General features: G+C 71.7%; 43 protein-coding genes and 2 pseudogenes. 20 read left to right on the forward strand and 25 right to left on the reverse strand.

The window, feature by feature from the left end; genetic code table 11:
• Positions 1-252 (reverse strand): hypothetical protein (locus DVR05_RS24565; RefSeq protein WP_116247694.1); only part of this gene is annotated, 252 nt, incomplete at its 3' end.
• 237 nt (positions 253-489) lie between these two features.
• Here DVR05_RS24565 and DVR05_RS24570 point away from each other — a divergent pair.
• The 5 genes from DVR05_RS24570 (at position 490) to DVR05_RS24590 (ending at position 4,280) form a co-directional block, all read left to right on the forward strand.
• Positions 490-1,332 (forward strand): helix-turn-helix transcriptional regulator, encoded by an 843-nt coding sequence (locus DVR05_RS24570; RefSeq protein ID WP_116248293.1) that lies wholly within the window; start codon positions 490-492, stop codon positions 1,330-1,332.
• A gap of 24 nt (positions 1,333-1,356) precedes the next feature.
• On the forward strand, positions 1,357-1,542 hold the full coding sequence (locus DVR05_RS24575; protein ID WP_116248329.1) for a DUF397 domain-containing protein: 186 nt from the start codon (positions 1,357-1,359) through the stop codon (positions 1,540-1,542).
• Between the two features lie 245 nt (positions 1,543-1,787).
• The gene (locus DVR05_RS24580; protein ID WP_116248294.1) at positions 1,788-1,976 is read left to right on the forward strand and encodes a DUF397 domain-containing protein; all 189 of its coding nucleotides are present in this window, start codon (positions 1,788-1,790) and stop codon (positions 1,974-1,976) included.
• A 220-nt stretch (positions 1,977-2,196) separates the two neighbouring features.
• Positions 2,197-2,658 carry a hypothetical protein gene (locus DVR05_RS24585; protein WP_116248295.1) on the forward strand — a complete coding sequence of 154 codons (462 nt, stop codon included), beginning with the start codon at positions 2,197-2,199 and terminating at the stop codon, positions 2,656-2,658.
• 77 nt (positions 2,659-2,735) lie between these two features.
• The gene (locus DVR05_RS24590; RefSeq protein ID WP_116248330.1) at positions 2,736-4,280 is read left to right on the forward strand and encodes a multicopper oxidase family protein; all 1,545 of its coding nucleotides are present in this window, start codon (positions 2,736-2,738) and stop codon (positions 4,278-4,280) included.
• A gap of 77 nt (positions 4,281-4,357) precedes the next feature.
• Here the strand turns inward: DVR05_RS24590 and DVR05_RS24595 are convergent, their stop codons facing one another.
• The gene (locus DVR05_RS24595) at positions 4,358-5,821 is read right to left on the reverse strand and encodes an MFS transporter (protein ID WP_232832303.1); all 1,464 of its coding nucleotides are present in this window, start codon (positions 5,819-5,821) and stop codon (positions 4,358-4,360) included.
• Positions 5,822-5,863: 42 nt separating this feature from the next.
• Entirely contained in the window at positions 5,864-7,060 is a 1,197-nt protein-coding gene (locus tag DVR05_RS24600; RefSeq protein WP_116248297.1) for a M20 family metallopeptidase, read from the reverse strand.
• A 122-nt stretch (positions 7,061-7,182) separates the two neighbouring features.
• Between DVR05_RS24600 and DVR05_RS24605 the strand changes: the two genes are divergently transcribed.
• The gene (locus tag DVR05_RS24605) at positions 7,183-8,199 is read left to right on the forward strand and encodes an Lrp/AsnC family transcriptional regulator (protein WP_116248331.1); all 1,017 of its coding nucleotides are present in this window, start codon (positions 7,183-7,185) and stop codon (positions 8,197-8,199) included.
• Between the two features lie 132 nt (positions 8,200-8,331).
• Here the strand turns inward: DVR05_RS24605 and DVR05_RS24610 are convergent, their stop codons facing one another.
• Positions 8,332-9,795, reverse strand: a complete 1,464-nt coding sequence (locus DVR05_RS24610) for a sodium:alanine symporter family protein (RefSeq protein ID WP_116248298.1) — start codon at positions 9,793-9,795, stop codon at positions 8,332-8,334.
• A gap of 586 nt (positions 9,796-10,381) precedes the next feature.
• On the opposite strand from DVR05_RS24610, the gene DVR05_RS24615 reads away from it, so the two are divergent.
• On the forward strand, positions 10,382-12,133 hold the full coding sequence (locus tag DVR05_RS24615; RefSeq protein WP_198659340.1) for an NAD+ synthase: 1,752 nt from the start codon (positions 10,382-10,384) through the stop codon (positions 12,131-12,133).
• A gap of 103 nt (positions 12,134-12,236) precedes the next feature.
• Here the strand turns inward: DVR05_RS24615 and DVR05_RS24620 are convergent, their stop codons facing one another.
• The 4 genes from DVR05_RS24620 to DVR05_RS24635 are packed head-to-tail and all read right to left on the reverse strand — an operon-like array spanning position 12,237 to position 15,811.
• Positions 12,237-13,154 (reverse strand): DMT family transporter, encoded by a 918-nt coding sequence (locus DVR05_RS24620; RefSeq protein WP_116248299.1) that lies wholly within the window; start codon positions 13,152-13,154, stop codon positions 12,237-12,239.
• A gap of 55 nt (positions 13,155-13,209) precedes the next feature.
• Positions 13,210-14,187: an ATP-binding cassette domain-containing protein gene (locus DVR05_RS24625; protein ID WP_116248300.1), complete on the reverse strand. Its 978-nt coding sequence runs from the start codon at positions 14,185-14,187 to the stop codon at positions 13,210-13,212.
• A 3-nt stretch (positions 14,188-14,190) separates the two neighbouring features.
• Positions 14,191-15,018 carry an ABC transporter permease gene (locus tag DVR05_RS24630; protein ID WP_116248301.1) on the reverse strand — a complete coding sequence of 276 codons (828 nt, stop codon included), beginning with the start codon at positions 15,016-15,018 and terminating at the stop codon, positions 14,191-14,193.
• Positions 15,011-15,811: an ABC-2 family transporter protein gene (locus DVR05_RS24635; protein WP_116248302.1), complete on the reverse strand. Its 801-nt coding sequence runs from the start codon at positions 15,809-15,811 to the stop codon at positions 15,011-15,013. The genes DVR05_RS24630 and DVR05_RS24635 overlap by 8 nt, the downstream gene beginning before the upstream one ends.
• A gap of 281 nt (positions 15,812-16,092) precedes the next feature.
• Between DVR05_RS24635 and DVR05_RS24640 the strand changes: the two genes are divergently transcribed.
• Positions 16,093-16,863: an SDR family oxidoreductase gene (locus DVR05_RS24640; RefSeq protein ID WP_116248303.1), complete on the forward strand. Its 771-nt coding sequence runs from the start codon at positions 16,093-16,095 to the stop codon at positions 16,861-16,863.
• Between the two features lie 8 nt (positions 16,864-16,871).
• On the opposite strand, the gene DVR05_RS24645 is transcribed toward DVR05_RS24640, so the two are convergent.
• Complete coding sequence (locus DVR05_RS24645) at positions 16,872-17,930, reverse strand: hypothetical protein (protein ID WP_116248304.1); 1,059 nt, start codon at positions 17,928-17,930, stop codon at positions 16,872-16,874.
• A gap of 84 nt (positions 17,931-18,014) precedes the next feature.
• On the opposite strand from DVR05_RS24645, the gene DVR05_RS24650 reads away from it, so the two are divergent.
• Positions 18,015-18,617: a TetR/AcrR family transcriptional regulator gene (locus DVR05_RS24650; protein ID WP_232832304.1), complete on the forward strand. Its 603-nt coding sequence runs from the start codon at positions 18,015-18,017 to the stop codon at positions 18,615-18,617.
• A 78-nt stretch (positions 18,618-18,695) separates the two neighbouring features.
• Positions 18,696-19,535, forward strand: coding sequence for an ACT domain-containing protein (locus DVR05_RS24655; RefSeq protein WP_116248306.1), 840 nt, complete (start codon positions 18,696-18,698; stop codon positions 19,533-19,535).
• A gap of 40 nt (positions 19,536-19,575) precedes the next feature.
• Here the strand turns inward: DVR05_RS24655 and DVR05_RS24660 are convergent, their stop codons facing one another.
• A complete protein-coding gene (locus DVR05_RS24660; protein WP_116248307.1) occupies positions 19,576-20,301 on the reverse strand; it encodes a DUF6518 family protein in 726 nt (241 codons plus the stop codon).
• Positions 20,302-20,459: 158 nt separating this feature from the next.
• On the opposite strand from DVR05_RS24660, the gene DVR05_RS24665 reads away from it, so the two are divergent.
• The 3 genes from DVR05_RS24665 (at position 20,460) to DVR05_RS24675 (ending at position 23,026) form a co-directional block, all read left to right on the forward strand.
• Positions 20,460-21,224 carry a L,D-transpeptidase family protein gene (locus DVR05_RS24665; RefSeq protein WP_116248308.1) on the forward strand — a complete coding sequence of 255 codons (765 nt, stop codon included), beginning with the start codon at positions 20,460-20,462 and terminating at the stop codon, positions 21,222-21,224.
• A 232-nt stretch (positions 21,225-21,456) separates the two neighbouring features.
• The gene (locus DVR05_RS24670) at positions 21,457-22,191 is read left to right on the forward strand and encodes a hypothetical protein (protein ID WP_116248309.1); all 735 of its coding nucleotides are present in this window, start codon (positions 21,457-21,459) and stop codon (positions 22,189-22,191) included.
• Positions 22,192-22,612: 421 nt separating this feature from the next.
• Positions 22,613-23,026: a hypothetical protein gene (locus tag DVR05_RS24675; RefSeq protein ID WP_116248310.1), complete on the forward strand. Its 414-nt coding sequence runs from the start codon at positions 22,613-22,615 to the stop codon at positions 23,024-23,026.
• A gap of 20 nt (positions 23,027-23,046) precedes the next feature.
• On the opposite strand, the gene DVR05_RS24680 is transcribed toward DVR05_RS24675, so the two are convergent.
• Positions 23,047-24,039: a DUF389 domain-containing protein gene (locus DVR05_RS24680; protein WP_116248311.1), complete on the reverse strand. Its 993-nt coding sequence runs from the start codon at positions 24,037-24,039 to the stop codon at positions 23,047-23,049.
• Between the two features lie 202 nt (positions 24,040-24,241).
• On the opposite strand from DVR05_RS24680, the gene DVR05_RS24685 reads away from it, so the two are divergent.
• The 4 genes and pseudogenes from DVR05_RS24685 to DVR05_RS27620 all read left to right on the forward strand — a co-directional run.
• On the forward strand, positions 24,242-25,315 hold the full coding sequence (locus DVR05_RS24685) for an NAD(P)-dependent oxidoreductase (RefSeq protein WP_116248333.1): 1,074 nt from the start codon (positions 24,242-24,244) through the stop codon (positions 25,313-25,315).
• Between the two features lie 69 nt (positions 25,316-25,384).
• Positions 25,385-26,161 carry a glycosyltransferase family 2 protein gene (locus DVR05_RS24690; protein ID WP_369974578.1) on the forward strand — a complete coding sequence of 259 codons (777 nt, stop codon included), beginning with the start codon at positions 25,385-25,387 and terminating at the stop codon, positions 26,159-26,161.
• Positions 26,158-26,829 (forward strand): DUF2064 domain-containing protein, encoded by a 672-nt coding sequence (locus DVR05_RS24695; RefSeq protein WP_116248313.1) that lies wholly within the window; start codon positions 26,158-26,160, stop codon positions 26,827-26,829. Before DVR05_RS24690 ends, DVR05_RS24695 begins: the two co-directional genes overlap by 4 nt.
• Positions 26,826-27,290: pseudogene (locus DVR05_RS27620) on the forward strand (class I SAM-dependent methyltransferase); the annotation flags it as partial. The gene DVR05_RS24695 and the pseudogene DVR05_RS27620, both read left to right, overlap by 4 nt.
• 260 nt (positions 27,291-27,550) lie before the next feature.
• Here the strand turns inward: DVR05_RS27620 and DVR05_RS27625 are convergent.
• Together DVR05_RS27625 and DVR05_RS24710 are read right to left on the reverse strand one after the other, a co-directional pair.
• Positions 27,551-28,042, reverse strand: coding sequence for a hypothetical protein (locus tag DVR05_RS27625; protein WP_232832305.1), 492 nt, complete (start codon positions 28,040-28,042; stop codon positions 27,551-27,553).
• On the reverse strand, positions 28,042-29,397 hold the full coding sequence (locus DVR05_RS24710) for a molybdopterin-dependent oxidoreductase (protein WP_232832306.1): 1,356 nt from the start codon (positions 29,395-29,397) through the stop codon (positions 28,042-28,044). Before DVR05_RS24710 ends, DVR05_RS27625 begins: the two co-directional genes overlap by 1 nt.
• A gap of 171 nt (positions 29,398-29,568) precedes the next feature.
• Between DVR05_RS24710 and DVR05_RS24715 the strand changes: the two genes are divergently transcribed.
• Entirely contained in the window at positions 29,569-30,963 is a 1,395-nt protein-coding gene (locus DVR05_RS24715; protein ID WP_116248315.1) for a hypothetical protein, read from the forward strand.
• A gap of 395 nt (positions 30,964-31,358) precedes the next feature.
• Positions 31,359-32,483 carry a hypothetical protein gene (locus DVR05_RS24720; protein ID WP_232832307.1) on the forward strand — a complete coding sequence of 375 codons (1,125 nt, stop codon included), beginning with the start codon at positions 31,359-31,361 and terminating at the stop codon, positions 32,481-32,483.
• A gap of 66 nt (positions 32,484-32,549) precedes the next feature.
• Here the strand turns inward: DVR05_RS24720 and DVR05_RS24725 are convergent, their stop codons facing one another.
• The 3 genes from DVR05_RS24725 to DVR05_RS24735 all read right to left on the reverse strand — a co-directional run bounded on the left by DVR05_RS24725 (position 32,550) and on the right by DVR05_RS24735 (position 35,506).
• Entirely contained in the window at positions 32,550-33,404 is an 855-nt protein-coding gene (locus DVR05_RS24725; RefSeq protein ID WP_116248317.1) for a pentapeptide repeat-containing protein, read from the reverse strand.
• Between the two features lie 207 nt (positions 33,405-33,611).
• Complete coding sequence (locus DVR05_RS24730; protein WP_116248318.1) at positions 33,612-34,268, reverse strand: NAD(P)-dependent oxidoreductase; 657 nt, start codon at positions 34,266-34,268, stop codon at positions 33,612-33,614.
• Complete coding sequence (locus tag DVR05_RS24735) at positions 34,265-35,506, reverse strand: MFS transporter (protein ID WP_232832308.1); 1,242 nt, start codon at positions 35,504-35,506, stop codon at positions 34,265-34,267. Before DVR05_RS24735 ends, DVR05_RS24730 begins: the two co-directional genes overlap by 4 nt.
• Before the next feature lie 102 nt (positions 35,507-35,608).
• On the opposite strand from DVR05_RS24735, the gene DVR05_RS24740 reads away from it, so the two are divergent.
• On the forward strand, positions 35,609-36,196 hold the full coding sequence (locus tag DVR05_RS24740; protein ID WP_116248320.1) for a TetR family transcriptional regulator: 588 nt from the start codon (positions 35,609-35,611) through the stop codon (positions 36,194-36,196).
• A gap of 16 nt (positions 36,197-36,212) precedes the next feature.
• Here DVR05_RS24740 and DVR05_RS24745 read toward each other — a convergent pair whose 3' ends face one another.
• From DVR05_RS24745 to DVR05_RS24785, 9 genes and pseudogenes are all read right to left on the reverse strand, one after another.
• Entirely contained in the window at positions 36,213-36,656 is a 444-nt protein-coding gene (locus DVR05_RS24745; RefSeq protein WP_116248321.1) for an ester cyclase, read from the reverse strand.
• On the reverse strand, positions 36,653-37,384 hold the full coding sequence (locus DVR05_RS24750) for a thioesterase II family protein (RefSeq protein WP_116248322.1): 732 nt from the start codon (positions 37,382-37,384) through the stop codon (positions 36,653-36,655). The genes DVR05_RS24745 and DVR05_RS24750 overlap by 4 nt, the downstream gene beginning before the upstream one ends.
• A complete protein-coding gene (locus DVR05_RS24755) occupies positions 37,374-38,084 on the reverse strand; it encodes an AAA family ATPase (RefSeq protein ID WP_116248323.1) in 711 nt (236 codons plus the stop codon). The genes DVR05_RS24750 and DVR05_RS24755 overlap by 11 nt, the downstream gene beginning before the upstream one ends.
• Before the next feature lie 6 nt (positions 38,085-38,090).
• Positions 38,091-39,065 (reverse strand): AvrD family protein, encoded by a 975-nt coding sequence (locus tag DVR05_RS24760; protein WP_157982539.1) that lies wholly within the window; start codon positions 39,063-39,065, stop codon positions 38,091-38,093.
• 1 nt (position 39,066) lies between these two features.
• On the reverse strand, positions 39,067-39,354 hold the full coding sequence (locus DVR05_RS24765) for an acyl carrier protein (RefSeq protein WP_116248325.1): 288 nt from the start codon (positions 39,352-39,354) through the stop codon (positions 39,067-39,069).
• A complete protein-coding gene (locus DVR05_RS24770; protein ID WP_116248326.1) occupies positions 39,348-40,091 on the reverse strand; it encodes an SDR family NAD(P)-dependent oxidoreductase in 744 nt (247 codons plus the stop codon). The genes DVR05_RS24765 and DVR05_RS24770 overlap by 7 nt, the downstream gene beginning before the upstream one ends.
• The gene (locus tag DVR05_RS24775; RefSeq protein WP_116248327.1) at positions 40,088-41,422 is read right to left on the reverse strand and encodes a class I adenylate-forming enzyme family protein; all 1,335 of its coding nucleotides are present in this window, start codon (positions 41,420-41,422) and stop codon (positions 40,088-40,090) included. The genes DVR05_RS24770 and DVR05_RS24775 overlap by 4 nt, the downstream gene beginning before the upstream one ends.
• Before the next feature lie 850 nt (positions 41,423-42,272).
• On the reverse strand, positions 42,273-43,817 hold the full coding sequence (locus tag DVR05_RS24780; RefSeq protein WP_116248328.1) for a tyrosinase family protein: 1,545 nt from the start codon (positions 43,815-43,817) through the stop codon (positions 42,273-42,275).
• A gap of 526 nt (positions 43,818-44,343) precedes the next feature.
• Positions 44,344-45,235, reverse strand: a pseudogene (locus tag DVR05_RS24785) (dihydrodipicolinate synthase family protein).
• Between the last annotated feature and the right edge of the window lie 62 nt (positions 45,236-45,297).

Below are 45,297 nucleotides of genomic sequence, written 5' to 3' on the forward strand. Positions count from 1 at the left end.
GACACCGGTGCCGAGGGTGGTGGGAGAAGGCGGTGCGGTCACCAGGCGCAGCAGGTCGGCCGGGCCGGACACGACGAACGGCAGGGCCGGGCCGGGGCGGGCGTAGCGGCGGGGGTGCGCCGCCCGGCGGGGGCGGCGCACGCCGCGCAGGAGTCGACGGGCCGCATCGGCGGTGGTGTCGGGCAGCTCGGGACGGACCGTGGCGCGGGCCAGCGGCCACGACGCCAGCAGGAACAACAGCAGGTAGCGCACGGGCGCACCTCCAGGGTTCGGGATGCCGGATGGGAGGTCCGGCGGGATCGATCAGGTAGCTCCATGTTGTCCACACCTAAGTAAAAATGCAAGACCTAGTTTTGATTAAGTGAGAGAATTACTGGCAGGTGACCTACTTCTAGGTTGGTGATGAGAAAAATGTCCGGAAACCAAGATCGCGGCCTAGGATCGAAGCAGAAGCAGCCGTCGACCGGCTCATCTGCAAGGAGTGTCCCGGTGGCCACCTCACCGCCCCTGAGCAAACGCCGCTTGTCCCGCATCCTGCGCGAACGCCGAGAGGCTTCTGGGCTTACCGCAGACCAGGTGGTCGAACGCGCTCGTGAACTCGGCGTGCCTGCAAAGCTCAGCCCGTCCACGATCACGAGGATGGAGCGCAATGAGTGGCTGCGGCCGAAGTTCGAGGTCGTGGAGGCTCTACTGCGCGTCTACGACATCGGGTCACCAGAGCGCGACGAGATCATGCAGCTGGTGCGGGAAGCTCGCCAGCGGGGATGGTGGGCGAGCTACACGGATGTGCTCGGGAAGGGAACCCTGACGGGCTTGTTGCCGGGGGCGTCACGCGTTCGGGAAGTCACCATTGGTGTGTTGCCTGGCTTGTTGCAGACGGAGGGGTATGCTCGCGCGGTGATTTTGGGCGGTGGGATCACCGATGCCGCCGAGATCGACCGGCGCATCGAGGCCAGAATGCTTCGCCAACAGGTCCTCACCGCTGAGGAGGCGCCAACCTACTGGGCCATCATCGATGAGGCCGCGCTCCGCAAGATCCCGTCGGACCTCCGCGAAGCACAGGTTAGTCAGCTCATCGATGTGCAGCGCCCCAACCTGCGCGTACAGGTTCTGCCTGACGCGGCGGGTCTCCACGCAGCGGTCGCGGGCGGTTTCACCCTCCTGGACTTCGACGGCGACCCGGGACTCGCGTACAGCGAGAACGCAGTTCGTCAATGGGTGACCGATGACGCAGGTGAGATCGCTGTCTACGACCTCGTGTATCAGTATGTGAGTGCGTCGGCCCTTGGCGTTCAAGAGTCGACCAGCTTCCTGGAACGCCTGATCACCTAAGAGGTACACATGCAATCCCACCCCATGCCTGCCCATGCGTCGGCGTGGCATAAGTCTTCCTACAGCGGCGCCCGAACCGAGAACTGCGTTGAGGTGGCGGAGGGTGCCAGCACGTTTGTGCGTGACACGCAGAACCGACACCTGGGGTACCTGACCCTGCCCGCCGGGGAGTGGAGCGCTCTCCTGAGCAGTCTTCGTTCGGACGGTTAGCCGTGATGACGGGAACGACGAAGGCCCCCAGCAACACTGGGAGCCTTCGTTGTTGCATTACCTGATGCAATCCCATGCTGAGTGTATCGCCGGGCTGGGGATCAGACCAGGCTCCGCTTGCCCTTGGCCGAGTGAGGACACGTGACTGTGTGAGGCCGTGCGGTGACTCGACTGGGGTGGGAGGCATGAGAGCGCGTATTCGACCGACGTGCACGTGGCCAAGAACCCCGGTGAGGAAGACCCCCATGTACTCATCCACTGATCTGAAGTTCCGCAAGTCCAGCTACAGCAGCGGCTGCGGCCAGGACTGTGTCGAAGTCGCCAGTGCGACTCGTGGTGCGGCCGTTCGCGACTCCAAGCACCCGGAGTTCGGACACCTTGAGGTCCCGGCCTCCGAGTGGAGCGCCTTCCTGTGTTCGACCACCGGGAACTGACCCGCGCCCCGTGACTTTCGGGCCCGGATCAGGGAAAACCGAGGAGTTCTGGAGCCCAACGTAGTGGTAGGGCCCCAAAAGGACCACCGCCCCCCGTGGGGCGCGGGACGGTGACCCCTCTCCTTCCTCGACCCGGCACCGACCTCATACCCCTCGGTGGTATGTTCGCGGGTGAGCGGGGCGCGACGGTGCGTTCCGGCCGCCAGGGGGGAGGCATGCCGTGCGCGCGATGGTGCGTCGCTGGGCGTCCACCCTGGTCATGACGGTTCTCGTCCTGCTGATCCTGGCCTGGCACGGAACCGGTGACGGGGGTCCGGCCACCCCGGACCAGCCTGGCGAGCCGGTCGCCCACACGGCTCCGGCCACGCTTCCGGCGATCGCCGGCGGCACCAACGCGGCCCACGACGACCCGCTGCACGGCAACACGGCCCTGGTCCCGGTGGCGTCGACTCAGGCGACCCCGGACCACGCGGACATGCCCCACGCGGGCCCGGCCGACTGCTCGGCCGACGCGCCCGCCTGCTGGACCGGGCACCCCGCCCCCGACCTGACCGCACCGGCACCGGTGCCCGACGTCGTACTGCCACCGCCACCGGTCCGGGCCGCCGCGCGTCCCGACCAGAGTTCGGGAGCCGCACCCCGCGCCCCCGACCTCGCCGAGCTCTCGGTTCTGCGGATCTAGAAGCCGCCCTTCCCACAGGCGTCCCTCAGATCCGTCAACCGAAAGGTCGTTCCACCATGTCCGCACCCTCCTTCCGTGTGCCCGGAATCAGCCGCCGCGCCTTCGTCGGAGGGGGTACCGCCCTCGGCGGGGCCGTCCTCCTCGGCGCCTGTTCGGGCGGAGGCGGCGAACCCCGTTCCTCGCTCATCACCCCGGACGACGCCCGCGTCGGAGCCGTCGAGAACGGGCGCGCCGCCACCGGGCGCGAGCACGAGGTCACCCTCACCGCCGCGCCCACCACCCTCGACCTGGCGGGCACGGCCGTCTCCACCTGGGCCTACGGCACGTCGGTCCCCGGAGACGAGCTGCGGGTCAGCGCGGGTGACACCGTGGTCGCCGAGCTCGTCAACGACCTGCCCGACCCGACCAGCGTGCACTGGCACGGCCCCGCCCTGCGCAACGACATGGACGGCGTCCCCGGACTGACCCAGGACGCCGTCGCCCCGGGGGAGCGGTTCACCTACCGCTTCGTGGCCGCCAACCCCGGTACCCACTGGTTCCACCCGCACGTCGGAACCCAGCTCGACCGGGGGCTGTACGTGCCGTTCGTCGTCGAGGACCCCGACGAACCCCTCTCCTACGACGAGGAGTGGGTCATCGTCCTCGACGACTGGCTCGACGGTGTCGACGGCACCCCGGACGACGTCCTGGACGAACTCCTCCAGGGCATGGGGCACGGCATGGACGGGGGCACGGGCCACGGCGGCCACGGATCGGGCGACGACGGGGAGGGCCCGATGCGCATGGGGTCCGCCCTGATGGGCGCCACCAGCGACCACCTCGGCGGGGACGCCGGGGACGTCCACTACCCGGAGTACCTGGTCAACGGGCGTCCGGCGGGGGACCCGCGGACCTTCGAGGCCGCGCCCGGCACGCGGGTGCGCGTCCGGTTCGTCAACGCGGGCGGCGACACCGCCTTCCGGGTCGCGCTCGGCGGTCACACCATGACCGTCACCCACACCGACGGGTACCCGGTCGAACACCACGAGGCCGACGCGCTGCTGATCGGTATGGGCGAGCGCTTCGACGTGCTCCTCACCCTGGCCGACGGCGCGTTCCCCCTGGTGGCGCTGGCCGAGGGCAAGGGCCGGTCCGCCTTCGCGGTCGTGCGCACCGGCGGCGGTTTGGCCCCCGGGGCCGACGCGCGCCCCGAGGAGCTGGAGGGCCGTGTCATCCTGGCGACCGACCTCACCGCCGACGAGGGGGCGCGCCTGCCCGAGGCCGTCCCGCACGTCGAGCACCGGATCGAGTTGACCGGCGGGATGACGCACTTCGACTGGGGGTTGAACGGCCGCCGGTACGACCCGGAGAACCCCACCGGGAACGCCTTCCGGGTGGCGGAGGGCCAGCGGGTCCGGCTGACGCTGACCAACGGGACCGGGATGTGGCACCCCATGCACCTGCACGGACACCACTTCCAGGTGGGGGATGACGGTCCGCGCAAGGACACCGTGATCCTGCTGCCCGGTCAGACGCTGGCGTGCGACTTCGACGCCGACAACCCCGGGCTGTGGATGACGCACTGCCACAACGTCTACCACGGGGAGGCCGGGATGATGGGGGTCGTCGGCTACTCCGTGTGAGGCGCGGTCCCCGACGCGGTCCGGCGGGTGGGGGTTTCACGTGAAACCCCCACCCGCCGGACCGGCGCGGCCCCGGGTCAGCCGAGGGAGGCCGGTGCCCGCAGGGAGCGCGGTGTGCGCCCGGCCAGGAGGGCCGTCGCCAGCGCGACGACCGCCATGAGGACCCACACCCCCTGGTAGGCGCCCAACGAGGGCGTGTCCGTTCCGCCGATGACGAAGCCGGCGAGCACGGCGGCGAAGACCGCCCCGCCGACGCTGCCGCCCAGCGTCTTGACGTTGTTGTACACCGCGGTGGCGCTTCCCGAGCGGTCGGGCGGACTGGCCTCGACGATCAGCGTGGGCAGGGCGCCGAGGGCCAGACCGAACCCGAGCCCCGCCACGGCGAGGGAGGCCAGGAAGGCCGGGAGCGAACTCCAGAACAGGACGAAACCGACGGATCCGGCGGCCATCAGGGCGAAGGCGAGGAAGACCGCGCGGCGGTAGCCGATCCGGGAGCCCAGGGGCGCGACGGTTCCCGCGCCCGCGAACGCCGTCACGCTCGGCAGGGTGACGCACAGGCCGATGCTCAGGACGCTCAGCCCGAACCCGTATCCGGTGTCCCCGGGGGAGGCCGAGAGGTAGACGACGAGGACGCTCTGCCCGCCGAGCAGGAGCAGCCCGAGGGTGAACCCGGCCGCGTACTGCGGGGCGACCAGGGGGGCGACCACCGCGCGGACGTCCACCAGCGGGTCGTCGGTGCGCAGCTCCACCCTGACCCACCAGACGACCAGCGCCGCCGCCAGGGCGAAGCCGCCCCAGACCATCGGCGAACCCCATCCCCAGGACTCGGCCTGGGAGATCGTGCCCAGCAGTGTGACCAGGGCCAGCCCGACCAGTGTGCCGCCCACCCAGTCCATCCGGCCGGAGGCCCGGGTGCGGGCCTCCGGGATCCCGGCGTAGGACAGCGCGAAGCAGCCCACGGCGGTGGCGGCCAGCAGGCCCAGGGTGATCCGCACGTCGCCGACCACGGTCTGGACGATTCCGACCAGCAGGCTGCCGAGCATCCCGCCGAGGGTGAGCGACCCCACGAGCAGCCCGATGGCGCGGCGGGCGCGTTCGGGCGCCAGCCGGTCGCGGACCAGCCCGATCTCCAGGGGCAGCAGCGCCGCGAGCGGCCCGAGCAGCGCCCGTCCGACCAGCAGGACCGCGAGGTTGGGCGCGAGCGCCACGACGGCCGAACCGGTCGCGACGCACAGCAGGGACACCCGGAGCATGCGCCGGTATCCGTACAGGTCGCCGAGCCGACCGAACACCGGGACGCTCACCGCGGCCGTCAGGTACTGCACGGCGACGATCCAGTGCAGGTGGGTGCTGGAGACGTCCAGTTCCTCGCGGAGGGAGGGGAGGAGGGGAGCGATGGAGCCCTGGAGGATCCCGCTGGTCAGCTCGAAGAAGACCAGGAGCCCCACCACGGCGACGACGCCCCTGGCCATCGCGGGCGGTGTGGCCGGTTCCGCTCCCGCGGCCGGGGACCGGTCGGTCCGTCTCTCGTGCTCACTCATGGTCGGCACCCTTCGTCGTCGTTGGGGGATGTGGGGCCGGACTCAGGCGGTCCGGGTGAGGCGGCGCGCGGCCAGCTCGGCGAGCAGGGCGGCCTGCGCGGGCAGGACGGAGTCGTCGTAGCGGGCGTCGGGGGAGTGGTTGCCCGGGGCGGTCGCCGGATCGGCGTCCGGCGGGGTGGCGCCGACCATGAGCATCACCCCGGGCACCTCGCGGAGCACGAAGGAGAAGTCCTCCGAGCCGGAGGCCGGGACCGGGGACACGAACCCGCGCTCCTCGCCGAACAGGTCGTGGACGGTCTCCAGCGCGAACGCCGCCTCGGCGTCGTCGTTGACTGTCGGCGGGTACTGGACCTCGTACTCGACGTCGGCCTCCAGCCCGTGGGCGGCGGCGATCCCCCGGACGAGGGCGGGCAGGTTCTCCTGGAGCCGGGCGTGGTTGGCCTCGGAGTAACAGCGCACGGTGGCCTCGAACTCGGCCCGGTGCGGCAGCACGTTGTTCTGGGTGCCCGCGGCGAACCGTCCGACGGTGACGACGACCGGGTCGAAGATGTCGTAGGTCCGGGTGACGTGGTTCTGGAGCGCGGTGACCATCTCGCACGCGGCCGGGACCGGATCCCGGCCCAGGTGCGGAGCGGACCCGTGCCCGCCCTCGCCGCGCACGACCACTCTCAGCACGTCGGAGCCGCTCATCGCCACACCCGGCTTGGTGGCGACCATGCCCGCCGGGAGCAGGGACGAGGTCACGTGGACGGCGTAGGCGGCGTCCAGGGGCCTGCCCGCGGCCTTGAGCACGCCCTCCTCGATCATGAGCGGGGCGCCGCCGTAGCCCTCCTCGCCCGGTTGGAACATGAACACGACGTCGCCGTGCAGTTCCTCACGGACCTGGCTCAGCAGCGTGGCGGCCCCGATCAGCCCGGCCACGTGCAGGTCGTGGCCGCAGCCGTGCATCCGGCCGTCGACGGCGGAGGCGTAGGGGACGTCCGCCGTCTCCCGGACGGGGAGGGCGTCCATGTCCCCGCGCAGCAGGACGGCGCCGCCGGGACGGCCGCCCCGCAGCACGGCGGTGACCGAGCTCAGACCGGTGCCGGTGGTGATCTCCAGGGGAAGGTCCGCCAGGGCGTCCAGGACCCGGCGCTGGGTGCGCGGCAGGTCCAGCCCGAGTTCGGGCTCGCGGTGCAGGGCGCGGCGCAGCTCCACCAGCTCCTCGCGCAGCCCCTCGGCCCGTGCGGTCATCGACATGGCGACAATCCCCCCTGTGGATCGTGTGATCGTTGCCGTCACACTGGAGGGAAGGAGCACAAAACGGTGCGAGATCACCGGAAAAGCGCATCAGAGGACATCAGATGCTGGAAAAACGTGTGATGGATGACGTTGACCAGGCGCTCGTCCACGCCCTCCAGGTCGCTCCCCGGGCGAGCTGGGCCCGGATCGGAACGGTCCTGGGACTGGACGCGGCGACGGTCGCGCGCCGCTGGCAGCGGCTCCACGAGTGCGGCGCGGCGTGGGTGACCTGCGGTCCGGGGACCGGCCTGTCCGGTTCCGGGTGTCTGGCGTTCGTGGAGGTCGACTGCGCGAGCGGCGACCTGATGCCGGTGGCGCGGGGGTTCGCGGAGCTGCCGCACGTCTCGGCGGTCGAGCACGTCACCGGCGACCGTGACCTGGTGCTCACCGTCATGGCCGAGGACGTCGGCGCGCTGGCCCGATGGGTCGTGGGCTCGCTGGACACGATGCGCGGCGTGCGGTCCAGCCGCACCCACCTCGCCGGGACGGTGTTCACCGAGGGCAGCCGGTGGCGGTTCCGCGCCCTGACGCCGCGGCAGGTGGAGAGGCTGGCCGGGGAGGCGCCGGAGCCGCGGCCCGCCCGGCTGCCGGACGCGCTCGACCGGCGGCTGATCGTGGCGTTGACCGAGGACGGCCGGGCCTCCTACACGGCGCTCGCCGAGCGGTGCGACAGCACGCCCGACACCGTGCGCCGCAGGGTCCACCGCCTCTTCGCCGCCCGGATGGTGCAGGCCCGCTGCGAGGTCGCCCGGCCGCTCTCGGAGTGGCCGGTCGCCGTTATCGTCTGGGCCCGGGTGCCGCCCGACCAGGTCGCCGAGGCCGCGCGGAGTGTCACCGGCATGCGCGAGGTGCGCCTGTGCGCGGGGGTGACCGGGCGGCACAACCTGCTGGTCATCGCGTGGAGCCGGTCGGTGGAGGACGCCCAGCGCTTCGAGGCCGACCTCGCGCGGACGGCCCCGAACCTCGTCGTCGGCGACCGGGCCGTCGCCCTGTGGACGATGAAGCTCAGCGGGCAGCTGCTCGACCACCGGGGCTACCGGACGGGCGCCGTGCCCATCGACGCCTGGGACATCCCCACCGGACCGCTCACCGCGTGAGCCGCCTCGGGCGGGGGAAGCGGAAGGGGGCGGTGCCGTCGCGGCACCGCCCCCGCGTGTGGCCCGTCCGGGCGGGTGGCCGAGTGAGGGTGGGTCACCCGGGTCCGGACGGATCGTCGCGGCCGGGTCGGGTCAGCCCTTGCCGACCGTCCTGCCGATGTGCTCCAGGTCCTCCTGGTTCCAGCACTCGATCCCGGTGACGTCGGGCATGCTCGCCTTGGTGAAGACGGGGTCCGCGCCCTGGCGGCGCTGCCGGACGAAGTCGTCGAGCAGCCGGAACGCGATCGGCGCGAGGAGCGCCAGCGCGGCGAGGTTGACCAGGGCCATCAGACCCATGGTCGTGTCGGCCAGGCTCCAGACCAGACCGCCGGACCCGATCGCGCCGAGGAAGGTCACCACCACGACCGTGAGCCGGAAGCCGATCATCACCGACGGGTTCGGAGTCAGGTAGGAGACGTTCGAGACACCGTAGAAGGTGTTGCCGAGCACCGAGGTGAAGGCCACCAGCAGGATGATCAGCGTGAGCAGGTGCAGCGCCCACGGGCCGAGGCTGGTCTCCAGCGCGTTCTGCGTCAGCGTCGGACCGGCCTCCGCGGTGTAGGTCGGGTCGGACAGCAGGATGATGAAGGCCGTCGTGGAGCAGACGATGAGGGTGTCGAAGTAGACGCCCAGCGTCTGCACGAGGCCCTGCTTGACCGGGTGGCTGACGGCGGCGCTGGCGGCGGCGTTGGGGGCCGAGCCCAGGCCCGCCTCGTTGGAGAACATGCCGCGCCGCATGCCCTGCACGATCGCCGTGCCGATACCGCCCGCGGCGATCTCCCGGAGACCGAAGGCGTGCATGACGATGTCGGCGATCACGGCGGGGATCTGGCCGATGTTCATCACGACGACGACCAGGCCCATGAGGACGTAGAGCGCCGCCATGAAGGGCACCAGCGCCGTCGCGGCCTGGGCGATCCTGCGGGCGCCGCCGAAGATGATCACACCGGCGGCGCCGGCGATCACCACGCCCACCGCGTACGGCAGCCACGGAGCGGCGTCCGCGCCGGTGGCGGTGGAGACCGTGTTCGAGATGGCGGCAGAGATGGTGTTGCTCTGCACGCTGTTGAACACGAGGCTGAAGGTCACCGTGATGATGACGGCGAAGAGCACGCCCATCCACCGGGAGCCGAGTCCGCGCTCCATGTAGTACGCGGGGCCGCCCTGGTAACCCTCCTTCCCGCCGATCTTGTAGAGCTGGGCGAGGGTGGACTCGACGAAGCTCGCCGCGCCCACGAGCAGCGCCATCGCCCACATCCAGAAGACGGCGCCGGGACCGCCGAGCGCGATCGCGGTGGCCACGCCGGCGATGTTGCCGGTACCGATGCGGGCGGCGGCGGAGACGGCGAAGGCCTGGAAGGCCGAGATCGGTTTGCCGCCGTCGGGGGTACGGCCGGGGTCACCCCGCATCGCGCGGAACATCTCGGGGAGCAGGCGGAACTGCACGCCCTTGGAGCGCACGGTGAAGTACAGGCTCAGGATGAGCAGGACGGGGATGAGCAGGTACGCCCAGAAGGCGTCGTTGAGGGCGCCGATGCCTGAGTTGATGGCGTCCACAGGGACTTCCCTTCGTCGTCGGCGGAGACGGCGTTGTCTCGCTCCGCGACTCGTTCGTGTCCGCGGGGGGCAGGGCGGAGGTTGCGTACGTGTGGGGCTTGTTCCGTTGACGTTCGAACACGGAAGGTGACAACGCGGTCGAGGTCGTCGCCGGTTGGAGCACCCGGGCCGCTATGGGTGGTGCGGGCCCCGACCAGATAAAGGGAAAAACGCCCGCTATGCAAGATAGGTCACTTCCGAACATGATTCGGAAACTGCGCTCCCGGGCGGGTCGGCGTCGGGGCTGGAGGGCCGGGATCGGGGGCGGGGTGAAGCGGGGGGAAATGCCCGGAGAAGCCCTGGAGAGCCGGGGTTTTTCGGTGCGTCGGCCGCCTTCCGGCGGGCGGGACGGCACTCGGTCGCCGCTTCGACCTGGACTCTTCCGCATGCCGAACCGTAAGGAATCCTTGTGGTGCACCTCACGAGTAAAATTCCCGAATCAGACTCGGGAACGGCTGGAGTGTGGCGTCGGCCACGCCTGAATTAGCCTTGTTATATAAATGTGACATGTTGCGTCCGTGTTAACTCATTCGCTACGGTTCACACCGTGGTACAACTTCGTATAGCTCTGGCACAGATCAACCCAGTTGTGGGTGATCTGGATCGAAATTGCGACAGCGTCGTCGCTTACGCTCGCCAGGCGAGCGACGCTGGAGCCCATCTCGTGGTGTTCCCCGAGATGGTCGTGACGGGATACTCGGTCGAGGATCTCGCCCTGCGGGACGGTTTCGTCTCCGCGTCCACCAAGGCCACCCACCGACTCGCCGAACGCCTCTCCGCGGAGGGACTGGGCCATCTCCCGACGGTCGTCGGCTTCCTGAACCGCAAGGAGGGCGCCGGAGCCCGCTTCGGCCAGCCCTCGGGCGCTCCGCAGAACTCCCTCGCGGTCCTGCACCGGGGCCGGGTCCGGCTCGTGTCGGCCAAACACCACCTGCCCAACTACGGGGTGTTCGACGAGTTCCGCTACTTCGTGCCCGGGGACACGATCCCGGTGCTGCGGTTGCACGGCGTCGACATCGCCTTCGCCATCTGCGAGGACCTGTGGCAGGACGGCGGCCCCGTCGCCGCCGCGGCCGAGGCCCGCGCCGGGATGCTGATCACGTTGAACGGCTCCCCCTACGAGCGGCACAAGGACGACGTGCGGCTCGGACTCTGCCAGCGTCGGGCACGGGAGATCGGCGCCGCCATCGGCTACGTCAACATGACCGGCGGCCAGGACGACCTGGTCTTCGAGGGCGACTCCCTCATCGTCGACGCCGACGGGGAGCTGGTCGCCCGGGCCGCGCAGTTCGAGGACGAGCTGCTGGTCACCGACGTCTCCCTGCCGCGGGCGGAGTCCTGGGCCGACGAGCCGACGGAGGCCGGCGGCTTCCGAGTCGTGCGGTACACCGTCTCGGAGCAGCCGGCCGCGCCCTACGAGACGCGTCCCCCCGTCCTGACCCCGCGCAAGGACCCGCTCAACGACCTCGGCGAGGTCTACACCGCGCTCGTCACCGGAGTCCGCGACCACGTCCGCAAGAACGGGTTCACCTCGGTCCTGGTGGGCGTCTCCGGCGGTGTCGACTCCGCGCTGACCGCCACGATCGCCGCCGACGCGGTGGGGGCGGCGAACGTGCACGCCCTCGTCTCCCCCGGACGGGGATCCGACGCCGAGGCCTTGGACCGCGCCGAGGACCTGATCAAACGGCAGGACCTGATCCGGCGCCTCTACCCGACCGACGCCCTGCTCGACGCGCTGGAGTCGACCTTCGCCACCGACGACGGGGTGCGGGGGGCCCTCCTCGACCAGGCGCGGGGCGCCCTCCTCGCCACCCTGTCCCGCCAGGAGGGGCACCTGGTCCTGGCGACCGGCAACAAGACCGAGCTGGCGACCGGCGCGTGCGCCCACTACGGCGACGCCGTGGGGGCCTACGCGCCGCTCAAGGACTGCTGGAAGACCCTGGTCTGGGAGCTCGCCCGCTGGCGCAACGCCCAGCGGGCCGGGGTGGACGGCGCGCCGCCCATCCCGGAGTCCTCCCTGGACCGGCGACCGGTCAACGGGTGGGAGCTCATCGCACCGGCGCCCGAGCGCCCGGGGTACGAGGTGCTCGACGGGTTGCTGGACGCCTACATCGGCACCGACCAGGGCGTCGCGGCGCTGACCGCCGCCGGTTTCGCCCCCGACCTGGTCCGGCACGTCGTCCGGCTGGTCGACCGGGCCGAGCACAAGCGCCGCCAGTACCCGCCCGGCCCCAAGATCACCCGGCGCAACCTGGGCCGGGACCGACGGCTGCCGATCACCAACCGGTGGTTGGCCTGACGGATTCCGGGGCGGCGGACGCCGACGGGACCGCGGTGCGGGGGCCTGGCGCTCCGCATCGCGGCCCCGGGGTCGGATGCCGACCGGCGCGGCGGACTCCCCGTCATCCCACGCCCGACCCGAGATCCTCCTCGTCGGCGCGGCGGGACGTCCGGCTCCCTCCGTCGGCGGGACCGGGCGACCCGGTGTCCGGGGCGACGGTGAGCAGCCGGATTCCGTGCGCGGCCAGCAGCGCGCTCGCCAGGGCGACCGCCCCGCCCGCCCAACCGCCCGCGTAGGACTCGCCCATGAACGCCACCCCGATCACGGAGGCCGCGACCGGGTTGGTCAGGGTGGTGATGCCCAGCGGCGCCCCGAGGTCCACGCCCTGGTAGGCGGCCTGGGCGAGGAAGAGACCGAGGATCGCGATCACCGGGGTGGCCAGCGTGGCGGGGTGCGTCAGACCGGCGGACCCGGTCGCGGCGAGGACGGAGACCGACGTCTTGACCGTGGCGGAGGAGACCCCGAAGGCCACCCCCGCCGCCCCGGACAGCAGGTAGCTGCGCCACGCGGTCGACGGCACCCGGCCCGCGATCCACGCGGTGACCGCCAGGAGCACCGTCGTGCCGACCCCGACCAGCACCGAGTCCGGCCGGTCCAGGACACCGCCCGGGCCGCTGGTGACCGACACCGACAGCAGGGTCCCGAGCGCCACCACGGTGAACGCCGCCCCGCGCCACTCCGCGCGGCTCACGCGCCGCCCGCCGAGCCGGGCCGACCACGGGACGCCGAACACGAGAACCAGTACGCCCAGCGGCTGGATCACCGTGAGCGGGGCGAAGCCGACCGCCGCGACCTGGAACCCCGCGCGTCCCCCGTTGAACACCAGCGACACCCACCACAGGGGGTGTCGCAGCAGGTCGACCACCTGGCGGAGTCCGGTGAGCGGGGCGGTCACGCGCACGGCGAGTCGGCGCTGGGCCACCGCCGCCGCCGTGTAGGCCGCGCAGGACAGGACGGCGAACCCGATCCCCAGCCACATATCCATGTCCGCCATCCTCCCGTCCGCGCCGGGCACGGAGGCGGCGGGGGCGACCCTAGTCCGCGCTGGGGACCGCGCCCCGGTACAGCGCGGCCACCACGTGCTCGATGTCGGGTTCGCGCAGGGTCAGGTCGGCGACCCCGTGCCGCCGGGTGATCTCCGCGATCACCGCAGCCGGGTTGTCCGACAGCTCCAGCCACTGGCGGGGCCCCTCGACGCGCACGCAGGTCCCGCCCGGGACCTCGACCGGCGGGGCCGGGGCCGCCAGATCCACCACCAGGACCCGGGGCGCGGGCACGCTCGCGCGCAGTCCGGCCAGGTCGCCGTCGTAGGCCAGGGTGCCGCGGTCGATCACCACGACCCGTCGGCACAGCCGCTCGACGTCGCCCAGGTCGTGCGTGGTGAGCAGGATCGTCGTCCCCTCCTCCGCGTTGAGCCGGAGGAGGAACGCGCGGATGGCCGCCTTGCTCACCACGTCCAGGCCGATGGTCGGCTCGTCCAGGACCAGCAGTTCGGGGCCGTGCAGGAGGGCGGCGGTGAGGTCGCCGCGCATGCGCTGGCCGAGGCTGAGCTGGCGCACCGGGGTGGCCAGGAACGGTCCCAGATCCAGCAGGTCGGTGAGCTCGGCGAGGCGGCGCGCGTGGTCGGCGGCCGGGATCCGGTACATGTGGCGGGTCAGCTCCAGGCTGTCCCGGAGCGGCAGGTCCCACCACAGGGTGGTGCGCTGTCCGAACACGACGCCGATGCGGGCGGCCAGCCGGGTGCGTTCGCGGGACGGTTCGAGGCCGGCGACCCGGACCCTGCCCGCGGTCGGGGTGAGGATGCCGGTCAGCATCTTCATCGTCGAACTCTTGCCCGCGCCGTTGGGGCCGAGGTATCCCACGATCTCGCCCGGTCGGACGGTGAGGGTCACGTCGCGGACGGCGCTGACCGTGCGCCTCCTCCGCCGGAGGAGGGGACCCTCGCGGAGGGTGAAGTCCCGGCTCAGGCCGAGGGTCTCGATGATGGGCCGGTCGTCGTGGCTGGAGGTCATGGGTCAGCTCCCGGTGGATCGGTAGCGGCGCAGGCCGGCGCGCCAGCAGAGGGCGGCGACGGCGCACATGAGGAGGGCGGCGACGGGCGGCGCGAGGCGGAGCGCGTCGGGCAGGCCGGTCGGATCGGGGCGGCCGAGCAGGAACAGGGCGGGCTGCCAGCTGACGAAGGCCAGCGGGAGCACGAAGGTCGCGGAGCGCACGACCTCACGGCCGTAGACGGCGAGCGGGTACTCCGTCAGGGCCTGCCCGCCGTAGGTGAGCGAGTTGGCGGCCTGGCGCGCGTCGGTGGCGACGAACTGGATACACGCACTCGCCGTCCACACGGCACAGCAGAGGGCGATCGAGGAGACCAGCAGCACCGGCAGCATGAGGGCGCGCGCGGGCGTCCAGTCGATGTCGCACCGGACGAGGGCGAGGACGAGCACCGCGGCGGCGGGGACGATCTTGCCCAGCCTTCGCGGGGTGAACTGGTCGGTGGCCAGCAGGACGAGCGGCGGGACCGGGCGGATGAGCATCGTGTCGAAGGCCCCGGTCCGGATGTGCTGGCCCAGCCGCTCCACCGACCCCATGAGCATGTCGGCGCACCCGAAGGCGGTCGCGGACAGCCCGTAGACGAGCAGCCCCTCGGCGACGCCGAACCCGGCCAGTTCGCCCGCGTGGCCGAACACGATGACGACGGCGCCCATCTCGGCGAGCGCGCCCAGGGAGACGAAGACGGTGAGCAGGACCAGGGAGGCCGGGTACTGGGCCAGGGCGCGGCACCACGTCCACGCGAGTCGGACGTAGATCCGCAGCGGCCACGGCGCGCGGGTCCGGAGCGGTTCAGCCACCCTGGACCACCACCCTGCGCGTCGCGCGGGACGTCACCAGGGCGCCGAGCGCCAGCAGCGCCGCCGCCCACAGGACCTGGAGGGCCGGGCCGCCCGCCGCAGTCCCGCCCGGCAGCGACTCCTTGCCGAGCAGGACCTCGGCCGGGACCTGGACCATCGACGCCCACGGCAGCAGCCGCAGCACGTCCGCCACCGCCGGCGGGAACAGGGTGAGCGGTAGCAGCGCCCCCGCGGCCACCGGCCCCAGCAGTCCCGCCACCGCCCACACGCCCCGGGTGTCGGTGAGCCAGAAACCGGCCAGCGCGTAGAGGTAGCGCAGCCCGAACGCGACCACGGCGGCCAGGGCGAAGGAGGTGAGGACGGCGACCCAGCGCAGGGGGTCGTCCGGGAGCCGGAGGTCGAAGACCAGCGCCCCGACGGCGAACGTGGGGACGGCGCGGAAGACCAGCTGGTAAACGGCCCGGCCGAGGTCGTCCGCCAGCCACCAGGACTGGAGCGGCACGGGTCGGAGGAGGTCGGTGGCCACGGCCCCGTCCCGGATCCGCTCCTCCAGGTCGAGCGGCGGGCCCATGACCGCGACCACGGCGAGCAGCGCCTGTGCGACGAACACCTGGGTGACGGCGTCGCGGGCGTCGTAGCCGTTGATCTCCGGTCGGGCGGCGAACAGGGCGAGGAGGACCATCGCGTTGATGACGCCGAAGACGGAGTTGGTCAGCAGGCCGGAGAGTGTGGCGACGCGGTAGGCGGAGTGGCGGCGCAGCCCTCGGGCGAACACCGCGCGGTGGACACGCATGGGTGTGGCTCCCTGGCGGATCGAGACCGTGCTGGGGTTCGTCCGGTCTCGGCGCCGGGGCGGGGCCGACGGGCGAGTCCGGATCCGGCACGTCCCTGATCTCGCACAGGTCCGGGTCGCCGCGAGTGAGTGAGGTTAGCACGGAGTGAGCGGAGGGGCGAGGGGTTTTCGCGAACCCCGGTCCGCGATCGGGCGGCGCGCCGTCGACCGACCCCGCATCACGTGCCGGGGGAGCGGTCTGGGTAGCCTCCGACTGCTGAGCGGACACGGGAGGGACAGCTGTGACGTCGACGAACACCGGGACGACCGGGGGCGACCGGAAGGTCGTGGTGCTGACGGGAGCGGGGTCGGGGCTGGGCCGGAGCATGGCCCGGCGGCTGCTGGCCGAGGGTCACGCCGTGGTCCTCGCGGGGCGCAGGCGCGCGCCGCTGGAGGAGACCGCGGACGGCCACCCCGGCGCGGTGGTCGTCGAGGCCGACGTGACCTCGTCCGACTCGGTGCGGGGGCTCTTCGACGTGGTCCGCGGGCGGTTCGGCCGGGTCGACGTGCTCATCAACAACGCGGGGGTCTTCGGGCCGAGGGCGTCGGTGGACGGGATCGGGGACGAGGACTGGGAGCGGACGCTGGCCACCAACGTGACCGGTCCGCTGTACTGCGCCAGGGAGGCCGTCCGTCTGATGAAGGAGCAGTCGCCGAGCGGTGGCCGCGTCATCAACAACGGGTCGGTGTCGGCGTACGTGCCGCGTCCGCTGAGCGTCGCCTACACCGTCACCAAGCACGCGATCACCGGGCTGACCGCGGCGATCAACCTCGACCTGCGGGCGCACGGGATCCCCTGCACGCAGATCGACGTGGGCAACGCGGCCACGCCGATGGTGGCCGGCTTCGGGGCGGAGGCGTTGCAGGCGGACGGGTCCACGCGCGCCGAGCCGACGATCGACCCGGCGCACGTGGCCGACATGGTCGCCCACATCGTCTCCCTGCCGCTGGACGTGTCCGTGCCGAGGGTGACGGTGATGGCCCGGGAGATGCCCTTCGCCGGTCGGGGGTAGGCGCGCGCTCAGCCGGGCGCCGGGGGTGTCCGCTCGGCGCGTTCCGGTCGGGCGCTCCGGGCGTGGCCCCAGGCGGTCAGGCCGATCACCAGGAGCGCGAAGAAGGCGTTGCTGCCGTACTTGAACAGCGGCGCGATCGGCTCGCCCAGGGGTTCGACCACGAACGAGGTCAGTCCGTTGAGGACGAGCGGCGCCCCGGCGACCAGGACCACGTGCCGCCCGGACCAGCCCTCGCGCCGGGACCACGCCCAGACGAGCGCGCCCAGTCCGGCGAGCGCCCCCAGTTCGGCCGCGACGCCCGGCCAGGTCGGCGGGAGGAACCACGACGTTCCCAGCGCGACCAGCAGGGTGAGGCCGCCCACCAGCCAGGGGGCCGGCGCCCTCCGGGCGGAGGCGGCCGAACCGTCCGCGCGGCGGCGCGGCAGGGCCAGCGCCGCCAGGACCAGGAGCGCCACGACGGTCGCCGTCGCGGCGACCTGACCGGGGGAGGCGACGAAGTCCTCGGTGGCCAGATGGTCGTCGAAGACGAGGTAGGCCGCAGCGAGGTAGAGCAGGGCCACGACCGAGGTGCCGAACCAGCCCAGCCACGGGCGGCGGGCGAGTTCGCGCGGGGCGAGGGCCTCGACCACGGCGATGGGCGCGCCGAAGGACCAGACGGTGTGCCCCACCAGGAAGCTGAGAGCCATGTCGGCGCTCACCCCGATCCCCTCGATGAGCGTGGGGTCGCGTGTCTCGCCCCAGGATTCGATGTCCCGGTAGGCGGGGTTGAACAGGCTCTGGTCGACCAGCCCGGCCTGGACGGTCCCGAACGCCAGCGCGAGCAGCAGGATCGTCGGCCAGCCGCGGCCGGTGCGGCGGGCGACCTCCCGGATGAGCAGCGCGGCCGCGCCGTACAGGGGTGCGAGGATGACCAGCCCGCCGAGGAGGACGAGCGGCCGTCCCACGGTGGAGTCGTAGCCGATGAGGTACTCGGCGCAGACCGGGGACAGCAGGAGCAGACCGATCACCGGGGGCAGGCGGCGGAGGAGACGGGGGCGGGAACGTGTGGTGACCCGTGTCGCGGACATGCCACGGACATTAGCAGAGTGGTCACTCTATTAATAACGGCGGCGGGCGGGCGAGGACCGACCGGCGCCGCTATGCTGCGCGGGATGCGTACCGTCAACCCCGAACAGCACGCCCGCAAGCGGGCCGCCATCCTCGCCGCCGCGGCACAGGAGTTCGCCGAGAAGGGCGTCGACGGCACCTCCACCGCGAGCATCTGCCGTCGCGCGGGGATCGGGTCGGGCACGCTGTTCCACTACTTTCCGACCAAGCGCGAGATCTTCCACGCCCTCTTCGCCGACGACCTGGAGCACGGCGCGCGCGCGAGGGCGGCCGCCCTGGCCGCCGACGACCCGCGTGAGGGGCTCGACGGGCTGGTCGGCCACCTTCTCGCCGGCGCCGACGACCCGCTCGTCCCGGGGCTGATGGCCGCGGCCCTGTTCCAGGTCAACCGGGACGCGGAGTTCGCGCGCCTGCTCGGCGAGGACGAGGAACGCACGATCGAGACGCTCACGGCCCTGCTGCGCGCGCTCGCCGACGACGGGCGGCCGCCCGTGTTCCCCCCGGAGCGGACTGCCCGCTGGATCCAGCACCTCGTCGACGCCGTGTTCCTCGCGGCCGGGGACGAGGACTTCGACGCCGACCGCTCCCGCGCCGAACTGCGCACGATGGTCGACTGGCTGTTGACCGGCGGCGATCGCACTCCGTGACGCGCGTCACCCTGCGTCGTTACGTGGGATTCACAGAGTGACGACGCTTCGCAACGTCGGGTCGGCACCGTGGGGTGTATGGACGATTCCGAAGGCAGCTACGGAACCGACGACCGCACACGCCCCGGCTTCCTCGGCCGTGAGGCGCTCGACCTGGGAGTGCTGCTGCTCGCCGCCGGTGCGGCGCACGTGCTGGTGCTCTCCCTCGGACACAGCGACGGCGGTGTCCGCGCCCTCATCACCGTGGGGGCGATCCTGCTCGCCGTCTCGGCCCTGCACCGCTGGCACCGCCACCGCAGCGCGGTGGTTCGCCGGTCGCGCGGCGGTGACCGGCCGGGGAACCGGTCCTCCCGGGGCCGGACACCCGAGGCCGGGGACCGGCTGTGGAGCGTACGCGTCACCCTCGCCGACGTCCCGGGCGGGCTCGCCGAGCTCACCGCGCGCTTCGCCGCGCTCGGGGTCGACATAAGGCTCATGCAGGTGCACCCCGACGGCGTCGAGACCACCGACGAGTTCCTCGTCAGCGCGCCCGCCCACCTCGTCGAGGAGACCCTGTACGCGGCGGTGCTGGGCGCCGGGGTGCGCGAGGCGATCGTCCGGCCCGCCGACGTCCACGAGCTCAGCGACACCACCAGCCGGACGCTCAGACTGGTCAGCGCGATGGTGGAGGGCGCGACCACGCTGGAGGGGGCGCTGCTGGCCCTGTCCTGTGCCCAGGACGTCGAGCGCGCCGACACGGCGCCCGAGGGGATGGGGGAGGAGGACACCTCCGGCACGACGATGACCCTGCCCTCCCCGGACGGAGCGGTCCTCGTCGTCCGCAGGGTGGGGGTGCCGTTCACCGCCGTGGAGTTCGCGCGCTGCCGAGCGCTGGTCCAGGTGGCAGCCTCCCTGCTCGGGCGATCGCGCCAGCGGTGAGGCGGGCCCGGTTCCGGGGCGCCCCGGAACCGGGCCCGCCTCACATCGGGGGCATCAGGACCCTCCACACCAGCTCGACGCCCGCGGACCAGACCACGGCCGTCAGGAGGGCGGCCCCGAGGGCGGGCAGGCGGTCCGCCCTCCGACGGGACGCCACCAGAGGCAGGAGGAGACCGACCACGGCCTGCACCCCCACGTCGACGTACCACCGGAGCCGCCAGCCGTCGTCGGGCGGGAAGGGGATCGGGCTCAGCGCGAGCATCACCTCGTCCACCAGCACGCCCAGGGACTCGGCGAGGAACACCCCGCCCAGCAGGCCGAGCGCGCCGAGCCGCAGCCAGCGGGGGACGTCGCGCACCAGCCAGGTCCCGGCCAGGGCGAGGACGGGTCCGGCCGCGCACGCGGCCGCCAGCCAGGCCCAGGCGGGCAGCAGCCATCTGTCGACGTCGGCGAGGGTGGCGCCCCCCGGGAACGCGGTCACGGTGAATCCGTAGTAGCCCACGACGGAGGCGACCAGGAAGAGCGCTCCGGCGGGGAGCACGAAGCCGGTGCGGAGGCGGGCGAGCGCCGCGCCCATGCCCAGGGCGGCGGCGCACCACAACGCCGAGGAGTCGTTGATCATGGTGAACGGCGGGAGGGGGAGGACGATCGGGAGGTAGGGGGTGGCGACGCCGAGCAGCAGTCCGGCGGCCAGGACTCCCGCTCCCACCAGGGCGTGCCGTGCGGCGGAGGGGGCGGGGCGGCGGGTGGCGGTCGAGGAGTCCATACCGGCCCTATCGGCCCGTCGCCCGGACGCGGTTCCGTGCGGGCCCGCCACCGCGCCGTCGGTCCGGCCCGGGCGTGCGACCCGTGCGGACGCGACCGGGTTGTCCACAGAGGCCGTTTCGGTGGGGAAAACGACGGACGCGTGGGTAGATGTGGCGTATGGCAACCCCACTGTCACCCCCCGTCCGCAACCGCCCCCGACCCCTCGCCCGCACCGTCGTCCTGGCCCTGGCAGCGTCGTGCGCGTTCGGGACCGGTGCGGCCCTCCTCGTCGCGACCCCGGCCCACGCGTCCGCCCCGGCCGTCCCCGCCCCCGCGACCCTGCCGCCCGATCTGCGCAAGGGCGACTCCGGAGCCGACGTCACCGAGCTCCAGGAGCGCCTGAACGAGCTCGGCTACTGGACCAACGGCGTCGACGGCGAGTTCGGCTACTACACGGAACAGGCCGTCGTCGCACTCCAGAAGGCGGCCGGGATCGCCCGTGACGGCATCGTCGGGCCCGATACCGAAGGCGCCCTCGCCCGGGGCGTGCGCCCGTCCGCCACCACCGACTCCGGCGACCTGCTGGAGATCGACCTCGACGACCAGCTGCTGCTCGTCGTCTCCGACGGCGAGGTGGAACGGGTCATCAACACCTCCACCGGGTCGGGCCGACCCTACGAGAGGTGGGACGGCACCGAGGTCATCGCCACCACGCCCACCGGGACCTACTCCGTCTTCCGCGAGGTCGACGCGTGGGACCCCGGGCCGTACGGAGCGCTGTACCGGCCCAAGTACTTCAACGGCGGGATCGCCGTGCACGGCTACCCGAGCGTTCCGGCCCACCCCGCCTCGCACGGCTGCGCCCGCGTGAGCATGGCCGCCATGGACTGGCTGTGGGAGAGCGGGAGGATGGAGGTGTACACCACCGTCGTCGTGTACTGACCGGGAGGCGGGCCGGGCTGTCCCCGACGGGACGTCGGGGGATCGCCGCGGCCCCGTGCCGGGTCGGACCGGGGCCGCCGGGTGGACCCGGAGCGGTCGCCGCGGGTCCCCTCCCGGGGCGGCGACGGGCTTTCGGGCACCCCCGGCCGTGACCGTCGGCGTCGCCGCACCCGGCCGAGGGCGTCCGAGACCGTGCCCGCAGCCGTTTCCGGCCTCTCCCGAAGGAGGACGCGTGCCCTTCCGGATCGCCACGGAGCCCGGTCGCCCCGACCGTCCGAACGAGGACTTCGCGGCCGTGAGCGCCGACTGCGCCGTGCTGCTCGACGGCGTGACCGCGCGTCCGGACGACGGGTGCCGCCACGGGGTCGCGTGGTTCACGCGCTCCCTCGGCGGCCTGCTGCTCGCGGGCGCGGACGCCGGACTCGACCTGCGCGAGGCGCTGGCGGAGGCGATCGGGGGCGTGGCGTCGCTGCACGGCGGGACCTGCGACCTCGCCCGGCGGCAGACCCCGTCGGCCACCGTCGTCGCGGTGCGGGTACGCGGAGCCGCGCTGGAGTACCTGGTCCTGTCCGACGCGGTGTTGCTGGTGCGCGGGCAGGACGGCGCGCGCCTGATCGCGGACACCCGGCTGGACGACCTCAGGGGGAGGGTGGCCGGACCGGTGCGCGCGTACCGCAACGTGCCCGGCGGGTTCTGGACGGCGGGCGCCGATCCGAGGGCGGCGGACGAGGCGGTCGCGGGGACGCTGCCACACGGTCCCTTCGCGGCCCTGACCGACGGCGCGGGCCGGGGCGTGGAGGTGTTTCGCGCGCACGGCTGGGGCGAGGCGCTGGACCTGGCGCTGGAGCAGGGGCCCGGCGCGCTGGTGGCCCGGGTGCGTGCCCTGGAGCGGGCGGACCCGGAGGGGGCGCGTCATCCGAGGGGCAAGGTCCATGACGACGCCACGGTCGTCACCTGGACCCCGTGACCTGATTACGGACACCTGTATCCGAGGTTCAGGTTCGTCCGATATGAGGAGAATGAGGCTGTTCCTGTTGGAGTGCCAGGTGAAACGGGTGTGAAAATCGCGAAGTCATGATGGACGTTTCGTTCGGTGTGTGGGATCACATTTCCTCTCTTTTTAAGAAAAGTTCCCTGAAGAGTCGCCCGCATCGCGCTCCGCGCGGGGCGGGGGAGACGCACGCCTCGTCACCAACGGGACTTTCGGCGCTTTCGTGTGTCGTGTCCATCCGGTAGATTTCTCGGCAACCGATCATTCGGGGACATCACCGCGGCGCCCCTCTCGGTCATCGGTTCCCTCACTTTCCCGCGTGCGCGGGTGTCCCACGTGTGCGCCTCGCGTCAACGTGCTCCAAGGTCGTCGTCCCGCCCGGTGAAAAGGAGATGGTGTGCGCAGCACGGGCGTTCTCGAACCGACCGGTCCCAACGGCTCCCTCAACGGAACGGGCTGGTTGGACCGCCTCCTCTCCACACCCGTGGACGGTGCCGTCGAACGGACCCGTCCGGTGCGCGACCTCGCCGGGTACCACCAGCGCCCCGACCCCACCGACGCCGCTACACCCGCCGAGTTCCTGCTGACCATGCGTCGCTACCTCGCCTGGGCGGGTGACTGGTCCTACCTGGAGCTGGAGTACCTGTGCGGGGGAGCGGTCAAGAGTTCGAGCTTCCGTGCGGCGCTGGAGGGCACGCGGATGCCCCGCTACGTCGTCCTCATGGCCTTCGTGACCGCCTGCGCGGGTGAGGACGAGGCCGAACGGCGCCGCTGGGTGAGCGCCTGGCACCGCCTCCGCCACTCCGACTGAGTCCCCGCGCGCCCCGATCCTCAGTCGCCGACCACCCCGGCGTCGATCCGCTGGCCCCTGGTCGTCTGGACCACGACCGGGATGCCCTTGGGGACCTCGCCGTCGAGCCGCTCCATCAGCTCGCTCTCCGGAGGCAGGTCCCCCGAGGCGCGGACGTGTACGCGGAGCGTGCGCGACACGGCGTCCACACCGGTGACGGAGGCTTGGGGGGTGTCGGCCAGCCACTCGACGGCCGCGTCCCGCGCCCGTGCCGTCCACAGGTCGACCAGGAGCGTGATCGTGGTGTTGGCCACGAGTGGGACGAACACGACGATGAACAGCAGGGTGACTCCGACGCGCGTCCTGCGGGTCGGCCGTTCGGTCCCACCGGACCCGTAACCGACCACCGCGAAGACCGCCATGCCCGCGTAGACCAGACCGAAGAGGTTGGACAGGAACAGCACGAGCGCGCCCAGGGCGGGCAGGAACGCGAAGTGTCCGAGGCACACCCCGACCACCACCAGGGGCGGGACGAGGGAGATCGCGATCGCCACCCCCGGCAGCACGGCGGCGACGTCCCGCCGCGACCTGGCCAGGGCACCGGCCAGGCCCGTCGCCACGGCGGACACCAGGTCCATCAGGCCCGGTGACGTCCTCCCGGAGACCTGGTCGTTGGAGAGCAGGTTGTAGCTCTCCGGCAGGGCCACCGAGAACAGCAGGCCCACCCCGATGACCAGCAGGCAGCTGAAGACGACCACCGTGAGCGATCCCGTCCGCCGCCGTTGGACGGACCCCAGGGCGATCCCCATGATCGGTGTCGCCAGGGGGGCGATGATCATCGCCCCGATCACGGTGGCGGTCGAGTCGGTGATCACCCCTCCCGCCGCGATGACGGACGACAGGGTCAGCATCGCCCAGTAGGCCGAGCGCTTGGCTCTGCTGTCCCCCTCCGACAGGTCGAGGTCCTGCACCATATCGTCCAGCGTGCGGCGTTGGGAGGCTGGAACGAGGCGTTCGAGGAGTGCGCTGAGCATGGCCCGAGTATCGCCCTCAGGGCTGCCCCGACCAGGGCGGACACGGCGGAGGCGGGTCAGGCGGGAGCGCGGGACCTCCGCTGCCGGGGGCGGTCGGAGGGGCTGCGCTGGGAGTAGCCGGTCCCCGGCCGGTGGCCCCGATTCCCGGGGTCACCGGTGCGCCCCGGGGACGCGCGCGGTCCCGGAACCTAACGTGGACCGCATGCGCGTACTTGTCACCGGTGGGGCGGGGTTCATCGGATCGCACGTGGCCGAGGCCCTGCGGGGCGCCGGGCACACGGTGGTGACCCTCGACGTCCTCCTGCCGCAGGCGCACGCGGGACGACCGCCGGGCGACGCGGGGGTCGACCTGGTGTGCGACGTCCGTGACGGCGAGGCCGTGGAGCGGGCGCTGCGCGGAGTGGACGTCGTGTGCCACCAGGCGGCGATGGTGGGGTTGGGCGCGGACTTCGGCGACGCGCCGGACTACGTCGGCTGCAACGACCTGGGCACCGCGACGCTGCTGGCCGCGATGGCCCGCCGGGGCGTGCGTGACATCGTGCTCGCCGGTTCCATGGTGGTCTACGGCGAGGGGGCCTACACCTGCGCCGAGCACGGCCCGGTCCGGCCCGGACCGCGGCGGGAGGCCGACCTGGCCGCAGGCCGCTTCGACCCCCCGTGCCCCCGTTGCGGGGCGCCGCTGGACCCCGGTCTGGTCGGAGAGGACGCCCCGACCGATCCGCGCAACGTCTACGCCGTCACCAAACTGGCGCAGGAACACCTCTGCGCGGCGTGGGCGCGGGCGGTCGGAGGACACGCGATCGCACTGCGCTACCACAACGTCTACGGTCCCGGCATGCCGAGCGACACCCCGTACGCGGGTGTGGCGTCCTTCTTCCGTTCCGCCCTGGCCAGGGGCGAGGCCCCGCGGGTGTTCGAGGACGGCCGTCAGCGGCGGGACTTCGTGCACGTCCGCGACGTGGCCGACGCCAACGTGGCGGCGGTGGCGGCCCTCGCGGGACGGTCGGCGGGCGTCCTGTCCGCGTTCAACACCGGCAGCGGAACGCAGCACACGGTCGGTGAGATGGCGTGGGCGCTGGCGGAGGCGCACGGGGGACCGTATCCGGTGGTGACCGGCGACTACCGGCTGGGCGACGTCCGGCACATCACCGCGTGCTCCGCGCGCCTGACCGAGGACCTCGGCTGGCGCCCGCGTGTGGGCTTCGCCGAGGGCATGCGGGAGTTCGCGCGGGCGGGGCTGCGGGCCCGGACCGGGGCCGACGTCCCGGTGCGGTGACGGGACCGCCCGCGTGTCGCGGGACATTCCTCCACCATCGGAGCCGTTTGACTACGTAGCGTAATTGTCGTGATCAATGAGCGACATGAGAGCGACGACTCCACCGGATGCCCCGACCAGGCCGCCGGGGCCCCGTCGGGAGAGCGCCGGCGGCCACCGGTGGACGTGATCCTGCCGTGCCTGGACGAGGCGGCGGCCCTGCCGTGGGTCATCGAGCGCGTCCCCTCCGGATGGCGGCCGATCGTGGTGGACAACGGGTCCACGGACGGTTCCGCGCGCATCGCCGAACGGCTGGGCGCGGTGGTCGTCACCGAACCGCTCCGGGGGTTCGGGGCGGCCTGCCACGCGGGACTCCTCGCCGCCACCGCCGACATCGTCTGCTTCTGCGACTGCGACGCCTCGCTCGACCCGGCGCTGCTGCCGCGCGTGGTGGAGGCGGTGCGAGAGGGCGCCTCGGACCTGGTCGTGGGCCGTCGCCGCCCCACCGGCCGAGGCGCCTGGCCCGCCCACGCCCGCGCGGGCAACGCGGCGGTCACACGGATGCTGCGCAGGCGCACCGGGGTGCGGCTCCGCGACATCGGTCCCATGCGGAGCGCGCGGCGGGAGGACCTCCTCGGACTCGGTCTGACCGACCGGAGGTCCGGCTACCCCCTGGAGATGGTCGTGCGCGCCGCCGACGCCGGGTGGCGGATCGACGAGGTGGACGTCCCCTACCTCCCGAGGACCGGGGACTCCAAGGTGACCGGGACCTGGCGGGGGACGTGGACGGCGGTGCGGGACATGGCGTCGGTGCTGCGCGGCCCCGCGGCGCCAACCCCGGCGCGTTCGGCGGGGAGAGGCCGGTGAACGGCCTCGGGGGGAACGCTCCGGCGACCGGGGCCGCGACCCTCCTCGTCATCGCCAAGGAACCCGTCCCCGGCAGGGTCAAGACCCGGCTGACCCCGGAGTACACGCCCGAGGAGGCGGCCCGCCTGGCCGCCGCCGCGCTGTCGGACACGCTGAGCACCGTGCTGTCGCTTCCCGCCCGCAGGAGGGTGCTGGTCCTGGAGGGGCGGCCGGGGCCGTGGCTGCCGGACGGGGGGTTCGACGTGGTCCCCCAAGCGGGCGGTGGGTTGGACGAGCGGCTGGCCGCCGCGTTCGCCCGCTGTTCGGGCCCGACCCTGCTGCTGGGCATGGACACACCGCAGGTCACGGCAGGCGTCCTGGCCCCCGTTCTGGCCGCCGACGCCTGGACGCGCGCGGACGCGTGGTTCGGACCGGCCGAGGACGGCGGGTTCTGGGCGCTCGGTCTCGCGGCCCCCGACCCCGATCTGCTGCTCGGCGTACCGATGTCGACGGCGCGGACCGGTCGGATGCAGCGTCGGCGCCTGACCGCCGCGGGTCTGCGGGTGGCCGATCTGCCGGTCCTGGTGGACGTGGACACCGCCGCGGACGCCGTCCGGGTCGCGCGCCAGGCCCCGGGCAGCCGGTTCGCGCGGGCCGTCGCGGACCTGACGACGGGACTCGTGCGATGAGGGCGGCCGAGACCGCCGCCTCCCCGGTGGACGTGACGGCGTGGCGGTGCGATCCGTACACCGAGGCGCTCGCCCGGGAGCGCGGTCCGCTGTTCCTGCGCCGCCCCGACGGGTCGACGCTGCCGTTGGACGTCGAACGCTGGTGCGGCGGGATCGACGCGGCCGACACGGCCGTGCTGGAGCGCTGCGAGGGCGGCGTCCTGGACGTGGGGTGCGGTCCGGGCCGACTGGTCGCTGCGCTGGCCGACCGCGGTCGACGGGCGCTCGGCGTCGACCTGAACCCGCTGGCCGTGGCGCACGCCAACGCCTCGGGCGGGCGGGCGCTGTGCCAGTCGGCGTTCGACCCGGTGCCGGAGGAGGGAGGCTGGCACACCGCTCTGCTGGTGGACGGCAACATCGGTATCGGCGGTTCCCCGGAGAGGCTGCTCGCCCGGGTGCGGGAGGTGGTCCGATCCGGAGGTCTGCTGATCGTCGAGGCCGCCGCCGAGGACGTCTGCGAGCGCATGACCGCGCGGCTCACCGACGGACGGGGAGGGGTCGGCGCCCCCTTCCCCTGGGCGCGGCTGGGGCTGCCCGCGCTGCTGCGCCTGGCGAGGCGGTCGGGGTGGTCCCGCGCCGACACGTGGGAGGTCCGGGAGCGCCGTTTCGCCGCGCTGCGCGCCGATCCCGGTGGGGCGGCGGGAGGGGCGGCGCCGGGGGCGGCGACGGGGGCGGCGACGCCTCAGGCCGAGCGGACGCCGAAGGAACCACGCGCGTACCGCACGGCCCCCACCACCGCGGAGGCGGCGAACAGGAACGCGCAGACCAGCAGCCAGCGTCCGGCGAACGGGTGCCCGGGAAGCCCGCTCTTGGACAGGTAGGAGTCCGAGGGGCCGAGAATCAGGGGGAAGTAGACCACGAACAGCAGCGCCGAGACGACCGCGGGCACCCGCACGTGGTTGATGAGCCGGTTCCGCCTCCCGTCGCCGCCCTCCGCGTCCCGCCGCCTGCGGGCCAACCGTCCGGCCACGGCCTGCCAGGCACGGTCGACCAGGGTGTAGCAGGGGAGGAACACCAGGTCGTGGAGGACGGCGGCGCCGACGAACCACACCGCCACACCGAGGGCGTCGCCCGCCAGGAGCCGCACCCCCGCGTATCCGACGAGGGCGAAGGCCCCGACCATGAGCAGGAGGTGGGACACCGGGGCCCCGTACCAGCGCCGCAGGGCGCCCATCACGCCTCCCCGAAGGTGAGGCGGCCGACCCACTTGGTGTTGTGCACGCCGGGAGCGGCCGGGACGATGACGCGGGCCGGGTACCCGTGGTCGAGGGAGAGGTCCGCGCCGTTGACGCGCAGGGCCAGCAGGGAGCGGGGGTCGCCGACCTGGTTGGCGCGCAGTGCGACGCGGGTGAAGCTCCCCGTGCGCTGGAGGGACTCCACGAACACCCCGACGGGACCCGCGGCCCCGACCAGGTCGGCCAGGTCGGCGAGACGGACCCCGGACCACTCCTGGTCCCGGGTCGACCACCCCTCCACGCACGCGATCGGCAGCGCGGCGTCATGCTGGGGGAGGGCGAGCAACTCCGCCCTGCTGAGAACGGCCTCCGCCCCCGAACCGCGCACGGTCAGCCGCCAGGAGTCGCCGACGTCGCCCTCCCCGACACGGGCACGGGCCGCGGTGGTGTTGACGGGGAAGTCGTTGGGGCCGTCGCCGGAGAGTCTGCCCCGCGGAGCCAGCAGGGCGGTCGCCCGCAGCGGTCCGCCGACGCTCTGCCCCGCGGTCACCGCGAACAGGGTCAGCGACCCCAGCCCCACCATGCCCAGTACCCCGGCGCGCGAGATGGTCGGGGGCGCGGGGCCCGGGCTGACGAGCCCGGACCCGCCGGGCGGTCCTCCCCCGGGGTCCTCCCCCGGGCCGGGTGGCGGGGCGCCTCGGCGTCCCCCGCCCAACGTCCGGACCATGACCGGCGCCTTGGTGGCGAGGTGGACGGCGAAACCTCCGAGGAACACCCACGAACCGTAGAAGTGCAGGACGTAGAAGGAGCCGGGGAAGACGTATTCGAGCTGGACGTTCAGCACCCCGGTGGCGAAGACGAACAGCGCCCCTCCCACGAGGCACAGCAGCGACAGCCGTTCCAGGGAGTGGGCCACGGAACGGACCGGCGGCCAGGTGAAGAAGAGGGGGATGACCGACCAGAGCTTCGCCAGCAGGACCGGAACCAGCACGATGCCCAGGGTGACGTGGAGTCCCTGGGTGAGCCGGTAGAGCCAGTGCGGGTCGGTGGGCCAGGGGAAGAGGTAGAACCCGAGCAGGCCCTTGCCCGGTGTCTTGTCGTTGACCGGGGACAGGTCGGGGTTGTACGCGGCGTACGACAGCAGCCCCGTGACCGTGACGACCGTGATTCCGACGAGCAGGACCGCGCCCAGCACCGACGTCGTCCAGGGGCCGCGGGCCGGGCTGCGCCAGAACGCCGGGCGGGTGGGACCGACGGGCGGCCCCTCGCGCAGGAACGCCCGCAGACCGCGTGTCCGTCCCAAGCCGTCCCCGGCGGGGTCCGAGGCGTCGGTCCGGTCGGTGCCCTCGTCCATGTGCGCCTTCCTCGATCCCTCGTCGCGCCGGGCCGCGCCCGCGACCATGGTAGGTCGGCCGATCCCCGCGCCCCCCGCAGCGAAACACGCTCCGAACAGGCGTTCTCCCGTCATCGGCGACACTCCGAGGGGCACCGTGGCTCCGCGGCGAGTGTGACCTAGGGTGGCGACGTGAATCCGAGCGGCTACCAGAACCACGTGCGTGAGGCCGTCGGCGACGAGCGCGTGGGGCGTCGGCCCGACGCCATCACCGCGGTCGGGGCCGTGTTCCTGGTCGGGGTGGCCGCGGTCGTCGGAACCTCCATCGAGCGCGCCGACGGCAGCCTGCACGTCGACTGGCCGCCGCTCTACGCCTCCTGGCTCCCCCACGCGGGGCCGGGAACCGTTCCCGCGCTCGCGCTGGCCGCGGTGGTGGTCCTCAACGGCCCCCACACGGCGCGGGCCCTCCCCTGGCGCCGCCTGGTGGCGGCCGGGTGGGCGGCGTCCGTGTCGTGGACGCTGTCCCTCGCCCTCGTCGACGGCTGGCGCGGCTTCGCGGACCCGTTGGAGTCCCCCTACGAATACCCGGCGTCGGTCGACCGCTTCGGTGACGTGGGCGCGGCGCTGCGCGGGTTCACCGGGCACATCCTCGTCGGACAGCCCGACAACTGGCCGACCCACGTGGCCGGGCATCCCCCCGGTGCGGTCCTCACGTTCGTCGCCCTGGACCGGGTCGGGCTCGGCGGCGGCGCGTGGGCGGGGATCTGGTGCGTCGTGGTCGGGGGTTCGGCCGCGGCGGCCGTCCTCGTCGCCCTCCGCGCGCTCGGAGCCGAGCGGGCGGCCCGGTCCTCGGCCCCGTTCCTGGTGCTGTTCCCCGGGGCGGTCTGGGTCGGCGCGTCGGCCGACGGCTACTTCGCGGCGGTGGCGGCGTGGGGTCTGGCCCTGCTCGCGGTGGCGGCGGCTCCGGACGCCCGGGCGCCCCGGGCGACGGCGCTCGCGGCCGGACTCCTGCTGGGGTGGGCGGTGTACCTGTCCTACGGGCTGGTCCTGCTCGCGATCCCCGCGGTGGCCGTCCTGGTGTGCGCGCGCACCGCCCGCCCCCTGGTCCCCGCCGTCGTGGGAGCGCTGTCCGTGGCCGCCGCCTTCACGGCTGCGGGGTTCTGGTGGTGGGAGGGGTACCGCCTGGTGGTGGAGCGCTACTACCAGGGTGTGGCGGCGGTCCGGCCGTACGGCTACTGGGTCTGGGCGAACCTGGCCAACGCCGTGCTCGCGGCCGGGATCGCCTCCGCCGCGGGGCTGCGACGGGTACTCTCCCTGCTGCCGGGCGAGGCGCGTGCCCTGCCGCGCGGGGGCACCGGGTCGGGCGCCGGCACGGTGGTCCTCCTCGTGGCGGCCGCGTTCTGCGCGCTCGCCGTCGCCGACCTGTCGGGGATGAGCAAGGGCGAGACGGAGCGTATCTGGCTGCCCTTCCTCGTGTGGCTCGTCCCCGCCGCCGCCCTGCTGCCGCACCGCGACCACCGCGTGTGGCTCGCGCTCCAGGCCGCGACCGCCCTCCTCGTCAACCATCTGTTGCGCACCGGATGGTGAGGAACGCACGAGAGACGTCCCGCGCGGGGGCGCCCCCGGCTTCTGTCGTGGGCCCGGCGGAGACCGGGTCATCGACTACGCCTCGGCCGAGGAGGGCGCGCCCGTGGGAGATGACGAACCGAACGCCGTAAGGTTGTCGTCTGTTCTGTGCAGATTCGACAAATATATGGCTCGGTGTGACATGCGTAATGTTATGTCTTCTTCATCGCGGCTTGCCTTTCCGGAGTCCGGTCACGTTTAGGGTCCCCGTCGTGGTACTCGGTTCCAACGCCGTCCGCCCAACCTGACCTGCGCCTTCCCCATCCCCCCGGGAGAGGGTGCGTCGTATCCCCACACTCCCGGTGCGAGAGACACGGCCCGGGCTGATCCGAATGAGGCTTCCCTTGAGTTTCCCCATGTCCGTACGTCGTCTGTTCCAGGGCGGTGTCACTTTCGTCGCCGCCGGAGCCCTCGGCGTCGCGGCCGTCTCTCCGGCCCACGCCGAGAATGGCGAGGTCGGCTACGCGCGATCGCACAACGCTGGTGAAGGCGTCATCACGGGGTTCTACCCGAGAGGGGGCGACGTCGGTGGATACGGCGGACCCCTGTACGGTGGCGAGCTGTTCGTCGACTCCATCAACAGCCACGTCGTGGATGTGGAGGAGGACGAGCTCCGTGCGCGGGTGATGTTCCGAGAGCTCCGTGTCGAGCTCACCGAGGCCGACGTCGAGGCCATGCGTGCGGAGGCCGAGGGGGGTGTGTCCCAGCCCGGGCTGGAGAACCCCGAGGTCGAGGGTTCCGACGACGTCGTCCTCCAGGCGACCTACACCGACACCGACATCCTGGTGGAGCAGAACTGGGCTGGTGAGAGGGGGTACTCCCACAACCCGGGTACCGAGTCCGTCGAGGTGAACGAGCTCGGCGCCGAGATCTCCTTCAGTGCCCGGACGTCCCCCTGGCACGACACGATCGTGGAGGAGTCGCTCCGGTGGCAGGGGATCGCCCCGGAACAGGAGCTGTGGGGCGGGGTACAGACCCTGGACCTGGTCGTGAGCTTCCCCGACGAGGGTTTCAGCGTCTCCTACGAGGTCGGAGAGGTCATCGTCGCCTCGGACACCGACCCTGCCACCACCGGGGACGGCGGTGGTGACGAGGACACCGGGGGAGAGGACGAGCAGGAGGGCGGTTCCGGGGGCGACGGCTCCGACCAGGGCGGTTCCGAAGACGAGGGTTCCGGCCAGGACGGCTCCGAAGACGAGGGTTCCGGCCAGGACGGCTCCGAAGACGGGGGTTCCGGCCAGGACGGCTCTGAGGACGACGGCTCCGGGAACGGAGAGGAGCCGGAGACCGAGAACGACCGCGACGTCGCCGAGGAGAGCCCCGAGGCCGGGTCCGACGGTCCCCTCGCCCAGACGGGCAGCCCGGTCGTGGGCCTGGTCGCGGCCGGTTCGGTCATCGCCGTCGGCGGTGCCACGGCCGTCTACCTGGCTCGTCGGAAGAAGGCGGCCTCCTCGACCGCTGAGGGCTCTGACGAGAACTGAGCGGAAGCGGACATCCGACCTCGACGCGGCGCCCGGGGCTCGTTCCTCGGGCGCCGCCGCGTTTTCCTACCCCGCTGCGGCTCGACCGGTCTCCCAGTGCGAGGGCCGGTCGAGCGCCGCGGGCAGCCTGGTGGCGGCGTCGCCCCTGGCCGCGTTCGCCTGCGGCTGGGTGAGGAAGACGGCGCCGGTCAGGTCGGCTCCGCGCAGATCGGCGTCGCGCAGGTCCGCCCCGAGGAGGTCGGCCCTCCTCAGGTCGGCACGGCGGAGGTCGGCGGCGATGAGCCAGGCGCCGCGCAGGGTGGCGCCCGCCAGGTCGGCGTCCCGGAGTCCCGCGCCGACGAGATCGGCTCCCCGGTGGTCCTCCGTGCGGCCGGGCACCCCTCCGCGTACCAGCGCGCTGGTGCGGGACAGCAGATCGCCCACCTCGCCGCGCATCGCGGCGACGTCCAGGTCCACGATGTCCTCGGCGGTACCCCGACTGAGGCGGTCGACGTCGTCCCGGACCCTGCGCAGCTCCTCGTGGAGAGAGCGCGCCTCGGGCCGGGTGAGCGCCTCGGTGAGGTACCAGAGCAGTTCGTGGAGCTGGCGCATGACACCGAACACGTCGAACACGCGCCGCGCCGTCCCAGGGTGGGTGCGCCAGTCCCGTCCGCCGAAGGTGCCCTGGGAGACCCTCTGCCCGGCGCCGAAGCAGTCGAAGACGGTGCAGCCGGAGAAGCCCTCCTCACGCAGCCGTGAGTGAACGCCGCAGCGGAAGTCCTCCCGGAGGTTGGCGCACGGCCGTCCGGCGTCCTTGTCGACCGCGAAGTCGGCGGAGGCGGTGAACGGGAGGGCGACGCAGCAGAGACCGAAGCAGTTCGCGCAGTCGGCTCTCAGGTGGGAGTGGTCGCCGATCGTGTGCTGCTGGTCCTGGTGGGGCACGGATGTTCTCCCTGGGAACGAAAGTTGCGCAAGGGACGAATCGTACCGATCGTCGGGGTCGACGTTCCCTCGCCCGGGCCGCCCCGGCGCCGCGCGCCCGGCCGACCGGTGCCGGGCGCCTGGACCCGTACCCCTCTTCCCCGTCCTTCTCCTCGGCGGCTCCGCGGGAGACGGCCATCGCCGGGCTCGCCACGGTCATCGGATCCCTCAGGGCCGCCGCTCCGGCGCGGCCACGAGCCGGACCCCCGTGCCGCGCTCCGCCACCGTCTCCCACACGGCCCCCGCGAAGTCCGCGTAGCTGATGGCCCGCCCGCACAGGTGGCTCTCGTCGGCGTCCGCGCGCCACATGGCGTGCTCGCCCGTTCGGGGCCCCTCCGGGTCGAAGGCCGGGGGCGGGATCAGGTACGCCCAGGGAGCGCCGTTCGACGACGCTTCCAGGTGGTCGCGGAGCCTGGCGTGCGCCCGGCCGCGCGGAAGGGTGACCTGCGGGAAGGACGGGGACTGCCACAGGCGCGAACCGTCGGGCATCCGCAGCGATCCCGCGCCGCCGACGGTCACGATGAACGCCGACCGGCCCGCCGCCTCCCGGATACGGTCGTGCAGGTCGACCAGTGCGTCCGGGGCGATGTCGCCGCGCAGCCGCACGGCGTTGATCACGACGTCCGCCTCGGCGGTGGCCCGGTGCAGGCTCGTGGTGTCGTCGATGTCCACGACCACCCCTGTCACGGATCGCCTCGACACCGGCAACCGGGACCGGTCGTCCCGCCTGCGGAGGGCCGCGGTGGTCTCGACCCCCGGCGGGAGGCGTTCGAGGACCGCAGAACCGGCACGCCCGGTGGCCCCGAGGACCGTGACCCTGGTCATGCGGCGACCATCTCCTTCTCCTTCTTGGCGAGCCGGTCGGACACGGAAAGGAAGAACACGGACGCGACGAGCACCCCGGCGAAGCCGAAGAGCAGGAGGGTGAAGCCGTCGCTGAGCGATGCGACCAGCGGACCGATGCTCGCCCCGATGAAGAGGATGAACCCGTTCAGGGCCATGCCGCCGGCCCGTTCGGGCGCCGCCGCCTCGCCGAAGAGCGTGATCATCGCGGGGATCGCCAGGGCGATGCCGATGACGAAGAGCAGGCTGGTCACGCAGATGCCGACGAGGGTCTGTGACAGGAGCGCCTCGCCCGCCATGCCTGCGGCCGCGAGCAGGAACCCGGTCCGGGCGACACCGACGAGGCCCAGGCGTCGTGCCAGGGGACCGACCAGCAGCGCGGCGAACATCCCGGGCAGCCCGACCAGGCGGAGCAGGATGACGCTCGACGGTTCGAGGCCGAGCTGGCCGAGATGGGGGCCCAGCGCCGTGTACATGCCGACGAACGTCATCAACTGGGTGATGTGGGCGCAGCACAGGGTCAGGACGGATGGCTTCACCACGACCTTGCCCAGGGCGGCGAAGCGGTGACCGACGTGTCCCGACACGTTCCTCCGGGGGGACTCGGAGATGGACAGGGCCATCGTCAGGCCCGCGCCGATGAGGACCAGCCCGCAGATGACGAACACCATCGGCCAGCTGGACCAGAGCGACACGTACGAGGCGAGCACCTGGCCGAAGATGCCCGCCACGAGGAAGGCGGTCGACATGGCCCCGATCGCGGAGTGCCGCCGTTCGGGGGGTGTCGCCTCTGCGAGGTAGGCCAGCGCCACCGGCGCGAAGCTGGAGGCCGCCAACCCCTGGACGCCTCGGAGTACGGCCAGCCCCGTGATCGAGGACGCGAAGCCGCAGGCGATCGTGGCCGCGGACAGGACCAGGACACCGGGCACCATGACCTTCTTGCGCCCGTACTGGTCGGAGACGGGGCCCCAGACGAGGAAGCCCGCCGCGTAGCAGAGACTGAAACAGGTCGCGAGCGCGAAGGTGACGTCTCCGCCGAACTCTCTGCCGACGGGGCCCAGGAGGGGGATCGCGGAGTACAGCTGGGTCAGTACGAACAGGGCCGTGAAGACGAGCAGTCCGACGGCGACCCCGCCGGCCGGGTGAGCGGCGCGTGGTCCCTGGGCGGGCGCCGTCCCACGGCCGGCGGTGGGTTGAGGTCCGGAAGGCCGTTGAGACACCGCAAACTCCTTTTCCAACGCTATCGTTGGAAATGAGAGTAGTAGCATGATCCATCCAAGGCAACTCTCGCGTTGGAAGTCCGCCGCGAGTCGAGGAGACGTATGGCCTGGGACACCGAGGGCACGAAGCGCAAGATCAGGGAAGCGGCCGTCCGTGAGTTCGCCGCTCACGGGCCCGATGGCACGACCGTCGAACGCATCGCCAGGTCCGCGGGCGTGAACAAGGAGAGGGTCTACAACTACTTCGGGGACAAACGGTCCCTCTTCTCCCACGTCTTGCGCGACGAACTCGCCAAGGTCGCCCAGGCGGTCCCCGTCGAGTCCTTCGCCAAGGAGGACGTCGGGGACTACGCGGGGCGTGTGTACGACTACCACCGGGAGCGCCCGGAACTGGCGCGACTCCTGCGTTGGGAGGGGTTGGCCTTCGACGGCGAGGTCCCGGACGAGGAACTGCGCCGGGAGTACTACCGGTACAAGTTGGCGGCCGTGGTGGACGGGCAGGAACACGGTACGGTCACCACGTCGATCGACGCCGACCACCTCATCTTCCTCGTTCTCTCCCTCGCGGGATGGTGGACGGCCGTTCCTCAGGTGGCCCGCATGCTGACCCAGCCGCTCACCGAGGAGGAGGAAGCCAGGCGCCGGGCCTCGGTGGTGGAGGCGGCGCGGCGCCTGGCGCGTACTCCGTGACAGCGGACGTCCGGTCTCAGGGCCGGTCGACGGATGGGATCTCGATCGAGCGGTGCTCCAGCTGACGCATGAGGTCGGCGAGGTCGAAGTACGCGGACCGCTCGACGATCATGTCGCCCTCGAACCGGTCGATACCGATCGCCGTGAAGTCGGCCTTGTTCCCGCTGGGAGCCAGCCCTCGGAACGACCCCTTCTGGGTTCCCACGCACCGCAACCGGCTGACGACGACGTCACCTTCCGCGACCTGGTCCACCACGCGGTCGTCGATGTCGGGAAACGCGTCGCGGAAGGCGCGAACCCACTCGCGGACACCGTCCGGCCCCCGGAGATCGAACTGGGGCCAGTAGAAATCCGACGCGAAGATCTCGTCGGCCAGTTCCAGTCGGTTGTTCGTGATGATCTCCTCGAACAGGAGGGACGCGCGATACTTGCGTCGTTCGAGCAGGGACGCCTCGGTCAAACCGGTACCTCCCGGGTCGTGGCGTGGCTTCTGAGACGGGCGGCGATGGTCGCGGGGACGAGGCCGTCGGTCAGGACGAAGAAGTGGTCCCCGTCGAACTCGTCGAACGTGACCCGACCGGTGGTGTGCGTCGCCCATCCCCGGGCCTCCTCCGGGGTGGCCAGGGGATCGGAGCGCCCGGTCAGGACGTGCAGGGCGCAGTCCAGGGGGGAGCGGTCGCCGAGCCGGTGCAGGCGGTCACTGAACTCGATGTCCCGGCGCAGCCGGTCGGCCGCCAGCCGGCGCAGACCGGGGTTGGCGAGGAACTCCGGCGGAACCCCGCCCCAGGCCGCGACCTGGTCCAGCAGTGCGTCGTCGGACCGCGGCCGGGACCTTCCCACCCGTGTTCGGGGCGAGCCGGGCGGTCGCCGACCCGAGACGAAGCAGCAGAGCGGACCGCGGCCGAGCAGCTCGGCCGCCCGGGCGATCTCGACCGCGAGCCCGCCGCCGAAGCTGTGGCCGAGCACGCCCCACGGACCGTCCAGGTCGTCCAGGACGGTGTCGACCAAGCCGCTGACGAGATCTTCGACCGAGGGGACCGGTCGGGGGGCGGCCGCCCCCCGACCGGGGATGTCGAGGGGGACGACGTCCGCCACGTCGGCCAGGCGGTCCTTCCACGGGGCGTAGACGGTGGACGCGGTCCCGCCCGCGTAGGCGAGGCAGTACAGCGTGGGACGATCAGACCGCATGTCGTTCCTTCACGGCCTGCCGTTCCGTCTCCAGCCGCATGTCGATCTTGGCGTAGTCCGCCTCCATGAGCGCCACGGCCTCGTCCAGGTCCATCACGGTCGGCAGCCCGAACGCGTCGACGATGATCTGCACGCGTTCCCGGAGCGACCCGCTGACCCTGTGCAGCGGGATGCCGAGTTCCTCGGCCGTCGTCCGCAACAGGGTGTCGCAGTACCGGCGGAACTCCTCGTTCATCGGCCGGTGACCGTCGTTGGTGATCGGCCGCTCGTTCTCCAGGTGCACCATGGCGTCGTAGTTCGCCTTCACGTGTTGGCGGAAGGCGTGGCCGTACTGCTCGACGACCTCGGCGAAGAACCCCATCTCGGGGCGGTCGAGTTCGTTGGGCAGGTCGGGGTCGGTCGGGTTCATCCCGAACCGGATGCGGGCCTGGCCGTACGCCCACTCCTGGAGGGACGATCCGTCCGACAGGTAGTCTCCGCCGAGCACGCCCTCCGCGACCGCGCGGCCGCAGTGCCGGCGCATCATCAGCTGGAGGAACTCGGCCGGGGTCACCTCGGCGAGCTTCTTGCCGGGGACGGCCTCGGGCATGATCTCGCGGATGGCCCTGGCCAGGGTTCGCGGCATCCCGGTGTAGTGGGACAGACACATCGTGGTGGACGTCTTGCCCACGGAGTAGGTCCCGGAGATGGAAAGTCGCATGATGCCTTAATCCTCGTCGGTACGGGCGATCCGGTGGGCGAAGGCGGCCGTCATGGACACGCCGCCCATCTGGCCCCGCAGCTCGGCGTTGCGCCATCGGCCGTCGGGCATGGTCAGCAGCTGGTGGTCGGAGACGGTCAGGCTCGCCGTCCCGTCGTTGCCCTCCGCCGAAGGCGGCTCACCCTGACGAAGCACGACCTGCTGCATCCACAGGGTGTCCGAGTTGGACCGGTCGAGCCCGTCGAGTTCGTAGAGCAGCACCTGGCCGAGTTGGAGCAGCGTGACGAACCCGTCGATCAACGTGACCACCGGCGCGTGCGTGGACCCCAGCCCCGCGGTGCGCTCCTCGCGCAGGAGCTTGACGTCCGCGTGGCAGCGGAGCTCGTCCAGCTCGGCGTTCACGTTCTCGACCAGCTGGTCCTCCCGGCGGAAACCGGTGCCCCAGTACCGGTCGTCGCGACCGGTCAGGGTGGACCAGTCGTCCCCCGCCTCGGGGGCTCCGCTCCCGGCACGGTGCTCGACCTGGAGGCGCGCCATCATCACTCCGACGCGCGTCTCGAAGGTGGACACGAGTCCGTCGCCGTCCTCTCGCGGGACCGACCTCGTGATTCTCGCCGTCAACGGCACACCGTCCAGGTCCTCCTGCGGCTCCGTGCCGGCCCGGATCAACGTCTTGCGGATCCGGGCGTCGCCGAGCTCGGCCTCGGACAGGCCGAACCGCCGTTCGAGCAGGGTCTCGGCACACCGTGCGGCGAGGACCATCACGTCGACGGTGGACAGGTGGGGACGCAGGTCATCGCCCTCCCGCTTCTTCGACCAGTCGACGGGGTAGCGGATGTCGACGGTGGAGCGGAAGGCCTCGTCGGTGACGACCGGTGCACCGAAGGAGTACTGGGATCGGCGGTACCCGGCTCCGAAGAAGCGACCGCTCGCCGGTCCCAGGTAGTCGTCGATCGACTGCAGGATGAGTCTCCGTGTCACGTCAGCCGGTCCTTCCGTCGGAATCGGCGGGCACGGTACCGACCGCGCGGTAGGCCTCGATGAGGTCACCGACGGTGTGGATGTCCGTGATGGCGTGGCTGCCGTCCGAGAAGGGGTCGAGGTTGAGGTCGCGCTCCAGAGCCACGATGAGACGGGCCAGCATGAGGGAGTTCAGGCCCAGGTCGCTCAGCGATTCGTTCGCCGTGATGGGCTCGTCCTCGACCGCGTCGCCGAGGATTTCTCGGATGTGCGAGATGACTTCTTCGGCGATGGTCGAATCTATCAGCATGTCAATCCTCCATCGATGGTGAGACACTGACCGGTCACGAAATCGGCACCGGGGGAGATGAGGTATTCGACGGCCGACACCACGTCCTCGGGCGTGCCGAGACGCCCCAGGGGTGTGCGCCGTGTGATGCGTTGGAGGTTCTCGGGGGTCACCCGTGAGGACAGGTCGCTCTCGAAGTAGCCGGGGACGATCGTGTTGACGCGGATGCCGTCGGCGCCGAGCTCGCGTGCCAGGCTCGCCGTGAGCCCGTGCAGCCCCGCCTTGGCGGCGGAGTAGCTGGCGACGCCGCGGTGACCGCGGACGGCGTTGATCGAGGAGATGTTGACGATCGAGCCGCCGCGCCCGAGCATGACGCGCGCACAGGCCTTCGACGCGTGCAGGGCGCCGACGAGGTTCACCTGGATCATCTGCTCGCTGGTCGCGGGCGGTTCCATGGTGAAGAGCCCCTGGTTCAGGGCCCCCGCGTTGTTGATGAGGAGTTCGAGCCGCGCGCTCCGGGGGATCGCGCGGACCGCGCGGGTGACGGATCCGTGGTCTGTGACGTCGACCTCCCCCCATCGCGCTGTGTCCGGGTGGTCCTCGGTCAGGCGCTTGATCGCGTCGTTCTGGCTCCGACTCCACAGCTCGACGTGCCAGCCCCGCGAGAGCAGGGACTCGGCGAGCTTCGATCCGAGCGTTCCGGAGGCGCCGGTAACCACGGCGAGCCGATCCGCCCCGGTCCTTTCAGTGGTGGTCATGCGCGTGCCTTCTTGAACCGGTTGGAGTGGTGTGCTTCCTCGGAGATCTCAACCCGGACGGGCACCTTGTAGTCCTCCAGACGGTCGCCGCAGTGCTTCAGAACAGCCTTCTCCAGGTCTGTGGCGGCGTTGCCGTCGACGGGTTTGACCCGGGCCTGGACAACCTGGCCGGTCACGGGGTTCTTTCGGCCGAAGACCGTGACGTCCGCGACGTTCGGAACCTCGAGAATCACGGATTCGACTTCGTTCGGGTAGACCTTGAGCCCGGCGACGTTGATGAGTTCGCTGCGTCGGCCCAGGATCTTGACGTACTCGCCGTCCACCTCCACCTGGTCCTGGGTGTTGAAGTAGCCGTCCTCGTCGAAGGAGTACGCTGCGTTGAGGTATCCGAGCATGGCCTTGTCGGACTTCACCCAGAGCAGGCCGTCGATGACCTTGTAATCGAACCCCGCACCGCCGAGCTTGACCCAGAGCGAGTCGTCAGAGCGCGACTTGGTGGACATGATGCCCAGTTCAGAAAGGCCGTATGTCTGCTTGAGCTGAACGTTGGGAAGTTCTTCGTGGAGTTTCTTGAGCGTCTGCTCGGGCATGGGCTCCGTCCCGTATGTGATGACCTGGAGGCTCGACAGGTCGTAGTCTCGGAGTTTCTGTCCGATCAGGCACATCGTGAGGAACGTCGGAGTCGTGGGAAGGACCTGGACCTGCGTTTCCTGAACGGTCCTGAGAACGTCGTCCGGGGTGCGTCTCGGCGTGGTGATCACGGTGCCGCCGTGGGCGAGCGCGTGCATGAGGGTGTTGACTCCGCCGATGTGGTCGAAGTTCAGGAACGTCATGGTCCGACGAGGCCGCTTACGTTCTCCGATATGGGCTTCGACCAAACTTTCCAGGTTCAGGACAGAGGCTTTGCTCCGGCCGGTGGTTCCCGAGCTGAAAAGGACGAGACCAGCGCTTTCGAGTTCCCTCAGGCGCGCGTAGAGTTCATGGTCGGCCCGCTGGCCCGTCGGTGTGGTGGCAGGCGTGGAAGCGTGCAGGTCGACCACGTGTTCCGCCGAGCTGACCTGCAGGAACTCCTGGCGCTTGGCTTCGGGGAGCGGGCTCAGGGGAACACAGATCGCCTTGAGCTCCATCAACGCCAAAAGCGCGGCCACGCCCTCGGCGCTGTAGTCGGCCTGTAGCGCAGTGACGGAACCCCGGGATACCCCGGCCTGGGTGAAACGATCAACCCAGAGCGCCTGTTCGGAAAGCAGTTTTTCATACGTGATATCGCTGTTTCCCGATACAATGGCCTGACTGTTGCCGAAGGAACTCATCGCCTCTTTGAGTGCCTGCATCGTGAACCTCCAAAGACTGGGATGTCAACTCATCTGGTGGGGTTTCTGGGTTAACTCCAAGACGCGAATGAGGCATTTGGCGAAGTGGCCAACGCTTGCGTTGGGACCAGCTTCGATGATGGGTCGGGATTCTGTCAACCCTCTTCTCTGGCCGCGGTATGTCGATTCAGTGCACGACTGATTACAATCCGTTGTGTGTCCTGTGTCACATAGGACTCTGATGTGTTCTGATCGGCGAAGAAAACACCAGGTGAGTAAGTCCAGAGAGGGAATTCAAGCCTTTTGGTGCGACAGTGCTGTGACCTGGTTCATATTGTCGCCGTGTGCGCTTAGCGTGCCTTCGAAGGCGTAAACGCAGGTCATCGTCATACGTGTCTGAGTGGCGCTTCTTGTGGCCGAAATCGGCCATTCATGGCCCTTGCGTCGGCCGTACATGATGAGAGATGGGACAGCGGGGTGGTCGGTGTGCGGTCCGGCCGGTATGGAAGCGGGGAGTCCGGACGGTCGCCGGACGGTGGGAGTCGCGGTGGTTCCGAGGCAAGAAGTCCTCCGGGCCGTGAACGCCTGTGCGGGCCGCTTCCGTTCTGTGCATTCGACGGATCCAGGCCCGAAGTCGAGCCGAGGAGCGGGTCGGGTCTCGACGAACCCATTCCGTGAGCGCCTCGCGCTGATTTCGGTGGATGATCCGGCCGTGAGCTCACGCTCGGCGACGGTCGTCGGGAGTTTGTCGTACAAGCTCTGGGAAGCTGCTCGGACGACCCCCACAGCGCTGTCCGTGCGCGGGGGAGCGGGGATCGATCCCCGCTCCCCCGCGCACGGACTCGGCCGGTCGGACCGGTCCGGTCAGAGGTCAGACCACCGTGAGTGTGGCCCGCGCGAACCGCGGGTCGGCGTCGGCGGCCAGCGCCCGCGGCCGGTCGGCCACCACGCGGACCGTCGGCACCTCGCCTCCGGCCGCCCAGGCCGACAACCCCCTCAGCTCGCGCAGCTTCTCGGTCACGTCGAAGCTGAACGTCAGGCCCTCCGGGTGCGGTTCGGAACCGACGTTCTCGAAGAAGGTCAGCAGACCCACGAAGGCGGGGCTGCCCGGGTCGGTGTCGGACCGGTCGTCGCCGAGGAAGACGCTGAAGGTGGTGCAGGGCTCGCGGGTGGCCCGCACCCCCTCGAAGGTGAGCAGGACCTGGTCTCCGCCGCGGGTGGCCGTGGTCGTCTGGAGCGCCTCCGCGCCACCCGGCACGGGGGTGAGGGCGACGACGGTCTGGGCCGCCAGGTGCGTCTCCTCCTCGGTGATCGCGGCCAGCTCGGCGGCCCGCCGGGGCGGGATCGCGAGCGGAGCGAAGTTCGACCCGGCCGCGCCGGTGCCGTCGGTCAGCGAGTCGTACTCGTAGGCGCGGTGGGGGAACGCGAACACGTCGCCCCGCAGCGTGATCCGGGTCCCGTCCGCGTCGCGCAGCAGGTACGGTTCGTCGGGATCCTGGGGACTGTGCTTGGGGCGTACCGCCGGCCACCGCCAGCCGGTCGGCGGTGTGTGCGAGGGATCGGCGGCCATCCAGGCGTACCACAGCCGGTCGACGTTGCAGTGGTGCAGCCAGAACACCGGGTCTCCGGCGGCCGTGGGAACCGCGCCCATCAGGCCGCCGACCAGGACGTGTACGGCGTCGTGCGGCTGCCGCTCGAACACCTGGGAGAAGCCGGGGGGAGCACCGGGGGTGTCCTCGGGCGGCCAGAAGTACTCCTGGGTCATGGCCTGGCTCGGATCGACCTGGGGAGGGGTCAGCGGTTCGGCGTCCCGGCAGCGGCCCCCGGTGTCGTAGGGGGGAAGGTAGAGCGGGTTCTCCTCCTCCCTCCCGTCGGGGCCGCGCATGGTCCGCTGCCGGAAGGGGAGCGGGATCCTGCGGTACTCCGCGGAGCCGTCACCGCGCTCCCGGTGGGCGTAGTTCCAGTACGGGAGCGCCCAGTCGGCCTGGTCCCACCGGCCCAGCTCCTCCACGATGACGCGCCGGACGATGCGTTCGAAGCAGTAGACGTACCACCGGTGCCAGGGCAGGAAGTACCGGTCTCCGTGCGGGCACTGGCGCCACTCGGGCGGATCGCCGACCCGGTGCGGTCCGGGTTTGCCGTGCGTGTACCACTGGAACAGCCAGGAATCGTGCCGGTGCGGTGTGGTGTCCCGCTCCTTCATCCAACCGACGGCCTTGGCGTACCAGTACAGCCGCGGATGCCAGTCGCCGGTGTCGGGGTCGAAGAGTGTGGCCACGTCCTGACGCACGAACGGGCTCCGGGCCGGGTACCGTCGCCGGAACGGCGCCGCCGCGGCGGCGGTGTCGGGCAGTCCCGTGCCGAGAGCGAGTGCCCCCGCCCCCGCGGCCAGGAGGGAGCGCCTGGACAGACTCATGTCGTTCCTCCGGGATGATCTCGGCTTGAGCGATCTCGGGTGCTCCGGCGCTCCCGGGAAGCGGGAGTGGCCCCGTGCGCGCGGATCCGGCCTAGGGTTCACTGGCAGCACTATCTGTAATCTTAGATAGCTAAAAGTGAAAATCCTGGATCTCGCTCCGGCGTTCCCCGACCGCGTCCTCTGGTGCGGCGGGGCGGAGCGTTCGGCGGCTTTGACACCGGAGGGCAGTCGACGCCTGTCGGAATCCGACCACCCGTGACCGGGGCGACCGCCCGTGTCGCTGACCAACTGGGCGTCAACCGCGAAACACCGCGCAACCGGGTCACCACAGGCCGAGGCGGGGGTGGCCTCGGTCGGCACCACCGGCGGGGACTCCCGCGACAACGTCCTGGCCGAGGCGTTCCACTCGTTGCCAAGGCCGAACTGGTGCGCGACCGCGGCCCGTGGAGGAGCATGGACGAGATCGAGATCGCGGTGGCCGTGACGTGGCGGGTCAGCCCCTACCCTGGGCGTGTGCTGGCGCCGCTCATGCCAGGCTCAGTTCCTCGACCACGCGGGCCACTCGCTCCCGCTCAGCGGCGGACAGCCCCAGGATCGGGCGGGGCAGGCAGCGCGGGGCGACCAGACCTAGGTGTTCGGCGATCGCGGCGCTCACACGCAGGCTGCCGTGGGAGGCGAACATCTCCCACAGCGGGCGCAGCCGCTCCGACTCCACCACCGCCCCCTCGGCGTCACCGCTCAGAGCGGCCCGGACCAGGGACAAGGCGGTGGCGGGCAGGGTCCCGCCCACCACGGAGAACCAGGTGTGGCAGCCGACGTTGAGCCCGGTCGCGGCGACGCCGTCACCGGAGATCCCGACGCTGACGTGGTTCGGGACGGCTGTGCGGATCGCCGCCACGCGCTCATGGGCGGCCGCCGGATCCAAGGGCACCGGCGGGATCTTGATCGCGGCCACAGAGGGCAGCGCCGCGACGCTCGCGTACAGCTCGGTCGAGAAGGTGAAGCGCGTCGTGCGAGGGTTGTCGTAGACCACCAGGGGCACCGACAGCTCGGCGGTGACGCTCTCATAGAGCGCGAACACGTCCTCGTCGGTGAGCGGCTGATAGCTCACCGGAGCCAACAGCACGGCGGACGCACCGGCCTGCTGGGCATCCTGGGCCAGGGCCCGTACATGGGAGGTGCGTAGCGCACCGATACCGACGACCACCGGTGTGCCGTCCGCATGCTGCACCGCCGCCCGAGCCGCGCGGTGGCGTTCGTCACGATCCAGCTAGGCATAGGAGCCGGTCGATCCCAGCGCGCCGATGGAGTCGACGCCCGCCTTGACCAAGGCGGGTGATCAGTCCGGCGTAGGCCCGCTCGTCGAAGCGGTCATTGTCCAGCGGGGTCAGAGGGAAGGCGCTCAGGCCGGTGAACATGGGGCTTAACCCTGGATCTTGGACACGCTGAACCCGACAGGTGTCGGGAGGAAGCGAGAATC

The organism is Nocardiopsis sp. FIRDI 009, from assembly GCF_003386285.1.
Lineage (GTDB): Bacteria > Actinomycetota > Actinomycetes > Streptosporangiales > Streptosporangiaceae > Nocardiopsis.

Excerpts from the sequence above, each read along its gene's own strand:
- DVR05_RS24620 (WP_116248299.1), bottom strand. The coding sequence starts at position 13,154 with ATGTGGCTGGGGATCGGGTTCGCCGTCCTGTCCTGCGCGGCCTACACG.
- DVR05_RS24655 (WP_116248306.1), top strand. The coding sequence starts at position 18,696 with ATGGACGATTCCGAAGGCAGCTACGGAACCGACGACCGCACACGCCCC.
- DVR05_RS24575 (WP_116248329.1), top strand. The coding sequence starts at position 1,357 with ATGCCTGCCCATGCGTCGGCGTGGCATAAGTCTTCCTACAGCGGCGCC.
- DVR05_RS24720 (WP_232832307.1), top strand. The coding sequence starts at position 31,359 with ATGTCCGTACGTCGTCTGTTCCAGGGCGGTGTCACTTTCGTCGCCGCC.
- DVR05_RS24730 (WP_116248318.1), bottom strand. The coding sequence starts at position 34,268 with ATGACCAGGGTCACGGTCCTCGGGGCCACCGGGCGTGCCGGTTCTGCG.
- DVR05_RS24740 (WP_116248320.1), top strand. The coding sequence starts at position 35,609 with ATGGCCTGGGACACCGAGGGCACGAAGCGCAAGATCAGGGAAGCGGCC.
- DVR05_RS24605 (WP_116248331.1), top strand. The coding sequence starts at position 7,183 with ATGGATGACGTTGACCAGGCGCTCGTCCACGCCCTCCAGGTCGCTCCC.
- DVR05_RS24775 (WP_116248327.1), bottom strand. The coding sequence starts at position 41,422 with ATGCAGGCACTCAAAGAGGCGATGAGTTCCTTCGGCAACAGTCAGGCC.
- DVR05_RS24660 (WP_116248307.1), bottom strand. The coding sequence starts at position 20,301 with ATGGACTCCTCGACCGCCACCCGCCGCCCCGCCCCCTCCGCCGCACGG.
- DVR05_RS24600 (WP_116248297.1), bottom strand. The coding sequence starts at position 7,060 with ATGTCGATGACCGCACGGGCCGAGGGGCTGCGCGAGGAGCTGGTGGAG.
- DVR05_RS27625 (WP_232832305.1), bottom strand. The coding sequence starts at position 28,042 with ATGGGCGCCCTGCGGCGCTGGTACGGGGCCCCGGTGTCCCACCTCCTG.
- DVR05_RS24665 (WP_116248308.1), top strand. The coding sequence starts at position 20,460 with ATGGCAACCCCACTGTCACCCCCCGTCCGCAACCGCCCCCGACCCCTC.
- DVR05_RS24750 (WP_116248322.1), bottom strand. The coding sequence starts at position 37,384 with ATGCGGTCTGATCGTCCCACGCTGTACTGCCTCGCCTACGCGGGCGGG.
- DVR05_RS24780 (WP_116248328.1), bottom strand. The coding sequence starts at position 43,817 with ATGAGTCTGTCCAGGCGCTCCCTCCTGGCCGCGGGGGCGGGGGCACTC.
- DVR05_RS24710 (WP_232832306.1), bottom strand. The coding sequence starts at position 29,397 with ATGGACGAGGGCACCGACCGGACCGACGCCTCGGACCCCGCCGGGGAC.
- DVR05_RS24755 (WP_116248323.1), bottom strand. The coding sequence starts at position 38,084 with ATGCGACTTTCCATCTCCGGGACCTACTCCGTGGGCAAGACGTCCACC.
- DVR05_RS24595 (WP_232832303.1), bottom strand. The coding sequence starts at position 5,821 with ATGAGTGAGCACGAGAGACGGACCGACCGGTCCCCGGCCGCGGGAGCG.
- DVR05_RS24645 (WP_116248304.1), bottom strand. The coding sequence starts at position 17,930 with ATGTCCGCGACACGGGTCACCACACGTTCCCGCCCCCGTCTCCTCCGC.
- DVR05_RS24685 (WP_116248333.1), top strand. The coding sequence starts at position 24,242 with ATGCGCGTACTTGTCACCGGTGGGGCGGGGTTCATCGGATCGCACGTG.
- DVR05_RS24680 (WP_116248311.1), bottom strand. The coding sequence starts at position 24,039 with ATGCTCAGCGCACTCCTCGAACGCCTCGTTCCAGCCTCCCAACGCCGC.
- DVR05_RS24770 (WP_116248326.1), bottom strand. The coding sequence starts at position 40,091 with ATGACCACCACTGAAAGGACCGGGGCGGATCGGCTCGCCGTGGTTACC.
- DVR05_RS24635 (WP_116248302.1), bottom strand. The coding sequence starts at position 15,811 with ATGCGTGTCCACCGCGCGGTGTTCGCCCGAGGGCTGCGCCGCCACTCC.
- DVR05_RS24580 (WP_116248294.1), top strand. The coding sequence starts at position 1,788 with ATGTACTCATCCACTGATCTGAAGTTCCGCAAGTCCAGCTACAGCAGC.
- DVR05_RS24650 (WP_232832304.1), top strand. The coding sequence starts at position 18,015 with ATGCGTACCGTCAACCCCGAACAGCACGCCCGCAAGCGGGCCGCCATC.
- DVR05_RS24625 (WP_116248300.1), bottom strand. The coding sequence starts at position 14,187 with ATGACCTCCAGCCACGACGACCGGCCCATCATCGAGACCCTCGGCCTG.
- DVR05_RS24765 (WP_116248325.1), bottom strand. The coding sequence starts at position 39,354 with ATGCTGATAGATTCGACCATCGCCGAAGAAGTCATCTCGCACATCCGA.